Origin of the sequence: Kitasatospora sp. NPDC048722 (genome assembly GCF_040650235.1) — a bacterium.
Taxonomy (GTDB): domain Bacteria; phylum Actinomycetota; class Actinomycetes; order Streptomycetales; family Streptomycetaceae; genus Kitasatospora.
Genome location: NZ_JBEZGX010000016.1, coordinates 57672 through 114696 on the forward strand (window position 1 = coordinate 57672; position 57025 = coordinate 114696).

The 57025-nt window shown below is 72.6% G+C and carries 48 protein-coding genes (2 of these 48 only partly in view); 17 read left to right on the forward strand and 31 right to left on the reverse strand.

Features of this window, described 5'->3' with window-relative positions; translation table 11 throughout:
• On the reverse strand, positions 1–679 hold the 5' portion of the coding sequence (locus tag AB0C76_RS14530) for a hypothetical protein (RefSeq protein WP_359964379.1). 26 nt of this gene lie to the left of the window's left edge; 679 of the gene's 705 nt are visible here — the first part of the coding sequence; its start codon is at positions 677–679; its stop codon lies off the left edge, out of view.
• 150 nt (positions 680–829) lie between these two features.
• On the opposite strand from AB0C76_RS14530, the gene AB0C76_RS14535 reads away from it, so the two are divergent.
• Positions 830–1735, forward strand: coding sequence for a CAP domain-containing protein (locus AB0C76_RS14535; RefSeq protein ID WP_359964381.1), 906 nt, complete (start codon positions 830–832; stop codon positions 1733–1735).
• 107 nt (positions 1736–1842) lie between these two features.
• On the opposite strand, the gene AB0C76_RS14540 is transcribed toward AB0C76_RS14535, so the two are convergent.
• A complete protein-coding gene (locus tag AB0C76_RS14540) occupies positions 1843–2532 on the reverse strand; it encodes an RDD family protein (RefSeq protein WP_359964383.1) in 690 nt (229 codons plus the stop codon).
• A 598-nt stretch (positions 2533–3130) separates the two neighbouring features.
• Positions 3131–3952 carry a neprosin family prolyl endopeptidase gene (locus tag AB0C76_RS14545; RefSeq protein WP_359964385.1) on the reverse strand — a complete coding sequence of 274 codons (822 nt, stop codon included), beginning with the start codon at positions 3950–3952 and terminating at the stop codon, positions 3131–3133.
• 196 nt (positions 3953–4148) lie between these two features.
• On the opposite strand from AB0C76_RS14545, the gene AB0C76_RS14550 reads away from it, so the two are divergent.
• On the forward strand, positions 4149–5498 hold the full coding sequence (locus AB0C76_RS14550; protein ID WP_359964387.1) for a helix-turn-helix domain-containing protein: 1350 nt from the start codon (positions 4149–4151) through the stop codon (positions 5496–5498).
• A 35-nt stretch (positions 5499–5533) separates the two neighbouring features.
• Here AB0C76_RS14550 and AB0C76_RS14555 read toward each other — a convergent pair whose 3' ends face one another.
• Positions 5534–5887, reverse strand: coding sequence for a UBP-type zinc finger domain-containing protein (locus AB0C76_RS14555; RefSeq protein WP_359964389.1), 354 nt, complete (start codon positions 5885–5887; stop codon positions 5534–5536).
• A 173-nt stretch (positions 5888–6060) separates the two neighbouring features.
• Here AB0C76_RS14555 and AB0C76_RS14560 point away from each other — a divergent pair, with 173 nt between their 5' ends.
• Positions 6061–7521: an APC family permease gene (locus AB0C76_RS14560; RefSeq protein ID WP_359964391.1), complete on the forward strand. Its 1461-nt coding sequence runs from the start codon at positions 6061–6063 to the stop codon at positions 7519–7521.
• A gap of 4 nt (positions 7522–7525) precedes the next feature.
• On the opposite strand, the gene AB0C76_RS14565 is transcribed toward AB0C76_RS14560, so the two are convergent.
• From AB0C76_RS14565 to AB0C76_RS14590, 6 genes are all read right to left on the reverse strand, one after another.
• On the reverse strand, positions 7526–7675 hold the full coding sequence (locus AB0C76_RS14565) for a hypothetical protein (protein ID WP_359964393.1): 150 nt from the start codon (positions 7673–7675) through the stop codon (positions 7526–7528).
• Positions 7676–7733: 58 nt separating this feature from the next.
• The gene (locus tag AB0C76_RS14570) at positions 7734–9347 is read right to left on the reverse strand and encodes an FAD-binding oxidoreductase (RefSeq protein ID WP_359964395.1); all 1614 of its coding nucleotides are present in this window, start codon (positions 9345–9347) and stop codon (positions 7734–7736) included.
• Between the two features lie 77 nt (positions 9348–9424).
• On the reverse strand, positions 9425–11662 hold the full coding sequence (locus AB0C76_RS14575) for an alpha-N-acetylglucosaminidase (RefSeq protein ID WP_359964397.1): 2238 nt from the start codon (positions 11660–11662) through the stop codon (positions 9425–9427).
• Between the two features lie 52 nt (positions 11663–11714).
• Positions 11715–13052: a HAMP domain-containing sensor histidine kinase gene (locus AB0C76_RS14580; RefSeq protein WP_359964399.1), complete on the reverse strand. Its 1338-nt coding sequence runs from the start codon at positions 13050–13052 to the stop codon at positions 11715–11717.
• The gene (locus tag AB0C76_RS14585) at positions 13049–13714 is read right to left on the reverse strand and encodes a response regulator transcription factor (protein ID WP_359964401.1); all 666 of its coding nucleotides are present in this window, start codon (positions 13712–13714) and stop codon (positions 13049–13051) included. Before AB0C76_RS14585 ends, AB0C76_RS14580 begins: the two co-directional genes overlap by 4 nt.
• A 133-nt stretch (positions 13715–13847) precedes the next feature.
• Positions 13848–14141: a hypothetical protein gene (locus AB0C76_RS14590; protein WP_359964403.1), complete on the reverse strand. Its 294-nt coding sequence runs from the start codon at positions 14139–14141 to the stop codon at positions 13848–13850.
• A 279-nt stretch (positions 14142–14420) separates the two neighbouring features.
• Between AB0C76_RS14590 and AB0C76_RS14595 the strand changes: the two genes are divergently transcribed.
• Both AB0C76_RS14595 and AB0C76_RS14600 read left to right on the forward strand, forming a co-directional pair.
• Complete coding sequence (locus AB0C76_RS14595; protein WP_359964405.1) at positions 14421–17171, forward strand: glycosyl hydrolase; 2751 nt, start codon at positions 14421–14423, stop codon at positions 17169–17171.
• Between the two features lie 118 nt (positions 17172–17289).
• Positions 17290–17643: a hypothetical protein gene (locus tag AB0C76_RS14600; protein WP_359964407.1), complete on the forward strand. Its 354-nt coding sequence runs from the start codon at positions 17290–17292 to the stop codon at positions 17641–17643.
• 22 nt (positions 17644–17665) lie between these two features.
• Here AB0C76_RS14600 and AB0C76_RS14605 read toward each other — a convergent pair whose 3' ends face one another.
• The 3 genes from AB0C76_RS14605 to AB0C76_RS14615 all read right to left on the reverse strand — a co-directional run bounded on the left by AB0C76_RS14605 (position 17666) and on the right by AB0C76_RS14615 (position 21904).
• On the reverse strand, positions 17666–20089 hold the full coding sequence (locus tag AB0C76_RS14605) for a hypothetical protein (RefSeq protein ID WP_359964409.1): 2424 nt from the start codon (positions 20087–20089) through the stop codon (positions 17666–17668).
• A gap of 36 nt (positions 20090–20125) precedes the next feature.
• Positions 20126–21139 (reverse strand): zinc-binding dehydrogenase, encoded by a 1014-nt coding sequence (locus AB0C76_RS14610; protein WP_359964411.1) that lies wholly within the window; start codon positions 21137–21139, stop codon positions 20126–20128.
• A gap of 192 nt (positions 21140–21331) precedes the next feature.
• Entirely contained in the window at positions 21332–21904 is a 573-nt protein-coding gene (locus tag AB0C76_RS14615) for a TetR/AcrR family transcriptional regulator (protein ID WP_359964413.1), read from the reverse strand.
• Between the two features lie 170 nt (positions 21905–22074).
• Between AB0C76_RS14615 and AB0C76_RS14620 the strand changes: the two genes are divergently transcribed.
• A complete protein-coding gene (locus AB0C76_RS14620) occupies positions 22075–22812 on the forward strand; it encodes an SDR family oxidoreductase (RefSeq protein ID WP_359964415.1) in 738 nt (245 codons plus the stop codon).
• 107 nt (positions 22813–22919) lie between these two features.
• Positions 22920–23984: a hypothetical protein gene (locus tag AB0C76_RS14625; RefSeq protein ID WP_359964417.1), complete on the forward strand. Its 1065-nt coding sequence runs from the start codon at positions 22920–22922 to the stop codon at positions 23982–23984.
• Here AB0C76_RS14625 and AB0C76_RS14630 read toward each other — a convergent pair.
• Genes AB0C76_RS14630 through AB0C76_RS14650 form a run of 5 tightly spaced genes read right to left on the reverse strand, consistent with a single transcriptional unit; the run spans position 23961 to position 29856 of the window.
• A complete protein-coding gene (locus tag AB0C76_RS14630; RefSeq protein WP_359964419.1) occupies positions 23961–24377 on the reverse strand; it encodes an acyl-CoA thioesterase in 417 nt (138 codons plus the stop codon). The genes AB0C76_RS14625 and AB0C76_RS14630 overlap by 24 nt on opposite strands.
• Positions 24378–24381: 4 nt before the next feature.
• Positions 24382–26757: a bifunctional salicylyl-CoA 5-hydroxylase/oxidoreductase gene (locus tag AB0C76_RS14635; RefSeq protein ID WP_359964421.1), complete on the reverse strand. Its 2376-nt coding sequence runs from the start codon at positions 26755–26757 to the stop codon at positions 24382–24384.
• Positions 26754–28427 (reverse strand): AMP-binding protein, encoded by a 1674-nt coding sequence (locus AB0C76_RS14640; RefSeq protein WP_359964423.1) that lies wholly within the window; start codon positions 28425–28427, stop codon positions 26754–26756. The genes AB0C76_RS14635 and AB0C76_RS14640 overlap by 4 nt, the downstream gene beginning before the upstream one ends.
• Before the next feature lie 47 nt (positions 28428–28474).
• Positions 28475–29374 (reverse strand): acyl-CoA thioesterase domain-containing protein, encoded by a 900-nt coding sequence (locus AB0C76_RS14645; RefSeq protein WP_359964425.1) that lies wholly within the window; start codon positions 29372–29374, stop codon positions 28475–28477.
• Positions 29374–29856: a cupin domain-containing protein gene (locus tag AB0C76_RS14650; protein WP_329925792.1), complete on the reverse strand. Its 483-nt coding sequence runs from the start codon at positions 29854–29856 to the stop codon at positions 29374–29376. Before AB0C76_RS14650 ends, AB0C76_RS14645 begins: the two co-directional genes overlap by 1 nt.
• 171 nt (positions 29857–30027) lie before the next feature.
• Between AB0C76_RS14650 and AB0C76_RS14655 the strand changes: the two genes are divergently transcribed.
• The 3 genes from AB0C76_RS14655 to AB0C76_RS14665 all read left to right on the forward strand — a co-directional run bounded on the left by AB0C76_RS14655 (position 30028) and on the right by AB0C76_RS14665 (position 32332).
• Positions 30028–30468, forward strand: a complete 441-nt coding sequence (locus AB0C76_RS14655) for a RidA family protein (protein ID WP_359964427.1) — start codon at positions 30028–30030, stop codon at positions 30466–30468.
• Between the two features lie 54 nt (positions 30469–30522).
• Positions 30523–31410: a fumarylacetoacetate hydrolase family protein gene (locus tag AB0C76_RS14660; protein WP_359964429.1), complete on the forward strand. Its 888-nt coding sequence runs from the start codon at positions 30523–30525 to the stop codon at positions 31408–31410.
• A gap of 76 nt (positions 31411–31486) precedes the next feature.
• The gene (locus AB0C76_RS14665; protein WP_359964430.1) at positions 31487–32332 is read left to right on the forward strand and encodes a PaaX family transcriptional regulator C-terminal domain-containing protein; all 846 of its coding nucleotides are present in this window, start codon (positions 31487–31489) and stop codon (positions 32330–32332) included.
• 128 nt (positions 32333–32460) lie between these two features.
• Here AB0C76_RS14665 and rocD read toward each other — a convergent pair whose 3' ends face one another.
• Complete coding sequence (rocD, locus tag AB0C76_RS14670) at positions 32461–33720, reverse strand: ornithine--oxo-acid transaminase (RefSeq protein WP_359964432.1); 1260 nt, start codon at positions 33718–33720, stop codon at positions 32461–32463.
• 215 nt (positions 33721–33935) lie between these two features.
• Entirely contained in the window at positions 33936–34439 is a 504-nt protein-coding gene (locus AB0C76_RS14675; protein WP_359964434.1) for an Lrp/AsnC family transcriptional regulator, read from the reverse strand.
• A gap of 167 nt (positions 34440–34606) precedes the next feature.
• Between AB0C76_RS14675 and AB0C76_RS14680 the strand changes: the two genes are divergently transcribed.
• The 3 genes from AB0C76_RS14680 to AB0C76_RS14690 all read left to right on the forward strand — a co-directional run bounded on the left by AB0C76_RS14680 (position 34607) and on the right by AB0C76_RS14690 (position 38504).
• Positions 34607–35977 carry a DUF2254 domain-containing protein gene (locus AB0C76_RS14680; RefSeq protein WP_359964436.1) on the forward strand — a complete coding sequence of 457 codons (1371 nt, stop codon included), beginning with the start codon at positions 34607–34609 and terminating at the stop codon, positions 35975–35977.
• A gap of 102 nt (positions 35978–36079) precedes the next feature.
• A complete protein-coding gene (locus tag AB0C76_RS14685; protein WP_359964438.1) occupies positions 36080–36823 on the forward strand; it encodes a BTAD domain-containing putative transcriptional regulator in 744 nt (247 codons plus the stop codon).
• A 64-nt stretch (positions 36824–36887) separates the two neighbouring features.
• Complete coding sequence (locus tag AB0C76_RS14690) at positions 36888–38504, forward strand: CYTH and CHAD domain-containing protein (RefSeq protein ID WP_359964440.1); 1617 nt, start codon at positions 36888–36890, stop codon at positions 38502–38504.
• 420 nt (positions 38505–38924) lie between these two features.
• Here AB0C76_RS14690 and AB0C76_RS14695 read toward each other — a convergent pair whose 3' ends face one another.
• Positions 38925–40607 carry a pyridoxal-dependent decarboxylase gene (locus tag AB0C76_RS14695; protein ID WP_359964442.1) on the reverse strand — a complete coding sequence of 561 codons (1683 nt, stop codon included), beginning with the start codon at positions 40605–40607 and terminating at the stop codon, positions 38925–38927.
• 161 nt (positions 40608–40768) lie between these two features.
• On the opposite strand from AB0C76_RS14695, the gene AB0C76_RS14700 reads away from it, so the two are divergent.
• The 3 genes from AB0C76_RS14700 (at position 40769) to AB0C76_RS14710 (ending at position 44177) form a co-directional block, all read left to right on the forward strand.
• Positions 40769–40903: a hypothetical protein gene (locus AB0C76_RS14700; RefSeq protein ID WP_359964444.1), complete on the forward strand. Its 135-nt coding sequence runs from the start codon at positions 40769–40771 to the stop codon at positions 40901–40903.
• A gap of 418 nt (positions 40904–41321) precedes the next feature.
• Positions 41322–43115 (forward strand): carbohydrate-binding module family 20 domain-containing protein, encoded by a 1794-nt coding sequence (locus AB0C76_RS14705; protein ID WP_359964446.1) that lies wholly within the window; start codon positions 41322–41324, stop codon positions 43113–43115.
• Between the two features lie 480 nt (positions 43116–43595).
• Positions 43596–44177, forward strand: coding sequence for a hypothetical protein (locus tag AB0C76_RS14710; RefSeq protein WP_359964448.1), 582 nt, complete (start codon positions 43596–43598; stop codon positions 44175–44177).
• A 320-nt stretch (positions 44178–44497) separates the two neighbouring features.
• Here the strand turns inward: AB0C76_RS14710 and AB0C76_RS14715 are convergent, their stop codons facing one another.
• From AB0C76_RS14715 to AB0C76_RS14735, 5 genes are all read right to left on the reverse strand, one after another.
• On the reverse strand, positions 44498–45070 hold the full coding sequence (locus AB0C76_RS14715) for an EF-Tu/IF-2/RF-3 family GTPase (protein ID WP_359964450.1): 573 nt from the start codon (positions 45068–45070) through the stop codon (positions 44498–44500).
• Between the two features lie 274 nt (positions 45071–45344).
• Positions 45345–46715: a histidine-type phosphatase gene (locus AB0C76_RS14720; protein ID WP_359964452.1), complete on the reverse strand. Its 1371-nt coding sequence runs from the start codon at positions 46713–46715 to the stop codon at positions 45345–45347.
• A gap of 217 nt (positions 46716–46932) precedes the next feature.
• Entirely contained in the window at positions 46933–49335 is a 2403-nt protein-coding gene (locus AB0C76_RS14725; protein ID WP_359964453.1) for a glycoside hydrolase family 2 protein, read from the reverse strand.
• Positions 49336–49604: 269 nt separating this feature from the next.
• Positions 49605–50324: a carbohydrate-binding domain-containing protein gene (locus AB0C76_RS14730; RefSeq protein WP_359964455.1), complete on the reverse strand. Its 720-nt coding sequence runs from the start codon at positions 50322–50324 to the stop codon at positions 49605–49607.
• Positions 50325–50390: 66 nt separating this feature from the next.
• Positions 50391–50762 (reverse strand): cellulose binding domain-containing protein, encoded by a 372-nt coding sequence (locus tag AB0C76_RS14735; protein ID WP_359964457.1) that lies wholly within the window; start codon positions 50760–50762, stop codon positions 50391–50393.
• A 350-nt stretch (positions 50763–51112) separates the two neighbouring features.
• Here AB0C76_RS14735 and AB0C76_RS14740 point away from each other — a divergent pair, with 350 nt between their 5' ends.
• A complete protein-coding gene (locus AB0C76_RS14740; RefSeq protein ID WP_359964459.1) occupies positions 51113–52153 on the forward strand; it encodes a LacI family DNA-binding transcriptional regulator in 1041 nt (346 codons plus the stop codon).
• A 4-nt stretch (positions 52154–52157) separates the two neighbouring features.
• Here the strand turns inward: AB0C76_RS14740 and AB0C76_RS14745 are convergent, their stop codons facing one another.
• The 5 genes from AB0C76_RS14745 to manA all read right to left on the reverse strand — a co-directional run.
• Entirely contained in the window at positions 52158–53183 is a 1026-nt protein-coding gene (locus AB0C76_RS14745) for a LacI family DNA-binding transcriptional regulator (RefSeq protein ID WP_359964461.1), read from the reverse strand.
• Positions 53184–53310: 127 nt separating this feature from the next.
• Positions 53311–54330, reverse strand: coding sequence for a LacI family DNA-binding transcriptional regulator (locus AB0C76_RS14750; RefSeq protein ID WP_359964463.1), 1020 nt, complete (start codon positions 54328–54330; stop codon positions 53311–53313).
• A complete protein-coding gene (locus AB0C76_RS14755) occupies positions 54327–54986 on the reverse strand; it encodes a GDSL-type esterase/lipase family protein (protein WP_359964465.1) in 660 nt (219 codons plus the stop codon). Before AB0C76_RS14755 ends, AB0C76_RS14750 begins: the two co-directional genes overlap by 4 nt.
• 62 nt (positions 54987–55048) lie before the next feature.
• A complete protein-coding gene (locus tag AB0C76_RS14760) occupies positions 55049–56344 on the reverse strand; it encodes a cellulase family glycosylhydrolase (RefSeq protein WP_359964466.1) in 1296 nt (431 codons plus the stop codon).
• Between the two features lie 56 nt (positions 56345–56400).
• Positions 56401–57025: the end of a mannose-6-phosphate isomerase, class I gene (gene manA / locus AB0C76_RS14765; RefSeq protein ID WP_359964468.1), read on the reverse strand. Its footprint extends 638 nt past the window's final position; the window shows 625 of its 1263 coding nt (coding positions 639–1263); its start codon lies off the right edge, out of view; it ends in the stop codon at positions 56401–56403.

Genomic DNA, 57025 nt, shown 5'->3' on the forward strand with positions numbered 1-57025 from the left:
CGCCGGACTGCGCCCGGCGGGTGCGGTGGTGGTGGACGAGGACGCCGATCGTCGCGGTGACGACGGCGATGGCGACGAGGACCGTGTCGAAGAAGGCTGCCATGACCAGGTCGAAGCGGCCGCCTGCGGCCTGGTCGGAGAATTCGGGGGAGACCAGGCCGTCCGGGTCCTCGGTGACGGCCACGCGTTCGCCGGCCGTGTCGGCGGCGCCGCAGTCGACGGCGTGGGTGCGGGCGGGGGCGTCGTCGTAGCGGACGTCGCAGTCGTATGTCGTGGTCTTGCCGTGGACGACGCGGATGCCGGCGACCGTGCCCGGGTGTTCGGTGCCGCGGATCGTCAGCACGGTGGCCTGCGCCGTGTTCATGCTGAGCAGCGGCACGGCGACGAGCGGGGCGAGGAGCAGGCCGAGGGAGATCTTCCGCAGGGCCTTGGACGGGCAGAGGCCCCAGAGTGCCACGACCAGGCCGGTCATCCCGGTGAGGACCAGGGCCAGCGAGGGCACCAGCATCCAGAGCCCGAACGCGCCGAGAGCTCCGCCGAGCGGCAGGAGGACGGCGGCGGCCGGTATCCACAGCGCCGTCAGCAGGGGGCGCTTGGGCCAGGGGACGTCGTTCCCACGGCCTCCGCGGCCCGGGCGCCGCTGCCCGGTGGCGGGCCGGGGAGTCTCACTGTGCGTCACGGTCGGACATCCTGCCAGGTCACGCAGGGGGCGTGTCGGGTGGGGCGGTGCGCTGACGCAGTGTTGATCGATTGTCTACGCACGCTCGGTGTGCTGTCTCCCGCCCCGCGATCGCAGCCGCACGCGGGCCGCCCGAGGCAGGAGAGTCCCGTGTCGCACATCGCCCTTTCCACCGTCCGTCGCCGTTCCCGTCCGGCGGCGGTGGCACTCGCCGTGTCCGTGATCTCGGCGGCCGGCTTCACCGCGCTCGCCGCGCCCGCGAGCGCCGCCACGTCGGACGTGGTCGAGCAGATGGTCACGATCCAGGACCACCGGAACGGCTACGCCCTGGCGACCATCGACGGCGAGGGCTCGCGGATCGTCGCCCGTGACCACCGGGACGCCTCGACCTCGTTCTGGATCTCCAACAAGCCGGGCGGGCGGGTCGACTTCGTCCGCAACGTCAACGGCACCGACCGCGTCGTCGAGATGGACACCAGGGACGGCCGCTCCACCCAGTTCGTCCACTGGTGGGCGGGCGCCAACCAGCAGTGGACCCTGGAGAACGCCGCCGAGGGCGGCACCTACCTCCACAACGCGCTCGACGGCCGCTGCCTGACCTTCAACGGCCTCGACCGCGAGGCCACCGTGGAGAACTGCAACGGCACCGCGTCCCAGCGCTTCGACCTCGTCGGCAGCGGCGGCCAGAACAACGGCACGCCCGTCGAGCAGCGCTTCCTCCAGCGGGTCAACGACCTGCGTGCGCAGTACGGACGGCCGGCGCTCCGCTACAACCAGACCCTCGCCCAGGCCGCCCGGTGCAACGCCGACCAGATGAACCAGCGTCGCGTCTCGGGCCACTTCTGCGACTCGGCGGGCATCCTGAAGGGCCTCGGCTACACCTTCAGGACGTGGGGCGAGATCGCGTTCTACGGCCCCACCGACATCGACGCGGCCGTCGACGGGTGGATCAACTCGTCCGGCCACCGCGACATCATGCTCGACCCCAACCACACCGAGGTCGGTCTGGCCCGGACGGGCAACGCCTCGTGGAACGCGGACTTCGGCTCCCGCTGAGCCGGAGGCCGTCGGGCCGGCGGCACCGACGAAGCCCGGTTGCCCCCACCCGAGAGGGGGCAACCGGGCTTCGTCCGGTCCGGTCCGGTCCGGGTGGTGCTCCGGGCTCAGGACTCCTTGATGACGAGGGTCTTCGCCGCCTTGTCGTGGAAGCACTGCTGCAGCGGCTTGTCCCAGAGGTGGGAGAGCACGTTCACCAGGTAGAACAGCGAGCCGATGCAGTAGACCGCCTGGGGCAGGCCGTAGACGGCGCTGCGGATCCACAGGTCGTTGTCGACCGGGCGGCCGCCGTGCTCGACCGAGACGACCCGCAGCTTCATGACCTTCTTGCCGACGGTCTGCTGGTCCTGGGTCATCATCATCAGGGCCTCGTAGCCGAAGACGACGATGCCGCTGATGATGCTGGCCATGATCGTGCCGATCGCCGCCGCGACGACGAGCTGGACGATGAGCAGCGGGATCAGCAGGACGAGGGCGTCGATCAGGCGGGCCAGGAAGCGGTCGCCGGGGTTGGCCAGGACGCGGGTGCCGGGCGGCGTCGGGCCGTACGGGTTGGGCACGCCGAGCCACGGCGGCAGCTGGGGGCCGCTCGTCGGGTAGCCGCCGCCCTGCGGGTAGCCGGCCTGGGGCGGCGGCGGGTAGCCGTAGCCGGGCGGCGGCGTGCCGGGGCCGCCGGGCTGGGGGTCGTACGGGCCCTGCGGGACGCCGTAGCCGGGCTGCTGCGGGGGCTGCTGGCCGTAGGGGTTCTGGGGGTTCGGCTCTGACGGGTAGCCGTAGCCAGGGGTGTCGTTGGTCATCGTCCCGCTCGTCTCGTCGTGTCTTAGGACTGAAGGTGTAGCGGCTCGACCGAACCTTTAGGAAGAGTTCGGGATCAACTGTTACGTGAACAAAGATGATTCGCGACCATTCGACGATCGGTCCGCTCCGAGCCCCGGCACCGGCCGCGGGGTCCTCTACCCTGTGGCGGTTCCGATGCCCCGAGGAGGACCTCGGCGGCCCGGGTGCGGGCGCAGAGGACGTGGCGGCCGGCGCGGTGGGCGAGTTCGACGGTGGTGCGGGTTCGTCGAGTTCGCCGGGCCGGAGGGCCCGGCCGCGGCCGAGGACGGCGGTGAGTGCCCGGGAGGGCTCGTGACGGCGGTGTTCCCGGAGAGGCGTGATCCCGCGTGGCGGGTAGCGCAGGGTGGGCCGTCAGGCGGCCGCGCTGTCACCGGGGGCGCGGCGTTCGCGGGGACGTTCGCCCTCGCTGATGTCGATGCGGACGGCCCTGTGGGCGGGGGGCGGTGGGGCTGACGGGGGTGTGGGTGCTGATGTCCTGTTCCCCGCTGCGCACGGCCCGCGACCTGCAAGGGTGTGACGCGCGGGCGCGGGCCGGGCGCGGGGGTGGAGGCGCCTCGGTCAGCAGGGGCCGGTGCCCGGGCCGCCGAGGTGGAAGGACGTCGGGGTGACGCGGCCCGCGTCGTAGAGGGCGGGGCTGGTGGAGGTGACCGTCAGGTGCGCCTCGTCGGCCGAGCCGAAGAGCTGGAAGTCGCGGATCCAGCCGGAACCCGGTGCGCTGCCGAAGCGGCCGTCGCCCATGGACTCGCACGTGCTGCCGGTGCCGTGGGCGACCTCACCGAACGCGCTGATGACCTGGGTGCGGGTGTAGGTGCCGTTCCAGAGCGAGCCGGGGAAGTAGCCGACGGCGTGCTGGTCGTAGAAGATCCACCAGTCGCCGCCGAGGTTCCGGATCCCGTAGCGGGCGGCGTCGCCGGGCTGGAGCGCCATGCCGGCGGTGTAGACCGGGGAGACCTGGACGAAGCCGCACGCGTTGTAGCAGCTCTCCTTGCCGTCCACCCAGTGGTAGACGAACAGGTGCGGCAGGAGGTCGCCGTTGAGGCCGAGGTCGACCGTCCAGCCGACCTCGACCGTGGACTTGCGGTCGGTGGACTGGACGGCCAGCTCCTGGAGCGAATGCGCGTCGGTGTCACCGGACTTGAGGGCGGGCGAGGACTGCAGCATCCGGATGCTCGCGCCGGCGGCGTCGGTCTGCTGGCGGCCCGACACGTAGTCGTAGCAGGCGCCGAACCAGCAGATGGGGCCGGTGCCGTCGGCGAGGGGCGCGGCGGACGGCACGACGGGGGCTAACGCGGTGGTCACGGTGGTCGCGGCGGTTGCGGGGGCGGCGGTGAGGATGCCGAGTGCCGCCGTGAGGGCGGCGGCGGTGCGCCGAATACGCATGTGGGGGTCCATTCAGCGGAAGTGGCGGTCGTGAGTGAAGTTCGGCCGGGGGAGCGGGAGTTAAATACCGGAGTAAGCTCACTTACGTGTGGGGTTAAGCTAGCGGCGGCCGCATCGGCACGCAATAGCCTGGGCGCGTCGACGAGGTGGTCACGCGGCGGCGACGTGGTGGCGACGGGAAAGGCGGGGGAGCGCGATGACGGACGACGGCGGGGACGACCGGCTGGTGATCGGGCGGCGGATCCAGCGGCTGCGGGCCGAACGCGGCCTCACCCAGCGCGCGTTGGCCGAGCCCGCCTACACGGCGGCGTACGTGTCGACGCTGGAGTCCGGCAAGGCCCGGCCCTCCGACGCCGCGCTGCGCTACCTCGCCGGACGCCTCGGCGTCAGCGCCGAGCAGCTCGCCACCGGACGGCCCGCCCACCTCGCCACCGACCTCCGGTCCCGGCTCGCGGACGCCCGGCAGGTCCTGTGCACCGGCGAACCGGCGGACGCAGTGGCGCAGTTCACCGCGCTGGCCGCCGAAGCCGACCGCTACGGCCTCGCCGACGAACGCGCCGCAGCCCTGGTGGGGTTGGGCGACTGCGCCCTGGAGGCGGGCGAACTCGACCAGGCCATAGGACACTTCAGATCCGCCGAGGACCTGCTCCGCGACGCCCCGCTCCCGCAGCGCGTCCCGGCCCTGCGCGGACGGGCCGTCGCCCACCTCCTCGCCGGCGACCTGCGCTACTCCTGCTACCTCCTGGAGAGCGCGATCGACCGGCTCAACGCCGCCGGCCTGCCCGACCCGCAGGCCCTGCTGCTCCTCTACTCCGCGATCACCGCCCCCTACCTGGACCTCGGCGCCCACCGCCTCGCCGCCCAGGCCGCCGAACTCGCCCTCGCACTGGCCCCGCAGGTCGACGACCCCGCCGCCGTGGCCCGGCTGCACCGCTCGGTGGCCCGCACCCTCCTCGCCGAGGGCCGCGCCGCCGAGGCCGACGCCTCCCTCGCCCGAGCCCAGGAGCTCCACCAGCAGCTCCGGATCCGCACCGAACTCGCCCACTGCCACTGGATGCGCGGATACCTGCGCGCGCAGGACGGCGATCTTCCCGCCGCCGAGCGCGAACTCCGCACCGCCCGCCGGATATTGGCCGAGCGCCGCGCGGTGCTGTACGTCCAGCAGATCGACGTGGAACTGGCCGACGTGCTGCGGCGGTCGGGCCGCAGTGCGGAGGCGGCCGAACTGCTCGCCGATCTGCTCGGATCCCTGCACCCGAGCCGGGGAGCGGTCCACGCGGGGGCGGCCCACCGGCTGTTGGGCCTGATCGCGGAGGACAGGGGCGAGGATTCCGGCGCCGAGGACCACTATCGGAGCGGCCTCGCTCTCCTCGAACACGCCGGTGCCACGGCCGATCTGGCGGAGCTCTGCCGGCTCCTCGGCGACCTCCTGCGCCGCACCGGCCGCCCGGAGGAGGCGCTGGACGCCTACCGTGCCGGGCTCGCCCACCGTGCCACCCCGGGTACCACCACGCTCGGCCCGGCGCCCGCGCTTCCGCCGCTGTAGCGCGGATCAGGACGGCGTGGCGGACCGGTCGGATGTCAATGGATGTGGTCCTGCCAGTCGGCGGGGACGCGCTCCTGGGGCCCGGGCACCGTCTGCGTCCGCGGGTGGTGGTGCGGCGCGGCCAGTTCCGGGCCCTGGTCGAAGAAGTCGTTGGTGCGGTAGTCCCAGAACCAGTCCTCGTCCGGCTCGAAGGTCTGGATGAACGGGTGCCCGGTCTCGGCGAAGTGCCGCGTGGCGTGTTGCGCCGGAGACGTGTCGCAGCAGCCGACGTGCCCGCACTGGGCGCAGCGCCGCAGGTGCACCCACCAGCCCTGCACCGCCTCGCACTCGACGCAGCCCGTCCCGCTGGGCGGCACCGCCGGATCGACACCCTCGATGGCCTGCGACATGAGCGTCCTTCCCGAGTGCGGTGCGGTCGCCCGCATCCTGCCACGCGCGGCGGCGGGGTCGCGGGCGGCACGCCAGACGGCCCGGTCCGGTCCTGCGCGGGTCTTGACCCCGAGTGAGTTAAGGAACTTTACTTTCTCAGCCGGTCGACCGCTCGCCCCCCAGGAGGTGCCTGTTGGCCACCACCGAGTCCGTTCCCCAACTGTCCAGACGGGTCGGCCTGTTCCAGGCCACCGCCATCAACATGAGCCAGATGTGCGGCATCGGGCCGTTCGTCACCATTCCCCTCATGGTCGCCGCCTTCGGCGGGCCGCAGGCGGTCATCGGCTGGGTCGCCGGGGCCGTCCTCGCGCTCGCGGACGGGCTGGTGTGGGCCGAGCTCGGGGCCTCGCTGCCGGGGTCGGGCGGGACGTACGTGTATCTGCGGGAGGCGTTCCAGTACCGGACCGGGCGGTTGATGCCGTTCCTGTTCGTGTGGACGGCGATGCTGTTCATCCCGCTGATCATGTCGACCGGCGTGCAGGGGCTGGTCCAGTACCTGGGCTACCTGTGGCCGGGCATCACGGGCGGTCAGGGCGATCTCGTCGGCCTCGCCGTCGTCGCGCTCGTCGTCCTGCTGCTGTGGCGGCGGGTCGAGAACGTCGGCAAGGTCACCGTCGCGATGTGGGCGGTGATGATCCTCGCCGTCACCGTCGTCATCCTCGCCGCCTTCACCCACTTCCACCCCTCGCTCGCGTTCACCTGGCCCGCGCACGCCGTGCGGCTCTCCAGCGGGAGCTTCTGGCTCGGCTTCGCGTCCGGGCTGACCATCGGGATCTACGACTACCTCGGGTACAACACCGCCGCCTACCTGGGGGCGGAGATCAAGGACCCGGGCCGGGTGATGCCTCGGGCGATCATCTACTCCGTCGTCGCGATCATGGGGATCTACCTGCTCCTCCAGGTCGGCGTGCTCGGTGTCGTGCCCTGGCGGGACATGCTGGACCCGGCCGACACGGCGTCCCGGTCGGTGGCTTCGGCCGTGCTGGAGCGGACGCTCGGCAAGGGGGCCGCGGACGTCGTCACCGTGCTCATCCTCGTCACCGCGTTCGCCTCCGTTCTCACCGGCCTGCTCGGCGGATCCCGTGTCCCCTATGACGCCGCACGCGACGGGCTCTTCTTCCGGTCCTTCGCGCGACTCCACCCCGAGCACCGGTTCCCGGTGGTGGGCCTGGTGGCGATGGGCGCCATCACCGCCGGGGCCTTCCTGGCCGCGCGGCACGTCGGCGACTCCGCGACGCACCCACCGCTGACGGTCCTGATCACCCTGCTCACCACCGTCATGGTGATCGTCCAGGCGCTCGCCCAGATCGCCGCCGTCAGCGTGCTGCGCCGACGACAGCCGGACCTCGCCCGCCCGTACCGGATGCTGCTCCACCCGCTGCCGAGCGTCGTGGCCGCGGTCGGCTGGCTGGTCATCTACGGGTACGCGGACAAGGCGAACCCGGGCCTGCATCCGATCGAGTGGTCGGTGGGCTGGGTGCTGCTCGGCCTCGTGGCGTACCTCGTGTGGTCGCGGGTCGAGGGGGCCTGGCCGTTCGGGCCGAAGGAGATCGAGGAGCGGTACCTGGACGAACAGGACGCCCGCGCTGCTTAGGGTGTCAGCCCTGCGGCGCGCGGGTGTTCTGGAAGGCGGCGATCCGCCAGTCGCCCGCGTCGGCGTCCCGGACGAGCAGGAACGACACCGTGGACGCTCCGACGGATGCCGCGCCGCCGTCGGACGGGCGGGGGCCGCCGGAGGTGGTGAACATGCGCTGGACCGGCGGGAGCCCGGAAATGCGTCGCGCGTCCGGAAGTCCTTCCGGCGGGCTACACGGCTTGGGGAAAGCGGAACAGTCCGTCCGGGTCGTAGGTGTGCTTCACCTGGCGCAGGCGGGCGAGGTTGCTGCCGTAGTAGGCCTGGGCCCAGTCGGTGAGGCTCGGGTCCGGGTAGTTCTGATAGGCCTCGCCGCTCGCGTACGGGCGCATGGTCGTCCAGACGTCCTGCAGCCAGGCCTGGGACTGCTCCACCGCAGGGCCGGAACCGGCGCCGGGAGCGGGGTAGTTGGTGATGTACTGGGCCCCGAACAGGGCGTTCCGGTGGACGAAGGCGGTGTCGCCGGGGGCCACCCGGTTCACGGCGCCGCCGAGGGCGTCCAAGGAGACGGAGGCGCTCCCGCCCTGGGGCACGCTCTGCGGGTACCGGCCGACGGCGGCCACGAGCGCCGCGATCCCGGCCGGGTCGATCGGCCGGGTGTAGAAGTCGGACCGGGCCGCGTACGAGCCCCGGGTCAGTCTGCCGTCGGGGTTCTGGCCGGGGAGGCTGCCGGGCAGGTGGGCGGCGGCCTCCGACCAGCCGGCCACGCCGCCCATCTCCTTCATGGTGTCCAGGAACGGCGCCGTGTGGAGGGAGGCGGTGGCCGGGGCGACGGTCAGCCGGTCGACGAGGCCCGCGAGGTCGGATTCCGGGCCGAGGTAGTTGACGGTGCTGGTGAGGCGCCGGCGGCCGTCCGGCCAGGTGTCGAGGTGGAGGTTGGCCCAGAGCGGGTCCGGCGCGCCCGCCACCCACGCCTGCCAGGCCGCCACGGCCGTCGCGGCGGACGACCAGGGCCAGGAGAGGAACGCGTACGCGCAGGTCGGCGCCGGGTGGGTGCGGAAGGCGAAGGACGTGACCACGCCGAAGTTGCCGCCGCCACCGCCGCGCAGCGCCCAGAAGAGGTCCGGGTCCGTGGTCGCGTCCACGTGGCGGATCCGCCCGTCGGCCGTCACGATCTGGGCGCCGGTGAGGCTGTCGCAGGTCAGACCGTACGCGCGGCAGGTGACGCCGATGCCGCCGCCCAGCGTCAGCCCGGCGACGCCCACGCTCGGGCAGGAACCCGCCGGGACCGTCACGCCCTCGGCCGCCAGGCCCGCGTACACGTCGATCAGCCGGGCGCCGGCGCCGACCGTCGCCGTGCCGCCGGAACGGGAGACCGCCGCCATCGACCCGACGTCCAGCACCATCCCGCTGCCCGACGACCAGCCCGCGTAGCTGTGCCCGCCGCTGCGCGCCGCGACCGGGAGGGCGTACCTCCGGGCGAAGGCGAGGCAGGTGGCGGCGTCCTGGGGGGTGGCGGCGTAGACGATCCCGGCGGGGCGCAATCCGTCGAACTGCGGCTGGTAGAGGTGGCTCGCGTCCACGTAGCGACTGTCCTGCGGGCCGATGACGGTGCCGCTGAGGTCCTTCGCCAGCGCGGCCCAGTCGGGCGGCCCGGCCGGGGTGGGGGTGGGGGTCGGGGACGGCGTGGGGTGGTTCGCGGAGGTCGACGGGTCCGGCGACGGCTCAGGCTTCGGCCCGCCGCACGCCGCGAGCGCCGCCGCCGCGAGGGGTGCGGCGGCGAGCCGCAGCACCTGCCTCCGGCCGGTCCGCTGCGGGAGGTGTGCTGCCGGACGGTCGTTGCTCATGCCCACTCCTCAGGTCGTAGGCCCCCAACGGTGGGACGGTGGGAGCGCGGCGGCCGGTTGCCCCACCGTGGGGGGTGTCAACGCGAAGACTCTGACGGCTGCTCGAGCGGTGCCGCGACGGCGGCCGCGACAGCGGCCGCGACGTCGACCGGGTCGCCGACCGGCGTGGTCGGGTAGGCGGACGTCGAGTGCGCCCACGCGTCGTCCAGGGCGAAGAAGTCGACGGGCGCCGGGCGGGTGTGCTGCGTCAACGCGACCTCCAGCGAGGCGAAGAACGCCGCCCAGCGCTTGGCGTAGAGGTCGGCGACCAGGCCGGACCACTCGCGGGCGGCGTAGTCGTGCAGGCCGCCGTCCTCGGCCTCGGCGCGGGTGCCGCCCCACGTGGTGAGGATCGACCGCGCGTCGTACTGGAGCCGGCGGCGCTCGGTGTCGGTGGCGCCCCAGGACGGCACCTGGGCGAGCCACGTCCCCACCATGAAGCGGGCGTCGGTCGCCGCCAGCCGGTCGAGGTCGCTCCCGGCGGCCGTCCAGCGGCTCACCAGCGACCGGAACGCGGCCAGGTCACCCGCACCGTAAGCCCTGTCGATCTCCGGGAGCAGCCGGCGGCTCTCGTCCGCGAGCGCCTGCCGGGCGACGTTGACGAGGTCGTACCGGTAGGCGTCGGTGGTGCGCAGCTCGGGCGCCACCGCCAGGAGCTCGGCGAGGGCGCTGCGCACGGTCGCGGGGTCGTGGCGCAGCTCCTTCGGCGACCAGGACGCCGAGGTCGAGGCGGTCAGCGACGGCCGGGCCGTGAACAGGCCGTCCTGCGGCTCGCTCCACCCGTCGGACGGCATGCCGTACGGGCCCTCGCGCAACTGCGCCCAGGCCGCCGCAGCGTGGGCGTCCGGGCGGCCGTAGCGGGCTGTCGCGTACGCCGTGAACCAGGCCTCCCGGTCGAGCCCGGCGGGCGACCACGCGAGGTCGGCGAAGAGGGCGAGGGCGGCCGGGTCGGTGCCGGTGCCCTCGGGCATGAAGGCGATGCCCCTGAGCGCGCTGCCGGAGCGGGTGAGCCACTGGCGGAAGCGGGTGGTCCAGACGCCCGTGTTGGCGCCGAAGGTGGTCTTGCCGCCGAAGTCGGGGATCGTGCCGAACGCGTACGGCGTGCCGCCCCAGTCGGACTCGCGGTCCAGGCCGTCGTAGCGGTCCGAGAGGCCGTCGACGATCAGCACCAGACTGCGGTCCACGCCCGACAGCAGGGCCGCCGTGGGGTTGTGCTCCCAGCCGAGGACCGTCCAGACGGCGCCGGGGTGCGCGGTGAGCAGGGCGCGCTGGATCGCGCCGGCCGCGGTGGGCACGTCGACGCCGCCCGCCGTGCCGCCCTCGTGGAGCGGGTCCATCTTGTACATCGCGCTGTCGCCGAACGCGTCGTGCTGCGCGGCGTAGTAGGCGGCGGCGACCTCGGCGAACAGCGGGCCGGTGGGGTCGAGCCACGAGTCGCGGGCGAACGCCGTCCAGGTGCCCTGCGGGACGACGGCGGCGCCGGGGTTGCGCTCGGCGAAGTCGGTCGGGACGGTGCCGAAGTAGCCGGGCAGCACCGGCGTCATGCCGAGCGCCCGCAGGTGGTCGCAGACCCGGCGGCCGACGGCGGCGCGGGCGGCGACCAGTTGCCCGGAGACCGGGCCGCCGAAGCCGGACATGTTCTGCAGCAGCCACCACGGCTGGTGCGCGGGCGCCGGGATCCACGCGCGCAGGTCGGCGGCGGAGTAGCCGAAGCCCTGGAGCGCCCGCAGGTACGGCGCCTCGGCACCGACGGTGACCAGGACCTCGTTGAAGCCGTGCAGGGCGAGGACGTCGACCTCGTGCTGGTAGTCGGCGAAGCTCCGGTAGGGGCCGGAGTACCCGTTGTCGGTGTCGTTGAGCGCGTAGCGGTGCGGGACGACGGCGGCGTCGGTGTGCGGGGCGGGCACCGGCGGCAGCGTGGCCGGGAGCGCCGCGGTGCTGTCGCCGGGCAGGCCGATGTCGGCGTGGGCGACGTTGCGCAGGTACCAGCCGACGCCGGTCAGCAGCGTGGCGGGCGAGGTGCCCCGCACCCGGATCGCGCCGGGCGCGCCGGAGACGGTGAACGCGTCGACGCCGGGCGCGGCCTGCGGCTCGGGGAGGAGCCTGATCTGTGCGGCGTGGACCGGCAGCAGCCGGGTGAGCGCGGCGACGGCGGGCGCGGGGTCGAAGGGGGCCGATGCGCGTGCGGCGGGTGCCGGAACGAGGGCGGCGCACACGCAGAGCAGCGGGAGCAGCACGGGGACGGCGCGGCGGTCGGATCGTGCGATCAGCGGCATGCGACCGACGGTCGCACCTCCCGCCGGCGCGGTGCCCCCGGCTCGCGGGCCCTCACCCGGATGAGCGTGCGGGCTTGTGCACGGGCACGCGCAGCAGGAAGCGCGTGCCGCCGCGGGTGCTCGGGTCGACGGTGAGGGAGCCGCCGTGGGTGTGGGCCACCCAGGCGGCGATGGACAGGCCGAGGCCGCTCGACCCGCCGCCGCTGTGGAAGCGCTCGAACAGGGAGGCCGCCCGCTCGGACGGGATGCCCGGGCCCGCGTCGTCGACGGCGACGGTGCCGTCCGCGGTGACGGTGACCTCGACGTCGGCCGGCTGGCCGGGCCCGTGCCCGTGGGCGAGCGCGTTGCCGAGCAGGTTCGCGACGGCACGGCGCAGCAGCCCGGCGTCGGCGAGGACGATCACGGGCTCGGCGCGGACGGCGACGCGGTGCCCGTCGGCCGGGGTGTCGGCGACGACGGCGTCGACGAGCTGGTCGAGCCGCAGCGGCTCCCGGTCGAGCGGGACGGCGCCGGCCATCAGCCGGGCCCGGGTGAGCAGGTCGTCGACGAGCTCGCTCATCCGGGTGGACTGGCGCAGCGTGCGGCGCAGGATCTCGGTGGTGTCGGCCTCGCCGCGCAGGCCGGTCTCGGCGAGGACGCGCACGGAGGCGACGGGGGTGCGCAGGTCGTGGGCGGCGTCGGCGAGGAACGCCTCCTGCTGGTCGAGCGCGTCCAGGGCGGGGCGCACGGCCCGGCCGGCGAGCCAGTGGCCGGCGAGGGCGGAGAGGGCGACGAGGACGGCGCAGGCGGCGGTGAGGAGCAGGGCGAGACGGTCGTGGTCGGCCAGGTTGCCGGAGATGTCGACGGCGGCGACGGCCACGGTGTCCGTGGTGTCCTGGTTCGGTCCGGTGAACGGCTGGGCGGAGAGCCGGAGTCGGTGGCCGTTGGGCGCGGTGGTGGTGAGCCGGACGACGTCGCCCTCGCGCGCGGCGTCGTCGGCGGCCGTCTGGTAGGCGTCCGCGGGGACGGTCAGACAGGTGCGGTGCGGGCGGGCGGCGACGGTCATCTTCTCGGCGGTGCCGGTGAAGAGCGTCACCGGCGGGCAGTCGTAGCCGCCCTCCTTGGGGTCCGGGTACTCCAGGGCGCCCTGCTCGTCGTAGTGCAGGTCGGCGGAGAACTCGCTGGTCCGCAGCTTCAGGTCGGAGTCGACCTGGGAGCGCCAGGCGTCGTCGTCCGCGTGCACGGCGACGGCCGCCATGCCGACCAGGGCGAGGGCGCTGACCAGGGCGAAGAGCAGGGCGATGCGGCGGCGCAGGCGGCGGATCCGGCCGGCCGGGGTGGGCGGGACGTCCTTCCTCGGACGGCGCGGGGCCGCTCTGCGGCCTGCGGTTCTCGTGCGTGCGGCTCTCAAGCCCGCGGCTCCAGCCGGTAGCCGACGCCGCGCACGGTGTGGATCAGGGCCGGCTCGCCGAGCTTGCGGCGCAGCTGGGAGACGAGCACCTCGACGACGTTGGAGTTGGGTTCGGTCAGCTCGTCCCAGCAGCTCTCGATGAGCTCGGCGCGGCGCACCGCCTCGCCGGGGCGGGCGGCGAGCGTCTCCAGGACGGCGAACTCCTTGATCGTGAGGGTCAGCCGGATGCCGTCGCGGTGCACGGTGCGGCGGGCGGTGTCGATCTCCAGGCCGTCGAGGCGCACCACGGGCGGGCGGACGACGGTGGTGCGGCGGCACAGGTTGTGCACGCGGGCGACCAGTTCGGGGACGGCGAAGGGCTTGACGAGGTAGTCGTCGCCGCCGGTGGCGAAGCCCTCGACCCGGTCGGCGACGGTGTCGCGGGCGGTGAGGAACAGCACCGGCACGGTCCGGCCGTCCGCGCGCATCCGGCGCACGTAGTCGGCGGAGTCGCCGGAGGGCAGCATGCGGTCGAGGACGACGCAGTCGTAGCCGGTGACGAACAGCGCCTCGTCGGCGGCCGGGAGGTCCCCGACCTCGTCGACGGCCAGCCCGCCGCCCCGCAGGGCCGCGGCCACGGCGAACCGCAGGTCCTCGTCGTCCTCGACCACCAATATGCGCATGCCGGCCAGGATATCCACGGCCCGGGGAGGGGCCGTCGGGGGTCCTGCGGGCACGAACGCGGCTCCAGGGGGTGACGGGGGCGGCGCGCCTGCGCGTCCGTGGGGGACCGGGAGGCGCGCCGTCTGTGGAGGATCATGGCAGCGGGAACCTGAGGAATTCGTGAGCCCGGTGGCGGCCGGTGGGCTCGGGCCGCCCCGCCGGTGTCGTCCAGCGCTCCATGCCGCCGCGGCAGAAGCGCATCGCGAGCCGGTGGTGCCCGGTGGAGGCGGCGTGTGCGCACACCACACGGAGCGGTCGCACGTCCGCGCTCGCGATCTCCCGCGCGGCGGTTCCGGCACCCACCACCGCCGCCAGCGCGACCGCCGACCACCCGGCCCGGCGCAGGAGTCCCCCGGCCCGCGCCGAGCCGCGTACGGATTCCGACATCGACTGCTCCGTCCGCCCACCGTCCGAGTACGGAACAGAGTGTGGTGGGGGGTACCTGAGGATTCGCTGAAGCGGAGGTTCGGAGCTGACGGTCCGCCGTACGGCGTACGGCGCTCGCAGCACCACGGGCGTCCGGGAGGGGCATGCGTCGCGCGTCGACTCTCTCATCTGACGTAGTTTCGACTCCCCCTCGTGCACACTCCCTTCACACCGGCCGGTCGGACCCGCGAGGCTTCCGCTCGGACTGCCACCGGGCCGCGCGACCGCGCGGCCCGTCGCATGGGGAGGACCGACATCGTGCCCAACAGGCAACGTCGACGGCTGCTGCTACCGGCCGTCACCCTGACCGCGCTCGGACTGACCACCGCCCAGGCACTCGCCGCCGCCGAGCCGCCCGGGCCCCGCCCGCACCAGGCGCGGCACCTGGAGGAGATCGGGCAGCAGCACGAGAGAAAGGTGCAGGAGGGCCGCGGCGCGGCCGGGCCCGTGTTCTCGGCGAAGGCCGACCGGGGCGGGGACGACGGCGGTGCGGACGAGGCCGAGAACGCGGCCGAGGGCACCGCGCAGTACACCGAGGCCCGCACGGCCCCCGGCGTCGTCGCCCCCGGTGCGTACGGCGCGGCGTGGGCGCAGCTGAAGTCGATGCCGAGCGCCGGCGGCCGCTGGGAGCAGGTGACGGGCAAGCCGTACAACGCGGACGACCCGCGCTACCGCGACGTCAACTCCAACTCCAGCGGCGGCGCGGGCTTCGTCACCGGCCGGATCACCGGCATCGCGGCGGACGACGACGGGTACGTCTACGCGGGCGGCGCGAACGGCGGCGTCTTCCGCTCGCGCACCGGCGGCGGGCAGTGGCAGTCGATCTCGGAGAAGCTGCCGTCGCTGTCCACCGGCACGCTGAACCTGGACGGCTCCGGGCGGCTCTGGTACGCGACCGGCGAGTCGAACACGGGCGCGGTCTCGTACGTCGGCACGGGCGTGTACGTGCTCGCCGACCCCGAGCACGGCCGGTTCCAGCCCGGGAACCGGGTCGGCGGGGCGGAGTTGGAGTCGACGACGATCCACGCGCTGCGCTTCGCGGGCGACAAGGTGTGGGCGGCCACCAGCCGGGGTGTGTGGAGCCACTCGACGACGGACCTCTCGGGCCCGTGGGCGCAGGAGTTCGCGCCCAACCCCGAGTACCTGCCCGGTGGTTCGAAGGCGGGCGACCCGAGTGCACCGTACAAGAACATCGCCAACGACATCGCGATCGACCCCAAGGACCCGTCAAAGGTGATCCTCGCCGTCGGCTGGCGCGGTGGCGACACGTACAACGGCTTCTACAGCAAGGCAGCGGACGGGAGCTGGCAGCGCGTCGCGTCGCTGGGCGACCTGCCGACGGATGCGGCGAACGTCGGCAACGTGACCTTCGCCCGCTCGGCGGACGGTTCGCGCTACTACGCGATCGACCAGTCGCCGGACCTCACCGCGCACAACCCGGACTCCGGACTGAAGGGCGTCTACGTCTCCAAGTCCGGCTCCCCGTTCGGTCCCTGGACGCTCATCGCGGACAAGGACAAGATCAAGAACTCGGGCTCCGCGCTGCAGGGCGCCGGCTACCAGCCCGGCATCCAGTCCTGGTACAACCAGTTCCTCCAGGTCGACCCGGCCAACCCCGACCACGTCTACGCCGGCCTGGAGGAGGTGCTGGAGACCAAGAACGGCGGTGCCTCCTGGACGGTTCCCGGCCCGTACTGGAACTTCCCGTTCCCCTGTTGGAGCATCGACCCGACGAAGCAGACCGGCGACTGCTCGCCGACCACCCACTCCGACCAGCACGCCGTCGCCATCGGCACCTACCACGGCAAGGCGAGCGTGTACGTCGGCAACGACGGCGGCATCTACACCCGCCCGGTCAACGGCGCCGTCGACTCCGGCGGGCACGCCAAGGACTGGAAGTCCCTCGCCGACGGCACCATCGACACCCTGCAGTACTACTCGGTGGGCGTGGGCAAGGACCTGTCGGACCGCTCCGGGCGGGGCGTCAGCGTCAGCGGCGGCCTCCAGGACAACGGCGAATCGATCCTGCGCGCCCACGACAAGGTGATGGGCTCCAACTTCGGCGGCGACGGCGGCGACACCCTGGTCGACCCGGGGAACGGGTGCAACATCGCCCAGGAGTACGTCTACATGGACGTGTGGGTCACCCAGAACTGCGCCGTCAACGACGGCTCGGGCAACTCCGACCCCGGCAAGGCCACGTCCTACGAGGTCGCCCCGCCCGACAAGGCCACCAGCTCCGCCCGCTTCATCGCCCCGCTCGCCGCCGACCCCGAGGACGTCAACACCTGGATCGCCGGCGGCCGGCACATCTGGGTGCAGCACAAGGGCTACGCGATCCGCAGCGGCAGCGAATGGACCTCCGCCTACGACCTGGGCGCCGGGCACTTCGCCACCGCCGTCGCGACCGTCAACGGCACCGTGTACGCGGGCTGGTGCGGCCCCTGCAACAACCAGGGCTTCACGCGCGGCATCGCGGTGGGGAACACGGACGGGACGGGCTGGCACCAGCTCACCCTGCCGGTGGACGGGACGGTACCCAACCGGTACGTCTCCTCGTTCGCCGTCGACGAGAACGACGCGCAGCACGTGTTCGTCGCGATGAACGGATTCTCGCGGTCCTGGACCGAGGGGCCCGGCGCCGGCATCGGGCACGTCTTCGAGTCCCGGGACGGCGGCGCCACCTGGAGCGACATCTCGGCCAACCTGCCCGACGTGCCCGCGGACTCGGTGAAGATCCTGCCCAACGGCGGACTCGCCCTGGGGACCGACCTCGCGGCGTTCTACCGGGCGCCGGGCACCACGGACTGGAAGGTCCTCGGCCGCAACCTGCCGACGACGTCCGTGCAGCAGCTGAAGACCGGCCCGGACGGCAAGCTGTACGCGGCCACCTTCGGGCGCGGCATCTGGGCCGTCGACCTCCGGCGTTTCGACCACCGCGACGTGGTCGGCGACGGGGACGGGGACGTGGCCGGGAACCAGCAGGGCTGATGGACCACTCGGTGCCGGCCCGCCGAGCGTCGGCGGGCCGGGCACCGGCGTCGGGGAACCGGTCCGGGGGCCGCACCGTCCAAGAGGCGAGCCCCCGACGATCAGGAGACGACACCCCGTGAAGCGACCCGCCGCCGCCATCGCCGCCGGTACCCTGCTGTTCCTCGTGCTGGCCACCGCCGCGTGCAACTCCACGGCCGCGCCGCCGTCGCCCACTCCGACCCCGTCGCCGACTCCGGCGGTCACGGGCGCGCCGTCGAGCCCGTCGAGCCCGTCGACCCCGCCCAGCCCGCCCGCCGCACCATCGCCCACCGCCACGGGACGGCCCACGACGATGCCGACCGCCCCGAGCACGGCGGTGACCACCCCGCCGCCCATGCACCCGACCCCCGCCCCGACACTCGCCCCGACGTTCTCCCTCGGCCCGGACAACCCCACCGACCTCCCGCACCGTCCGGTCCCGGTGGGGTAGGCGGAGCACTGCGGGCGTGCGGCTACCGGCGGCGGGTTCGCTTGGTCGTGGCCGTCGGTGCCTCAGGCTTCCAGCGGTGGCCCGCGAAGTGGACGAGGGCGGCTTCGAGGTCGAGGGGGAGGGTGCCGGTCGGGCCGAGGTCCCAGATGCGGGCCCAGCCTTCCGAGTCCGCGACGGCTTTCGGGACGGTCAGGCCCTCCTTGAGTTTCAGGGCGACGTGGTACTGGGCGGGCAGGACGTCGCCGTCGGTCCTGTGGACCTGCACGTCGGTCACATCGTCCCAGTGCAGCCGGAGTTTGCGGCCCCTGTTGATCTCGACCGTCTCGGCGTCGATCCGGAGCCTCGTGGCCACGGCCCACAGCGCGACCGCCATCAGGACGAGCGTGACCGTCACCCCCACGAACTGGAACTGGTGCCTGCGGAACAGGTCCCAGCTCTGCTCCCAGTCCGCTCTCGGGCCGTCGTGCGCAGTGAGCGGAGAGGCGACGGCGAGGTACGCGAGGACCGGCATCGCGAGGTCGAGGGCGAGGAACCACACGGTGCGGACCGTGTGGGCGCTGCTGCGCATGAGGACGGTGCGCGGTGTCCACGCCACGGCCGCGGGCCGGTCGGCTTCCGCTCCGGCGAGGCGCCGGCGCAGTTCGGCGTGCCGGTACTGGTGGACGCCGCCGACCTGGCGCAGCAGGCCCAGTCGGTGCGCGTCCTCCAGGAAGCCCATCACGTTCCACGGAAGGCGCCCGGACAGCCACAGTTCGACCCGCGTGGCGGTCCAGCGCCCCCATCGGCTCATCGCGACGAGGGCCAGGGCTGAGCAGGACCAGGCGGTGAGGAAGGACACGGTGGGGATGAGGGGACGGTCGTGGGTCTGGGAGAAGACCGCCATCGAGAGCCCGGCGATGGCGGGTGCGACGACTGCCGCCTCGATCAGGGCGATCCGCCGTTCGTCGGCGAGCAGCATCCTGGGCTTCGTGGCCGTGTCGTGCTCGGCCCGCCGCGTCAGGAGGAGGCCCGACAGCGTGGGCAGGGCGACGGTGGGCACGACCGCGGGGACACCGCCCGGAACGACCGTTGCCGCACCGACGAGGCTTGCGGCGAGCAGGGCCGTGATGATCTGGATCCTGGGCGCGGCCGACCGGCGCGGGCGGCCGTCGAGGCCGGGGAACAGGTGCCGGGCGGTGGTGCGTCCGAGGACCGTGGAGATGGTGGCCAGCTCGGCGACGAGGTCGATCGCTTCGGTTGTGGTGCCGGGCCACAGGAGCCGGTCGAGGGAGAGGAGTGCCAGGATGGCCGTGAGGACGGTGCCGCCCCATGCGAGGGGACGCGTGACCACGCCGCGCAGCTCCCACCAGGCTATGTCCTGGGTTCGTCGGCGGATCAACTGCCGGGCCAGGAAGCCGTGGTACGTTCGCGCCTCCTGCACGCTGCACCGGCGGACGGGCTCGCGTTCGGAGGCTCGTGCCGGGGCCCGCGAGTAGAGGGCGGGGAGCAGCTCGTCGAGGAGGTGCCCTTCGACGTCCGCGGGTGCCGGAAACCTCGCGGAGTCGAGGAGTTCACGAGGATCGCGGGCTCCGCTCGCGTAGACCTTCGCGGCGAGCCAGAGCATCAAGGGCGAGGACAGAGCCGCTGCGACGGGTCCGTCAGGACTTCGTTCGATCTGCTCGAAGACGTCTTCCCACCGGGGGAGTTGGTCCTCGTGGCATTTCCCGGCGAGGTAGTGCCGGCCGGCTTCCGGGGTCATCGGACAGGCCTGGATCACCGGGATGTGCCGGAGCTCGGAGTCCGGGGGAACGGCCTCGATCGCTTCTGGACGCGACAGCAGGACCAGGGGCACCTTGGTGTTCGCGCGCCAGTCGTCGATTCCGAGGGCGACCTGCTGGCCGGGGAGGGACATGAGCTCGTCGAGGCCGTCCAGGACGGGGATGATTCCCTCGCGGTCGACCAGCGCCTTCACCCTGCTCTCCCCGGCCGAGGTCGGGAGGTCCCCGTAGTCCTCCCGGATGCGCCTGACCACCCACTCGTCCAATCTCTCCGTCGGCCCGGGAGTCCAGCCGGAGAGGGAGAGGAGGACGGGAACGGGCCCGCCGGGCTTCCGGTGCTCCAAGAGCTCGAGGACCAGGAGCACCGCGATCGACGACTTCCCTGCGCCGCCCGGCCCTGTGACGATGAGCCGGATCGGCTCCAGCGCACAGATCGACGCGAGAACCTCGTCGAGTGCCGATCGCTCACGGTCTGCGCCGAGTTCGCGTGCATCCCATTGGACGGGCATCTGCACGGTCCCGGTCAGGCCGCGGGCGTTGGCCTCGTCGTTCCACTGCTTGCGCACCCGTTCGGCGAGCAGGTCCTCGGCGGGCCGGTCGGGTTCGGGCGGCGTCACGTTGAGGGTGCCCGCCTGGATCACGTTCCCCGTGACGTGTCCGGAGACGGAGTTGTGGACTGAGTCGGTCACGCCGCCATGATGGCAGCGTGATCCGACAACGGGTGCTCAGGGCTTGAGGATCAGCCGGATCGGGTTGCCCGCCTTCTGCTCCAGGGCTTCGACGGCCTTGGCGGCGTCGGCGAGCGGGAAGGTGCCGCTGACCGAGCGGGAGAAGTCGAGGCGGCCGCCCTTCGCGAGGGCGACGAGGTCGATCACGTCCTGGGGCTGGGAGCCGTAGTGGCCGCGGATCTCCTGGCGCAGGAAGCTGACCATGGTGCCCTTGGTGATGGTGAGGGGCTGGTCGGTGAGGCCGACGAGGACCAGGCGGCCGCGTTCGCCGAGGGCGGCCATCGCCTGCTCGCGGACGGGGGCCGCGCCCGCGAAGTCGAAGGCGGCGGCGAGCGGGCGGCCGCCGGTGGCCTCGCGCAGGTGGGCGGCGAACCCGGGGTCGAGCGGGTCGAGGGCGGCGTCGGCGCCGAAGGCGAGGGCGCGTTCGCGGGCGGCGGGGAGGGGGTCGACGGCGACGATGGGGAAGGCGCCGATGGCGCGCAGGAGCTGGACGCCGTGGGCGCCGAGTCCGCCGACGCCCCAGACGCCGACGGCCTCGGCCGGGCGGACGGCGCCGGTGGCGGTGATGGCGGCCCACGGGGTGGAGACCGCGTCGGGGATGAAGCAGGCCTGTTCGAAGGGGAGTTCGTCGGGGATCGGCACGAGGGTGGTGGCAGTGGCGAGGCTGTACTCGGCCCAGCCGCCGTCGTAGTCGACGCCGCGGGTGAAGACGACGCCGCCCCGCTGCTCGCCGGCCTGGAGCAGGACGCGGTCGCCGACGGCGGCGGTGGTGACGCCCTCGCCGAGGGTGTGGACGGTGCCGGCGACCTCGTGGCCGAGGGTCACCTTGTCGCCGGGGAGGCGGAAGGGCTTGAGGGTGCCGTCGATCAGGTGGACGTCGGACAGGCAGACGCCCGCCGCCTCGACCTTGATCAGGACCTCCCCGGGGCCGGGCGCCGGGACGGGCACCTCCTCGACGGCGAACGTGCCCTTCGTGACGTCGAGGCGGCCGGCGAGCATCGTGGCAGTCATCCGGATCTTCCCTTCCGACGGGGGCGGCGCGGCCTGGGTCGGCTCCGGGCCCGCCCCGCATACTTACTTGTTGGTCAACAATCGTCCAGGGGGCCACCGACCCGGACGCGTTCGACGTGACGGCCGCGACGGCGGAGGCCGAGCGCTGGATCCGGCTGGCGCTGGTGGCCGCCTGACGTCGCCCACCGGTCCTCAAGGGCGGACCGTGAGGCCGTCCAGCACGAGGTCGAGCAGGCGCTCCGCCTGCGGCCGGAGTTCGGTGCCCGCCGAGGTGAGGGCGATGCCTTCGAGGGCGGCGAAGACGTCGGCGGGCCGGATGTCGGTGCGGATCGTCCCGGCGGCCGTGCAGGCGTCCATCAGCGAGGTGATGGCGTCCTGGATCATCTCCCGGCTGTGCCCGTAGGGGCTGCTTCCCGTCGCGGCGATCGCGCGCAGGGCGTCGATCATGCCGTACTTGGCGGTGACGTAGTCCAGGAAGAGGCGCGTCCACGCCCGCAGGGCCGCCACGGGCGGCTCCTGTGCGAGCAGGGCGGGGGCGGCCTCGCACAGGTGGGCCACCTCGTTGCGGTAAACCGCTTCGACCAGGGCCTCCCGGGTGGGGAAGTTGCGGTACAGCGTCGCGCTGCCGACACCCGCCTCCCTGGCGATGCGCTCCAGGTGCGCGTCCAGCCCCTCGGTCGTGAAGACGTGCACGGCGGCCGTGAGGATCTTCTCCCTGTTGCGCTGCGCGTCGGCACGCAGCGGTCGCGGCGCTACGTCGCTCATCGGTGTTCGCCATCCCTTCCCGGAGTCCCGGAAGCCCCGGAAGCCTGACGGCAGCCTATCGACTTGCCAAGCGGAGGCACCCCCACTTAACGTGAGGCAAGTGGGGGAGCCTCCGCTTTCACTGCGGGTCACCATCGTGACCTGCACGCATCCCGGGAAGGGAACCTGTCGTGTCAGGTATCCAGGGCAAGGTCATCGCGATCACGGGCGCCAGCAGCGGCATCGGCGAGGCGACCGCGACGTACCTCGCCGAGGAGGGCGCCCGGCTCGTGCTGGGGGCCCGGCGCGAGGGCCGGCTGACCGCCGTCGTGGACGGCATCACGGCGAAGGGCGGCACCGCCGTCGGCGTCGTCGTCGACGTCACGCGCCGCGAGGACCTCCGGCGGCTGACCGACACCGCCGTCGAGCGGTACGGCCGGCTCGACGTCCTCGTCTCCAACGCGGGCACGATGGCCGTCTCGCCGTTCGACGACTTGCGCCAGGACGACTGGGACGCCATGGTGGCGACCCACATCACCGGCCTGCTCAACGGGATCGGGGCGGCCCTGCCCGTCTTCCGTCGCCAGGGCTCCGGCCAGTTCGTCAACGTCGGCTCCACCGCGGCCTACGTCGTCAAACCGCCCCAGGGCGTCTACGCGGCGACCAAGACGGCGGTGAAGGTGCTCACCGAGGGGCTGCGTCAGGAATCGGGACCCGACCTGCGCGTGACCCTCGTCTCGCCCGGCCTCACCGACACCGAGGGCGTCGGCAAGGGTGCCGCTCCCGGGGCGGCCGCCGCGATGACCCGGCAGCGCGACGAGATCGCCATGCCGCCGTCGGCGATCGCCTCGGCCGTCGGCTACGCGATCGGGCAGCCCGCGGGCGTCGACGTCAGCGAGATCGTCGTCCGGCCCACCGCGCAAGCCTGAATGTCCATCACATCCTCTCCTCAAGCGGAGAATTGACTGACAGATGTCAACTCCGTCCACTAGCGTGCCCGTTGGGGGATCGCATACGCAGTAAGGGGAGGAGAAGCATGTCCAGGAGGATGCGAACCGCGGCTTTGGCGGCCGTCGTCGTGCTCGGACTGACGGGCACCGCGGCGGCGCAGGCCGCGCCCGTCGGCGAGACCGTCGTGACGGTGAGCGGAGAGCGGCCGGTGCCGCTGGTCAGTCCGGACGGCGGCACGCTGTACGTCGTCGCCGTCGAGAGCGACCGCAGCGTGAGCGTCAAGGTGGTGGACGTCCGGACGGGCGCGACGCGGGGGCAGGTGGGGCTGGGCGCGCTGGAGTGGGGCGTCAACGCCGCGCTCAGCGCGGACGGGTCGCGGCTGTACGTCGTGGACGGGCAGCGGCTCGTCGTCGTCGACACCGTGGGGAGGGCCGTGCTCGCGACCGTCGCGCTGCCCGACCAGCCGCGCCCGGCCAACTGGAGCGCCGGCCCGGCGCTCGGGCTGGCCGTCGGCACGGACGGCGGCACGGTGTACGTGTCGCAGCGCGGGGCGATGCGCTACAAGCAGAAGCCGGGCCCGGGCCGGATGCTGACCTTCGACACCGGTCGGCGGGCGTTCACCGGGTCCGCCCCGCTGCCCTCCGGCGGCGCGGGTGCCCCGGTGGTGCGGCCGGGCGGGCAGGACCTGTACATCGGCACCTCACGTGGCATCCAGCACTGGAGGACGGCCGGCCCGACCCTCGTCGGCACCGTCGCCGGGACGGTCTCGGCCGCCGAGTTCGACCTGGCCTTCTCCCCGGACGGCACGCGGCTCCTCGCCCTCGACGCGGGCTCGTCCGGCCGGGGCGACCTCATCGACCCGGCGACCGACACGGTGAGCCGGCACGTCACGCTCGCCCCCGAGGGCTCGATCGTGAACACGGCCCGGGCCGGGGCGGACGGCAGTCGGTTCTACGCGGTGAAGGACGACGCCCCGAACACGGCGCAGATCCTCTCCGTGGACGCCGCCACCGGCGAGACCGTGCCGGAGGAGAGCATGACCGTCGCCGAGGAGCAGCTCAGCGGCCTCGCCGTCGGGCCGGACGCCCTCGTCGCCGGCGGGTCCGACGGCGGCTACCAGGCGCGGCTACACGTGATCCCCCTGCCCTGACGACCACGCCTCGACCCACGCGGCGGGCCACGGGGTGCTCGTGCGCCCGCCGCGCGGGACGTGCACCGCCACGTACCGTCCCGAGGCGGCCGGTCGGCCGTCCTCCGCGCGGATCTCGAAGCGGACGGTGATGGACGTCGTGCCGATGCGTTCGACGGTGAGCTCGGTCGTCACCTCCTGGCCGAACCACAGCGGCGCGCTGAAGTCGGCCTCGTAGCGGACGCGCGGGGCCGCGCCGAAGTAGCCGGTGATGCCGCGGGTGCGCATCAACTCGGCCTCGGCCGCCTCGACGTAGCGCGCGATCGCGGTGTTGTGGTGGTGGCCGCCCGCGTCGGTGTCCATCCACTCGACGCGGCTGCGGTGGACGATGCTCGCGAAGCGCGCACCGTCCACCGGCTCAGGAGACGGGGGCCGGTTCACGGGACGGGCTCCAGCGGAGGTGGACGGCGCGGTCGGGGTCCTCGGCGCGCAGCAGGGTGAGGCGGGGGCGGATGGCGTCGGTGCGGGAGGAGGGGGGTTTGCGGCTGCCGGCGCGGTAGGGGAGGGGCCAGTCGGCGGCCGGTCCGCGGTAGTTCTGTTCGGCGGCGGCGTGCAGGGTCCACTGCGGGTCGTAGAGGTGGGTGCGGCCGATGGCGCAGAGGTCGGCGCGGCCGGCCAGGAGGATGGAGTTGACGTCGTCGTAGGAGGCGATGGCGCCGACGGCGATGACGGCGGTGCCGGTGACGGCGGCGACCTCGTGGCGGATCCGGTCGGCGTACGGGGTCTGGTAGGAGCGGCCGTAGGCGGGACGTTCGTCCTTGGTGACCTGGCCGGTGGAGACGTCGATGCCGTCGGCGCCGTGGGCGATGAACGCGCGGGCGATCTCGACGGCGTCGTGTTCGGTGTTGCCGTCGGGGGCCCAGTCGGTGGCGGAGATGCGCACGATCACCGGGCGGTCGGCGGGCCAGACCGCGCGGACGGCGTCGAAGACCTCCAGGGGGTAACGCAGCCGGTTCTCCAGCGGGCCGCCGTACCCGTCGGTGCGGTGGTTGGCCAGTGGGGAGAGGAAGGACGAGAGCAGGTAGCCGTGGGCGCAGTGGAGTTCGAGGAGGTCGAAGCCGGCTTCCGCGCCGCGTCGGGCGGCGGCGACGAACTCGGCGGTGATCCGGTCGAGTTCGCCGCGGGTGAGCTCGCGCGGCGTCGCGGAGGCGGGGCCGTAGGGGAGTTCGGAGGGTCCGACGACGTCCCAGTTGCCCTGCTCCAGCGGTTCGTCCATGCCCTCCCACATGAGGCGGGTCGAGCCCTTGCGGCCGGAGTGGCCGAGCTGGAGGCCCATCCGGGCGGTCGAGTTGGCGTGCGCGTAGGAGACGATGCGCTGCCACGCGTCGCGCTGCTCGTCGTTCCACAGGCCGGTGCAGCCGGGGGTGATGCGGCCCTCGGCGGAGACGCAGACCATCTCGGTCATGACCAGGCCGGCACCGCCCATCGCCTTCGAGCCGAGGTGGACGAGGTGGAAGTCGCCGGGGAGGCCGTCGACGGCGGAGTACATGTCCATGGGGGAGACGATGACGCGGTTCTTGAGCTCCAGCGGTCCGAGCCGGAAGGGCTGGAACATCGCCGGGACGACGCTGTCGGCGCCCTGTGCCTTCGCGAAGGCCTCGTCGACGCGGTCGGCGAACTGCGGGTCGCGGGTGCGGAGGTTGTCGTAGGTGATGCGGCGGGAGCGGGTGAGCAGGTTGAAGCAGAACTGCACGGGCTCCTGGCCGGTGTACATGCCGATGTTCTCGAACCACTCCAGGGAGGCCTGGGCGGCGCGCTGGGTGGACTCGACGACCGGGCGCCGCTCGGCCTCGTAGGACGTCAGCGCCTCTTCCAGCGTGGGGTGTTCGTGCAGGCAGGCGGCGAGGGCGAGGGCGTCCTCCATGGCGAGCTTGGTGCCCGAGCCGATCGAGAAGTGCGCGGTGTGCGCGGCGTCGCCGAGCAGGACGAGCCCGCCGTCGTGCCAGCGCTCGTTGCGGACGGTGGTGAAGTTGAGCCAGCGCGAGTTGTTGGCGAACAGCCGGTGTCCGTCGAGCTCGTCGGCGAACAGGGCGCGGATCCGCTCCACGGCGGGCTCGTCGGAGGCGCCGGGCGGGAGGTCGGGGCCGGTGTCGAAGCCGGCCCGGCGCCACACGTCCTCGTGCATCTCGACGATGAAGGTGGAGCCGGTGGCGGAGTAGGGGTAGCCGTGGACCTGCATGGTCCCCCACTCGGTCTGCTTGATGAAGAACTGGAAGGCCTCGAAGACCAGGTCGGTGCCGAGCCACATGTACTTGTTGCGGCGGGTGTCGAGCGTGGGCCCGAAAGCGTCCGGACTCGCCTGCCGGACGGCCGAGTTGACGCCGTCGGCGGCCACGACCAGGTCGTGCCCGGCGCGCAGCGCGGCCGTGTCGGGCGCGGGTGTGCCGAAGCGCAGGTCGACGCCGAGGCCGCGGCAGCGCTCCTGGAGCAGGTGCAGCAGCTCGCGGCGGCTCATGGCGGCGAATCCCTGGCCGCCGACGGTGTGGGTGCGGCCGCCGACGTGGATGTCGATGTCCGTCCAGCGGGCGAAGCGGTCGGCCATGGCGGCGGCGAACTCGGCGTCCGCGTTCTCGATGCCGCCGAGCGTCTCGTCGGAGAAGACCACGCCGAAGCCGAAGGTGACGTCGGGGGCGTTGCGCTCCCACACGGTGACCTCGTGGGCGGGGTCGAGCTGCTTCATGAGCGCGGCGAGGTACAGGCCGCCGGGGCCGCCGCCGACGATCGCGATCTTCACAAGGTTCCTCTCTCGGCAGGGGCCTGGCCGCAGCTCCGCTCGCCGTCCGCGACGATCCGGCGCAGCACGAAACGCTGGAGCTTGCCGCTGGTGTTGCGGGGCAGGGCGTCGCAGAACCGCACGTCGCGCGGGTACTTGTAGGGGGCCAGGACCTGTTTGACGTGGTCCTGGATCTCCTTGGCCTTGGCGGCGGCCGATTCGCCGTCCGGGACGCCGTCGCGCAGGACGACGAACGCGCAGACGACGGAGCCGCGTTCGGGGTCGGGCTTGGCGACGACGCCGGACTCGACGACGTCCGGGTGGGTGTCGATGGCGGCCTCGACCTCGGGGCCCCCGATGTTGTAGCCCGAGGAGACGATCATGGCGTCGCTGCGGGCCTGGTAGAAGAAGTAGCCGTCGGCGTCGCGGTGGAAGAGGTCGCCGGTGACGTTCCAGCCGTCCACGACGTACTCGTCCTGGCGCGGGTCGTCCAGGTAGCGGCAGCCGACCGGGCCGATGACGGCGAGCCGGCCGGGCTCCCCCGGGCCGAGCTCGTGGCCGTCGATGTCGAGGATGGTGGCCCGGTAGCCGGGCAGCGGGCGGCCGGTGGCGCCGGGGCGGATGTCGTCGCCGGCGGCGGAGATGAAGATGTGCAGCAGCTCGGTGGCGCCGATGCCGTCGATGACGCGCAGGCCGAGGCGGTCGCGCAGCTGCTCCCAGGTGGTCCGCGGGAGGTGCTCGCCGGCCGAGACGGCCACGCGCAGCCCGGCGAGCCGGTGCTCCTGCTCCTCCCGCAGGATCGCCTTGTAGGCGGTGGGCGCGGTCGCGAGGACGGTGACGCCGTGGCGCTCGACGTGCTCGGCGAGCTGGAGCGGGGTGGCGGACTCGGTGAGCAGCGCGCAGGCGCCGGCGCGCAGCGGGAAGACGACGAGCATGCCGAGGCCGAAGGTGAAGGCGAGCGGCGCGGAGCACGCGACGGTGTCGCCGGGGCCGAGGCCGAGGAGGGGGCGGCCGAAGGTGTGGTCGATGGAGAGCACGTCGCGGTGGAAGTGCATGGTGATCTTGGGGACGCCCGTGCTGCCGGAGGTCGGGCCGAGCAGGGCGACGTCGTCGGCGGCGGTCGGGACGTTGGTGAACTCGCCCGACTTGGCGCCGGCGCGGGCGAGGAGGTCGTCCGGGGTGTCCGCGCCGTGGGTGACGATCGCGAGGGAGGCGTTCTGGAGCCGCTCGACCTCCTCGGTGTGGCGGTGGTCGACGAGTGCGACGGCGGGCCCGGTGCGTTCGACGATCGGGGCGAGCTCGCGGGCGCGCAGCGCGGCCATCGTGGTGACGGCCACGCCGCCCGCCTTGAGGACGCCGAGCCACGCGGCCACCGCCCAGGGGTTGTTGGGCGAGCGGAGCAGCACGCGGCCGCCGGGCACGAGGCCGAGGTCCTCGGTGAGCACCTGGGCGACCTGGTTGGCGCGGCGCTGGAGGAGGCCGTAGGACCAGGTCTCGCCGTCCGGCGTACGGAGGGCGGGAAGGTCGGGGCCGTGCTCCGCCACCGGGCGGTCGATCAGCTCGGTGGCGGCGTTGAGCCGGTCCGGGTAGTGCAGTTCCGGCGTGGTGAACTCGATCGTCGGCCAGTGGTCCGCCGGCGGGAGGTGGTCGCGGGTGAAGGTGTCCTGGTGGGCCGAGGGTGAGAGGGACAACGGACGGGTCCTTCCGGGAACTCGCGGGCGGTGGGGGCGCCGGGAGATCAGGTGGTGCGGATCATGCCCTCCTGGGCGACGGTGGCGAGGTGGCGGTGGTCGCGGGTGAAGAAGCGGCCGGTGCCGAGCCCGCGTCCGCTGTCGGCGGCGACCGCCTCCTGCACGTACAGCAGCCAGTCGTCCACCGGTCCCGGCCGGTGGAACCACATGGCGTGGTCGAGGCTCGCCGTCACCAGCCCGGGTCGCGCCCATGCGAGGTCGAGCACGCGCAGGACGGGCTCCAGGATCGTGTAGTCGCAGACGTAGGCGAGGGCGGCCTGGTCGCGCTGCGCGTCGGTGAGGCCCTCGACGGGCCGCAGGTGGTCGAACGGCTTGATCCAGACGGCCTGGTGGGGGGTCCGCTCGCCCTCGACGGTGAGGTAGACGGGGCCCGGCACGTGCCGCATGTCGAAGCTGCGGCCGCCGGACCAGTAGGCCTTGGACCCGTCGGTCATCGTGCCGCCGCTGCGGTCGGCGAGGTAGGCGGCCGAGCTCGGCAGGCTCTCGGGGGTGGGGAGCGGGCCGTCGAAGCCGGCGGCGAAGGTGCCACCGGGCTCGCCGGCCGCGAAGTTGGCCAGGCAGACGTACAGCGGCTTGCCGTTCTGGTAGCCGCGCACCTGGCGGGTGCTGTAGCCGCGGCCGTCGCGCAGGACCTCCACCTCGTAGCGGACGTCGGCGCCGATGTCGGCCGGGCGCAGGAAGTAACCGTGCATCGAGTGCAGCGACTTGCCGTCCGTCACCGAGCGCATCGCGGCGGCGGCGGCCTGGGCGACGAGGTCGCCGCCGTAGGCCTTGGGCCACGGGCAGGGCTGGGTGGTGGCGGTGAAGGCGAGGTCGAAGTGCTCGGGCTCGGCGGGCTTGAGGGTGACGGCCGAGGTGAAGACCTCGGAGGTGGGATCGGCGGCCATCAGCGGTCCGTCCAGTCGCGCAGGTCGTCGTCGGCGACGTCCGGCAGGTTGACGACGATGTTCTCGGGCGTGCGGGTGGTCATCCACACGAGGCGCTCGGTGCGCGAGAGGTTGCACTCGATGTGGGGCATGAACGGGGGCACGAAGACCCAGTCGCCCTGCTCCATGTCGATGTAGTCCTCGAACCGTTCGCCGAAGTAGATGCGGCCGCGGCCCTCCAGGACGTAGCCGCCGGTCTCGGCCTCGCCGTGGTGGTGGGTCACCGAGCGGTAGCCGGGCTCGTTGCTGACCTGGCCGAACCAGAGCCTGCGGGCGGGGGTGTGCTGGATGCTCACGCCCGAGATCCGCACGGCGCCGCCGGAGTCGGCGGTGCCCGGGTCCTCCATGCCGCGGCGCGTGACGACGGGGGCGACCAGACCGCTCGGGAGGCGGTACATCGAGTTGTCGCCGTCGAGTTGGTACTTGCTGAGATCGGGCTCCATGCGGACGGCTCCGTTTCGTGTGGGCGGAGTTCGTGTGGGCGGAGTTGGCGAACGGGGGTCGACAGGGGTGGAGATGCCCCGCGCTGACGTCGGCGCGATCGGTATCTCGTTTTTTTCACGACCGTCATCTACTGTCAATACATCCCGCCACGACACCCCGCTGGAGGTGGCATGACGCCCGGCACCCCCCGTACGGCGCCCGTCCCCGTCAACCCGAGCTCCCTGCCGAGACCGAGCGGCTACTCGCACGGGACGCTGGCCGGCAACACCCTCCACCTCGGCGGGCAGACCGCCCTCGACGCCCACATGCGGATCGTGCCGGGCGGCATCGTCGAGCAGTTCCGGCAGGCCTTCGGCAACGTCCTCGCCACCCTGCGCGAGGTGGGGGGCGAACCGCAGGACCTGGTCAGCGTGACGATCTACCTGACCGACATCCCCGACTACCAGGCGCACGGCAAGGAGATCGGCGAGGTCTGGCGCGAACTGGCCGGCCCGGTCTACCCGGCGATGGCGGGCATCGGCTGCACCGCGCTGTGGCAGCCGGAGGCGCTGATCGAGATCCTCGGGGTCGCGGTGATCCCGGACGAGCGACTGGTGCGCCCGGCGCGGTGAACCGATGGCCGGGAACCGATCTTTCCTGACGGTCGCAACGGAGGTACCGGAACGATGAAACTCGCAGCCCTGACGGTCGACGGCAGGCCGCGCGCCGGAGCCGTCGACGAGGACGCGAAGGCCGTGGCCCTGCTGCCCGAGTGGCTCGGCACGGTCGACGTCCTCGTGCGCGGCGGGCCGGACGGCCTGGCGGCGGCGCGGGCCGCGGTGGCCGACGCCCCGGTCGTCGCGCTCGCGGACGTCCGGCTGGAGTCGCCGCTGCAGCACTTCAACCGCGACATCCTGTGCACCGGCTGGAACTACTGGGACCACTTCGAGGAGTCCCGCGGCAAGCGCGGCGGCCAGGACCCGGCCGGGCGGCCCGACCGGCCCACCTTCTTCACCAAGGGCCCGGACACCGTCATCGGTCCGGCCGACGACATCGCCTACGACCCGGAACTCTCCGCCCAGTGGGACTACGAGGCCGAGATCGCCCTCGTCATCGGCCGCGACGGCCGCTCGATCCCGGAGTCCGAGGCCCTCGGCCACGTCTTCGGCTACCTCGTCGCCAACGACGTCTCCCAGCGCGACCTCCAGCGCGCGCACGGCGGCCAGTGGCTCAAGGGCAAGAGCATCGACGCCACCATGCCCCTCGGGCCCTGGCTCACCACCGCCGACGAGGTGCCCGACCCGGGCGCGCTGCGCGTGCGCTGTGAGGTCAACGGAGAGCCGCGCCAGGACGCCACCAGCGCTCAGATGGCCTTCCCGATCGCCCGGTTGATCGCCGAACTGAGCCTGGGGATGACGCTGCGCGCCGGCGACGTCCTGCTCACCGGCACCCCGAGCGGCATCGGCAGCGCCCGCGACCCACAGGTCTTCCTGCGTGACGGGGACGTCGTCGTCACGCGCGTCGACGGGCTCGGCGAGCTGCGCAACCGGGTCGTGCGGACGTCGCTGATGTGATGACCCGCAGAGGCGATAGGCTGCCCACGGAAGAGCTTGATCCACAATGCCGGCCCGAGACGAGGAGAGCGCAGCTGTGACGGCCGGGCACGAGGAGTCCCCCGCGGCCGGCCGCGACGCGCGGCACGGCCCCCTGATCACCACCACCTTCGGCCTGTACGCGCGCGGTGAGGAGAACTGGCTCTCCGTCGCGTCGGTGGTCAGGCTGATGGGCGACCTCGGCGTCGAGCCGCCCGCCGTCCGCTCGTCCATCTCCCGCCTCAAACGGCGCGGGGTCCTGGAGAGCGGGCGGCACGGGGGCGCCGCCGGGTACTCGCTCGTCCCGTCCGTGCTGGAGACGCTCGCCGAGGGCGACGTCCGCATCTTCGAGCGCGTGCGCGCCGTGCCCGAGGACGGCTGGATCGTCGTCGTGTTCTCCGTCCCCGAGTCCGAGCGCCAGAAGCGCCACGAGCTGCGCACCAGCCTCACCCGGCTCGGCCTCGGCACCGCGGCGCCCGGCGTCTGGGTCGCGCCGGGCAACCTCGCGGCCGAGACCCGCCGCACCCTGGAGCGCCGCGGGCTCGCCGCCTACGTCGACATCTTCAGCGGCGAGCACTACGCCTTCGGCGACCTGCGCTCCAAGGTGCGCAGCTGGTGGGACCTCGACGAACTCGCCGAGCTGTACGCGGAGTTCCTCGCCCGTCACCGCCCGGTCCTGGACCGGGTGAAGGCCTCCGGCGTCACGCCGCTGGAGGCCTTCCGGGTCTACGTCCCGATGCTCACCCAGTGGCGCCGCCTCCCGTACCGGGATCCCGGTCTGCCGCTCTCGCTGCTCCCCCCGGGGTGGAACGGGGTCAGCGCGGGTGCCCTGTTCGACGAGCTCAACGCGATGCTGAGTACGGGCGCGCGGGAACACGCGCTGTCGGTGATCCACGTGGCGTAGGGGGCCGGTCCGGGGTCGACTCCGGTGCCTGACGCCTTGCGGCCGTCACCGGCTGCTCCGGCGCGTTCACGCGGCGGGCGGCCCGACGCGATCTCACCCCGGCCGGCACGCCCGCGCCCGGCCGTCGACTAACCCTGCGGCCGCGTCAGCACCTTCTCCAGGGAGCTCAGCGCCGACTCCAGTTCCTCGCGGGTGATGGTCAGGGGCGGGGCCAGGCGGATCGTGGAGCCGTGGGTGTCCTTGACCAGCACGCCCTCGCGCAGCAGGCGTTCGCTGATCTCGCGGCCGGTGCCGATCGCCGGGTCCACGTCCACACCCGCCCACAGGCCGCGTGTGCGGTACCCCGTGATGCCCCTGCCGGTCAGCGCGGACAGACCGGCGTCGAGGACCGTGCCGAGCTCGGCGGCGCGGCGCTGGAACTCGCCGGTCGCCAGCAGCTCGACGACGGCCGAACCGACCGCCGCGGCCAGCGGGTTGCCGCCGAAGGTGGAGCCGTGCTCGCCGGGGCGCAGGACACCGAGGACCTCGCGGCGGGCGACGACCGCGGAGACCGGGACGATCCCGCCGCCCAAGGCCTTGCCGAGCAGCACCACGTCGGGCAGCACGGCCTCGTGGTCGACGGCCAGCGTGGTGCCGGTGCGGCCCAGCCCGGACTGGATCTCGTCGGCGACGAAGAGGCAGCCGGCCCGCCGGGTCAGCTCACGCACCCCCGCCAGGTAGCCGTCGTCGGGAATGAGGACACCGGCCTCGCCCTGGATCGGCTCGATCAGGACGGCCGCCGTGGTCTCGTCGAGTGCTTCCTCCAGCGCCGTGAGGTCGTTGTAGGGCACGGTGCGGAAGCCCGGTGTGAACGGGCCGAAGCCCTCGCGGGCGACGGGGTCACCGGAGAAGCTCACGATGGTGGTGGTCCGGCCGTGGAAGTTGCCGTCCGCCACGACGATCGTCGCCCGGTCGGCCGCGACTCCCTTCACCTGGTACGCCCACTTGCGGGCGACCTTGATGGCGCTCTCCACCGCCTCGGCACCGGTGTTCATCGGCAGTACCATGTCGAGTCCGGTCAACTCCGCCAGGCCTTCGGCGAATTCGGCCAGACGGTCGTGGTGGAAGGCCCGTGAGGTGAGGGTGACCCGGTCGAGCTGGCGGTGTGCGGCCTCGATCAGCGCGGGGTGGCGGTGGCCGAAGTTGAGGGCCGAGTAGCCGGCCAGCATGTCGAGGTATCGGCGTCCCTCGACGTCCTCGACCCAGGCGCCCTCGGCGCGGGCCACCACCACCGGGAGCGGGTGGTAGTTGTGGGCGAGCACCGGTGCTTCCGCACGGATCAGCGCCGCCGAGGAGCGTGCCGTGGGAGTCCCCCCGGCCAGAGGCTGGGGGAGGGTGGGTGCGGTCATGGCCGGATCTCCTGGGTGCAGCACGTGATGCCTCCGCCGGCCTGCCGGAACTCCGACGGCCGACGGGGACGGGACGGTATCCGCGGCGGCTCGGCCGTTCGATGAGGCCGCACGCCCGGGGCTGGGGGACGCCCTCAACCGTAGGGAGCGGGGAGTGCGGGCGACAAGGGGCATCGGGTGCGCACCGGCGCAGCGGTGATGCGTGTTGCGGCGGATCAGCGCAGTCCTGCTGCGTCGCGGGGGGCCGTCCGGTCGGCCCCGGCCCCCGGGCTGCTGGCGAGCAGGTGCGACAGCACCAGATGGCTGACCGTCTTGCGGACGAACGGCTCGGTCCGGATCCGCTCCAGCACCTCCTCGAAGTGCGCCACGTCCGTGGCCCGGACGTGCAGCAGCGCGTCGGCACCGCCCGTCACGGTCATGGCCGCAACGATCTCCGGGTAGTCGCGCACCACCTCGGCCATCCGCCGCGGCGGCGCGGCGCTGTCGCAGTAGACCTCCACGAACGCCTCGGTGTTCCACCCGAGCGCGGCCGGCCGAACCGTGGCGGTGAACCCGGTGATGACGCCGTCCGCGCGCAGGCGGTCGACCCGCCGCTTGACCGCCGTGCCCGACAGGCCGATGGCGGCGCCGATCTCGTTGAAACTCGTCCTGGCGTTCTCGATCAACGCTGCCACGATCTTGCGGTCGAGCTCGTCGAACGGCGCAGCTTTGGTGCTCATGCCCGTAGCGTAAGCAAAGCCGGGAGCGGCCTTCGCGCCCTCGATGCTGTTGCGGGCGTGCTCCCGTGGGGTCGGCCCGGCGGACGGCGGCACCGGTGGGGTGCTCCCGGTCCGGGCACTTTAGGGTGGAAACGTTCCGCTGGGCCGGGTGTCGGGAGGTGGGCGAGGTGATCCGCGGGGTCCACCTGGAGGCGCAGTGGCGGCGGGAGGCCCTGCGGACGAACCTGTGGGTCGTGCCGATCCTGGAGGTCGGCCTCGCCGGGGTGCTGTTCGTGGTCACGTTCGCGCTGGACAAGGCCGCGTACCGGGGGGACCTGGAGCTTCCCACCTGGGTGATCAGCGGGACGGCGGACGCGGCGCGGCAGATCCTCGCGGCCATCGCGGCGTCCCTGATCACCGTCGTCGGCGTGGTGTTCTCCATCATGATCGTGACCCTGACGCTGGCCTCCACCCAGTTCGGGCCGCGCATGCTGCGCACCTTCATCCGGGACCGGACCACACAGCTCACCCTCGGGACGTTCGTCGGGACGTTCGTGTACGCGATCCTCGCACTCGTCGTCATCGCGCCCGGGACGCACGGGGACTTCGTGCCGCACCTGTCGATCACGGTGTGCATGGTGCTCGTCATGGCGGACCTCGCCGTGCTGATCTTCTTCATCCACCACATCGCCACGTCGATCCAGCTGCCCCGGGTGATCGCCAGCATCGCGACGGAGCTGTCCGAGGCGATCGAGGCGAGTGCAGGCGGGCCCGGGCCGGCGGAGGGGAGCGCGGCGAAGGGGCCGACGGTCGAGGAGCTGAACGTCCGGCTGGACACCTCGGGGGCCGCCGTCCCGGCGCCCGCCAGCGGGTACCTCCAGTTCGTCCGGCACCGCACGCTCGTGCGGATGGCGGCCGGGCTGGACGCCGTCATCCGGCTGGACCACCGGCCCGGGCACTTCCTCGTGCAGGGGCACCAGCTCGCCACCGTCTGGCCCGCCGAGGCGGCACCCGAAGTGGCCCGCAGCTTCGCCCGCGCCCACATCACCGGCTCCACCCGCACCCTCGCGCAGGACATCGCCTTCGCCGTCGACCAGCTCGTGGAGATCGCCATCCGGGCGCTGTCCACCGCCGTCAACGACACCTTCACCGCCCTGACCTGCATCGACTGGCTGGGGGAGGGCCTGTGCCGGATCGCCGCCCACTGGAGCCCGAACCCCGTCCACCGGGACGACGACGGCTACATCCGGGTGATGACCGCCCCCGTCAGCTACGAGCGGCTCGTGCAGCGGAGCTTCGAGAAGATCCGCCAGGCCGCCCCCGGCATGCCGGCCGTCCTGATCCGCCAGCTCGACGCGCTCGCCGAGATCATGGCCGAGACCAGGACCGAGCAGCAGCGCCGGGTGCTCATCGCCCAGGCCGAGATGATCGAACGCCTCAACCAGGAGTCGGTGACCGAGGCCACCGACAGGGACGACGTCCGCCGCCGCTTCCTCGGGGTCCTGGCCGCGTACGGCGAGGCGCGCTCCCGGCGCGGGCCCGATGTCAGCCCAGAGTGACGGGATCGCTCGAAAGGGTGAATTCGTGACGTTCGGGGTGAGGCCGCCGCAGCGGGGCATGATCGTACGCGGAATTCCGTGAGGGCATGAGGGGGCGGGTGTATGGCTGTTTCCGCTCGGCTGAGGCTGCTCGACGGCTTCGCGCTCGACTGCGGGGCGAAGGCCGTCCATCTGACCAGGACGCTCCAACGCCTCCTCGCCTTCGTCGCCCTGCGCCGCGAAGCCCACCGCGCCCTCGTGGCCGGCACGCTGTGGCCGGAGTCCGACGAGGCCAAGGCCCTCGGCCGGCTGCGCACGGCGCTGTGGCGGCTCCAGCAGTCCGGCGCGCCCGTGCTCGCCGCCCCGGTGCTCACCGCCGCCGGCGAGACGCTGCGGCTGCACGCCTCGGTGCGCCTCGACGTCGACGAACTGCTCGCCGGTATCGGCGGGTCCGGGACGGGCGACCCGCGCGTGCTGCTCGCCGGCGGCCCGCGCGAGCTCCTGCCCGGCTGGTACGACGACTGGGTGCTGCTGGAGCGCGAACGGCTGCGCCAGCTCTACCTCCACACCATGGAGAAGCTCGCCGTGCGCGACCTCCGCGCCGGCGACTACGGCGGCGCCCTCGAAGCCGTCCACGCCGCGCTGCGCGCCGAGCCCCTGCGGGAGAGCCCGCACCGGCTGCTGCTGGAGATCCACCTCGCCGAGGGCAACTACAGCGAGGCGATCCACACGTACCACTCCTACCGCCTGCTGCTCCAGCGGGAGCTCGGGGTGAACCCCTCACCGGGCATGCGGCGCCTCCTGGACGCGGCGGTGGAGGCGGCCCCGGGCGCGGACGACGGGATCGCCCGCGCCCGGTTCCGCTGAAGCGCGGCAGGCGCCGGTGCCGGACCGGACGCATAACGGCCGGCCGGGTGGGCAGGCGCGCACCATGGCCACACAGCAGGTGGAGACGGAGCGTAAGTACGAGGGGACCGCCCTTCCGGAGCGGCTCGACCAAGTCCGGGGAGTCGCGACCACCGCACGCGCCGCGCCCCAGGACCTCGACACCGTCTATTACGACACGTCCGATCTGCGTCTGCTGCGCCACCACGTCACCATGCGCCGTCGCACCGGCGCCGCCGACCGGGGCTGGCACCTGAAACTGCCGTTGGACGCGGACCGCCGTCGTGAGATCCAGCTCCCGGCGGTCGGCGGCCCCCACGACATACCGACCGAACTCCTCGCGCAGGTCACGGCATTCACCCGAGGCGCCGTGCTCGCCCCGGTGGCGCACCTGCGCACCCACCGGGCCCGGATGCTGCTGCGCGACGAGAACGGAGAGGTGCTCGCCGAGATCACCGAAGACCGGGTCGCCGCCCACGTGCTCGATGCCTCACGCCTCGCCGCAGCACCGCCGCACCGAAGCCCGGCTGCTGCGGCGGGCGGCCAGGCCGTGCCGGACAGCGCAGCACGCCCGCCCGGCGGGAGCAGTACGGAGATCAGCCGGTGGACCGAGTTCGAAGTCGAGCTGGACCACGGCACGGCGGAGCTACTGGAGCGCATCGACGCCGTCTTCGCCGACGCCGAACTGACCCGCTCGCCATGGCCCTCGAAGCTTGCCCGGGCCCTCGGCCCGACCCACCTGCCCGGGCCGCGTCCGTCCCCCGCCCGGCCGGGCTCGGGGGGCGCCGTTGTCACGGATTATCTGCGCACCCAGCACGATGCGCTCCTCACACTTGATGCAGCAGTGCGTCGGGCAGAGGAGGATTCGGTGCACCGGATGCGGGTGACCGTGCGCCGCCTGCGGAGCCTGCTCAGAGCCCACCGCAAGCTCTTCGAACGCCGCCGGGCCGAGCCGCTCGCCGCTGAACTGCGCTGGCTCGCACGGCTGCTCGGCCAGGCCCGCGACGAGGAGGTGTTCGGCGAGAACGTCGTGGACCAACTCGACGCCGTGCCCGCTCCACTGCGCCGGCACGACCTGCGGGGCCGGCTCACCGAGCACTACGCGCACCGCTACCGCCAGGCCTGGCAGCAGGTGGTCCTCCAACTCGACGGGGACCGCTACTTCGCCCTGCTCGACGCCCTCGACGCCTTCGCCACCAGCCCGCCCCTGCGCCGTCGGGCCGCCCGGAAGGCGCCGAAATACCTGTCCGACGTCCTGCGGCGCGAGCAGCAACGAACCGTCGAACGCCTCGACCACGCCCTGCGCACCGCACCGGGCCCCGCGCGTGACCAGGCGCTGCACCGTGCCCGCAAGGCCGCCAAACGCGCCCGCTACACCGCGGAAGGCGCGCAGGCGGTGGTCCCGCGGCGCACCGCGGAGCGCGCCGCCGCGTTCAGCGCCCGCATGAAGAAACTGCACAAGACCCTGGGCACCCACCACGACGCCGTGGTCCTGCGCCGCGAACTGATCACACTCAGCGGCGAGGGCACGGGTGACACCGAGCACGCATTCGCCTACGGCGTGCTGTACGAACGCCAGCGGCGCACCGCCGACGCCTGCGAGGAGCGACTGCCGAAGCTGCGCCGTCGGGCAGGCCGCCCCGGCCTGGCCCGGCTGACCTGAAGGACACGCGTCGCGGCCCGCCTCCGGCCTTCGTCCACGGTGACCGGGTCGCGCGGGCGACGTGCACTGGTACCACGCGCGGTACGCCGGCGCCGCGACGGACGCCCGGTTCTTGCCGACACCGCCGCCGCACCGCCGCCGCACCGCCGCCGCACCGCCCGCCACGGCGGCCGTGCGCGCCGCGCTCGACCCCGCCGAACGGCTTCTCATCCTGGGTTGCCCGGACTTCCGCCTGCCGAAGGGGCGTCGAGCCGCAGTGCAGGCAGCGCCGGGCACCGGAGAGGGCTCGCGGGCAGCAGCGGCAGGCGCCTGCCCGATCCGGGACGCGACCTCCGACACGCGCAGTCCGGGGATGCTCCCCGGACTGCGCAGGTGAGCGGGCCAGTCGAGCTCTCCGCGCAGGTTCCGGCCGCGCACCTCTCACCCTGACGCCTGCCCCGTCCCCTCCGGTGTGCTCGGGTGTGCTGAGCGGGCGTGAGCAGCCGGCTCTGTACGCGGGTCTCGGCGGCGGGTGTTCAGTGGTTCCGCCGGCACTGCCCGTTTCGAGCGGGGCGGGCGGACCGCCGTCGGTGACGGGCGATCACTCGACCGCGCATCGGACGGGTGCTGCCTGGTGTGAGGAGTCGGCGGCGTGGTGGACTTCGCGAAGGAGCAGGTCGAGGTCGCTTTCGCGGGTGCGGTAGTTGCAGAGGCAGGCGCGCAGGACCGTGGGTCGTGAACGGTGACGGTGGCGAGGTAGGCGCGTCCGGTGGTCCGGACGTGGTGGGCGACGCGGGTGTGGAGGGTGTCGGGGTCGGGTGCGTCGGTGGCGGCCAGGCGGAAGCAGGCGACCGGCCAGGGGCCGCCGGCCACGAGTTCCAGACGGGGGTCGGCGGTGATCTTGTCGCGCAGGCGGTCGGCGAGGGTCAGGTTGTGCTGGAGCAGGGCGGTGACGCCGTCGCGTCCGAGGTGGTGCAGGGTCGCCCACAGGGCGAGGGCCCGGGTGCCGGGGCGGGTCAGTTCGATGGTCGCGTGGGAGAGCCACGGGAGCGTGTCGGGTTCGCCGGGGGTGAGGTAGGAGGCGCGGTGGGCGAAGGCGGTGTGCAGGTGCTCGGGGTCGGTGACCAGGAGTGCGCCGCAGCCGACCGGCACGCTGAGCGTCTTGTGCGGGTCCACGGTCATCGAGTCGATGTCGGCGACTCCTCGATACAGGGGCGCCAGGGCGGGGACCATGGCGCCGAGCCCGCCCCAGGCCCCGTCCGCGTGGTGCCACATCCCGGTGCGCCGGCACAGGGCGGTGACGGGTTCGAGGGGGTCGACGGCGCCGGTGGCGGTGGTGCCGAGCGTGGTGACGGTGCAGAACGGCAGGAGCCCGGCGGTCTGGTCCGCGGTCACGGCGGCGCGTAGCGCGGCGGGGTCCAGGCGGTGCTGTGCGTCGCTGGGGATGGGGCGCAGCCGGTGGGCGGGGATGCCGATGCAGGCTGCGGCCTTGGCCACGGACATGTGGGCCTGGGCGTTGTAGTAGAGGGTGAGGCGGGCGTGGTCGCGGTCGTAGGCGAGGCCGTCACCGGAGCCGCGTCGGGTGAGGTACCAGGTGCGTGCGGTGGCCAGGGCGAGCAGGTTGGCCATGGAGCCGCCGCTGGTCAGGACCCCTCCGGTGGTGGCGGGGAGTGCCGCCAGGTCGGCGAGGATGCGTACGGTGCCGCGTTCCAGGTCCATGAGGGCGTTGTCGCCCATGCCGCAGGTCGCGTTGATGGCGGCGGCGAGGAGTTCGGCGATCAGGCCGGCGGGTGCGGGCGGGGAGTTGATCCAGGCGAAGAACGCGGGGTGGCCGTTGCCGGTGGGGAACGGCGCGATCTCCTCGCGAACCAGGTCCAGGATCCGGCCCAGCTCACCGCCGGTTCGGCCGAGCGAGGCGCCGCGCAGCCGGGCGCGCTGGCGCGCGGGCATCGGACGGCTCACCGGGGTTTCCGGAAGGTGGCTCAGGTACTGGCAGACCCACTCCGCTGCCGCGATGAGTTCGTCGCGCAGCACCTTCGGATGTGCTGCCGGTGGCGCCTCGTCCAACGGTGGCACCTCTTCGCCGAAACGGGCCAGTGCGTGGTCGTGTAAAGGGCGGGTCATGGCGGTGTGGAGCCTTTCGTCGTTACAAGGCCCAGGCCATCGCACGGGGCCGTGATCGTAACGAGCACCACAGTCCGTCGTCACGTCCATGCATGAAACTCCACCCCCGGGGGACGGCACCGAGCCGGACGCGGGACACCGCCGGCTCCAGGGTGGTGCGCGTGGTGCGGCTGCACCTGGTGGAAGCAGCGGACGAGCGATCCGACCCGAAGGGCCGCTGTGAACCCGCTGCGGACCGGCTCGCATCGCGCGCGGTCCGCCACCTCGTCGACGCCTTCCTCGCCGGTATCACGTGACGAGGGTCGGGCCGGGGCGCTCGCCGGGGCGCGGCAAGGGCGCTCCAGGTGCGGTTCGCGGGCCCGCAGCGCCCGACCCGCCTGTGAAACTTGCAGTAAGAGTTTCCATGGAGTTCTTGACGTCGTAATACCGGGCGCGAGATGGTCTGCTCGCGACGGCTCCCCGGCCCCATCCGGGTGGCTGCCGCACCATGAGGTGCCAGGCGGGTTCGCGGCCGTGTGGCACCCCGGTCGTGGCTCCGCCGGACGGGAACTCGGCGGATCACACGGCCGTCCCCGTCCGGGCGGTACCGCGAGCCGCCCCGGAGCACCCCCACCCCAGCTCCACCACGGCCTGCCGGTTCCACCCCGCGACGATGCGCTCGCTTCGTGCTGCCCGGTGACCCGTGTCCGGCCGCCAGCACAGGAGAACCCCCACATGAGGCGAACCCGCCAACGCGGCAGAACCGTCCTTTCGGCGGTCGGCGCTCTGCTTGCCAGTGCCGTCCTGCCGCTCACCGTCCAGACCACCGCCCACGCCACCAGCGCCCCCGACGGCGGCGACGTGATCGCCAACCTCTTCGAGTGGAACTGGTCGTCGGTTGCCGGCGAGTGCACCAACGTCCTCGGCCCGAAGGGCTACGGCGCGGTCGAGGTGGCCCCGCCGGAGGACTCGATCCGGCTCAACCAGACCAGCCACCCCTGGTGGGAGGTGTACCAGCCGGTCGGCTACGACCTCAACAGCCGGATGGGCACCGCGGCGCAGTTCGCGTCCATGGTCACCACCTGCCACAACGCGGGCGTCAAGGTCTACGCGGACGCCGTGCTCAACCACATGGCCGGCGCCGGGAACACCAGCACCGACTCCTACGGCGGCGACGGCTTCAACGCCTCGACGGAGACGTACGCCCAGCCCGGCTACACCTCGGCGGACTTCCACAGCTCCCCGGCCAACTGCCCGAACTCGGACATGTCCATCCAGGACTGGAACAACCAGACCCAGGTCCAGGAATGCGACCTGTCGAACCTGGAGGACCTCTCCACCGAGACCGCCCACGTCCGGTCCACCGAGGCCGGCTACCTCAACAGCCTGGTCAACCTGGGCGTGGACGGCTTCCGGACGGACGCCGCCAAGCACATCAACCAGACCGACATGGCGGCCGTCCTGTCCCAGGTGAACAACACCACCTGGACGGGCTCCCGGCCCTACGTCTACCAGGAGGTCATCCCCGGAAGTTCGGGCAACCTCGCGCCGGGCGCCTTCGAGTCCAACGGCAGCGTGATCGAGTTCACCTACGCCAGGGACCTGAAGAGCCAGTTCACCGGCAACATCGCCAACCTCAAGTCCTTCGGCCAGAGCTGGGGCCTGGAGCCGGCCGCCGCTTCGACGTCGATGGTGACCAACCACGACACCGAGCGCGACGGCAGCACCCTCACCTACAAGTCCGGCGCCCCCTACATCCTGGCCAACGAGTTCGAACTGGCCTGGGGGTACGACGTCCCGCAGGTGTACGCCAGCTTCACCTGGACCAACAGCGACGACTCCCCGCCGTCCGACGCCAACGGGTTCGTCACCACCACCGACTGCTCGAACGGCTGGTTCTGCACCGACCGGAACCAGGGCATCGCCAACATGGTCGGCTGGCACAACGCCGTGGCGGGCCAGTCGGTCCGCAACTGGTACGACGACGGCACGAACTTCATCGCCTTCAGCCGGGGCAACCGCGGCTGGATCGCGATCAACAACGAGTCCAGCGCCAAGACCGTGACCGTCGAGACCGGCCTGGCAGCGGGCACCTACTGCGACATCATCCACGGCAACCTGACCGTCTCGACCGGATCCTGCTCCGGTCCGACCGTCACCGTGGGCACCAACGGCACCGCGACCGTCACCGTCCCGGCCGATGACGCCGTGGCGCTGTACACCCCGACCGCCGCAGCCAACACCGTGGGCGAGACCTTCAACGTCAACGAGACGACCAGCTGGGGCCAGAACGTCTACCTGGTCGGTTCGATCCCCGCCCTCGGCAGCTGGAACACCGCCCAGGCCATCCCGCTCTCCCCGGCCACCTACCCGACCTGGGGCGGCACGGTCACCCTGCCCGCCAACACCGCCGTCGAATACAAGTACATCATCAAGAACTCCGACGGCTCGGTCACCTGGGAGCCCGGCACCAACCACTCCTTCACGACAGGCAGTTCCGGCAACGGGACACTGAACGACACCTGGTGAAACCGGGTCCGCCCCGCCGGGTCAACCGGCGGGGCGGAATACCGTAGCCGCATCCGCTGCCACGCCAGATCCTGACGCTGGAGGGCGCCCGGGCGAACGCCGCGCCGCGCCGGTGCCGGCCGTCACGCCGGTCCGTCTTGGGGCCTGCCGGCGCCGCACGTCGTCGCCGCTCCTGCGGCCTTGCTGTCGCCCGTCGCCCGTGGGTGCAATGTGCACTGGAGCCCGACACGTGATGGCGCACAACGAGATGGTGGCGGCGTGCGTCCTGAGCCGCAGCGCGCCGGACGCTCCGCGCCGGGATGGGCACCTGACCGACTGGGCGATCGAGGCGGGTGAACCTGGGGCGACGGCCTCCACGTGGACGAAGTCAGAGGTACCACTCGGTGCCTCATGGCCTGTCGGGAGCCGCGGACGCCCTCCGCGCACCGCTCGTCCAAGGCCCCGTGGACGATTCCCGTCTCCCTGGGCAGGGAGGGACTCATGATCAGTCGACTGTTCCGGATCTCCAAGCGCACCGTCGCGCTCGCCACGGCGGCGATGGCGCTGGCCGGCGTCAGCGGTATCAGCACGGCCGGCAGCGCCTCGGCGGACGTCAACAGCGAGTGGAACTGTTCGAGGAACCCCGGTGGCTGGGACCACATGAACTGGGGCAACTGCCTGCTGCCGGGCGACTCCCTGGTCTCCCCCGGTGGCTTCTACCGCTTGACCTACCAGCACGACGGCAACCTGGTGGAGTACAAGAAGGGCGAGAGGTCGGGCTGGACCGCGATCTGGCAGAGCGGCACCCAGAACACCGCGCCCGGCAAGGCGATCATGCAGTACGACGGGAACTTCGTCGTGTACGACACCTTCAAGAACGCCCTGTGGGCGACCGGAACCAACAACGGCTGCAACCCGGCCGCCAACTGGCTCCGCATCCAGAACGACGCCAACCTCGTCGTCTACCGCCCGCACGGCGACGGTGCGTGGACGCCGGTCTGGTCCAGCCAGAACGGTCGCGTCGGGACCCTCCCCGGGTCGGCTGTCGTTGCTTTCCCGGGTTTGACCGTCGCCACCGCCTGAACTCATCGGTCCGGTGAGAGGAAGTTTCCCGGGCCCTCCAGCAGCCCGATCACGGGGCAGCGCCCGAGCGGATCAGGCGGCGGCGATGAGGTCACAGGGCCGCGCGCCGCACGCCGCACGCGATGGCGGTCAACGGGACGGTCCTCGCCGTCGTCCGGCGTCAACAGGGGAGTCGACCCTGGCCCACTGGATGAGCCACCCGCGGGTGCGGGACACGGCCGCCGGTGAAATCCTGGCCCGCATCCCGTCCCCGTCCGGCCGGCTCGTTCCGCACGATCCGGCGGTTCCCGCGCGCGCTGGCAGCGCACGATCAAAGCTGGTCAGTCGAGTGTCTCGATGATCCTGCCGGTGCCGATGCGGCGCAGTCGGCGGATGGGGTCGCGGGTCTCGATCTCCACGCTGAAGTCCGCTCCCTCTTCGCAGACCACCGGCCGGTTCAGGGTGAGGGTGGCGTCGAAGGGGACGTCGGGCGTGATCGCGTCGACGCCGGGCGGCAGGTCCACCGTGGCGCCCACCACCACCGACCCCGGGGAGAAGAGCAGCGGGAGAGTTGCCCCCGGGGGCTGCTGCGTGCAAACGGTGGCCCGTAGCCGCGTGTACGTCCGCACCGAGCCCGGGGCGGCGAGGAGCTGGCCCCTGTCGAAGTCCCCGAAGCGCATTCCGGGGACCAGCACGCCGATGTTGGCGCCGGCCCGGGCCTCGGTCAGCCGCTTGCGGAACTGCTCCAGGCCGCTGACCGTGAAGCGGTGCACGGGGCGCAGACCGACGGCCTCCACCTCGTCCCCGATCCGCACCACGCCCTGCACGACCTCGCCGCACAGAACCGCTCCGGCGGGGTAGGCGTTGAAGACGTCCTCGACGACCATGCGGAAGGGCAGTTCGGGCTGGGGCATCTTCACACTCCGCGGGGCACGTTCGGACGGACTGTCGGGCTGTCCGCGTGACTTTCTAGCAGGTGACCGAACGACGCGACCACAGAAGAACGGGCCGGCCCGATCCCGGGCCCGCACCATCAAGCGGCCTGAGCCGCACCGCTGGTCTCCTGCCGGATCGGTTCACCTCCTGCACCGTCCCTGCCGCCTGCAGGGCTCCTCGGCCTGCTCGGCGAACACCCACCGGGGCCGTGTGACAGCCGGTGTGCGGCGCGGTGGAACGGGCCGGACGGGGTCAGCTGGGCTGCAGGCAGCGCTTGAGCTCGTTGAGGTCGTAGAAGTGGCTGTCCTTGGTGACGGGCTTGCAGGAGGGCTTGAACGCGGTCTCCTTCTCGTTGTAGAGCATGCGCACGAGGTACCTGGCGGAATCTCCGTTCGCGGGCGTGTTCGCGAACAGATCCCACTGGATGTTCGCAGCCATCGGTGCGACGTCGGCGCCGCGCCATGGGTTGTTCGGGTAGGAGTACGGCGTCCCGGGCTCGGCGGGTTCGGTGCTTCCGGGCAGACCCATGAGGGCGGCGAGCGGCTCGATCTCCTCGGCGTGGGTGAACCGGAGCACCGCACCCTTGTCGCTGGTGCCGGCGGCCTTGGCCCCGGCCTGGGCGAGGAGGTCGTCGAGGAGGACGTCGGCCATCTTGTACGTGATCGTGCGGCCGCTGAAGGCGGGGCCCTTCTGGTAGAACTCCTCGGCATCGTCCAGGTAGGCGAACCACTGGGCGTCGCGCGGGGTGAGGAAACGGGTGAGGTCGACACCCGGTGCCTCGACGGTCAGGTCGGGTGCCGCGCTGTAGAGCTGGTACAACGACCGGGCGAAGGACACCTGTTCCTCGGTGGACATCGCCGCGATGAAGTCGTCCTGGAACAGGCGCACCACGACGTGCCGCGCTGCTTCAGCGGTTCGTGGGTCGTTCTCGATCCGCGCGAGGACGGCGGCCAGGTCCGGGTCGCTCTTCAGGTAGGCCTGGTAGGCGGCGTTCTGCGGCTGCTTGTGGAAGTACAGCAGGTCCTTGTCGGTGACCGGGGCCTTGACCAGGCCGACCAGCGCGGGATCGCCGGAGGTGAGCCCGCCCGTGAACGCGTTGGCGCTCGCGACCGCACGCGCAACACCCGAGGTCTCCACCACGATGGGCTCGTGGCGGGCTGCGATGGTGTGGAACAGCGACGGCAGTCGCTGTTCCATGCGCAGCGCGGTCTGGCGGTGCTCGTCAGCCCCGCGGCCGGAGAGGTTGCCGTAGCCGAGCGTCGAGGCCGCGTTCAGGAGTGATTGCACCTGCGGACCGAGGTCCGCGCCGAGGCCGGTGAGGGCGTTCTGCTGCTGGGCCGAGCGCAGGACGGCGAGCACCGCGTCGCCGTCGTCGCTGTTCGTCATGGCGCGGGAGCCGTGGCGAGCGACGTTCTCGGTGAACACCGGGTTGAAGCCGTGCGGCGGCTTCTGGTAGTGCTTCGGCTTCTCCTGCGGTGCGTAGGGGGCCTTCGTGCCGTAGAGCTCCTCATGGGCGTCATGCGTACCGGTCCAGTCGTGGGCTGACGCGGTGCCCGCTGTGGACAGCACGCCGGCGCTCAGGGCGACGGCGACGACGGCGGAAAGGGTGGCGTGACGATTCATGTCGTCCTTCGGGTTCGCTGCGTTCTGTCGGCCAGTGGTGGCGACCGGATCTTCACACGGACGGGAGAAGGATCGCGGGCACCCGATGGTGCCCCGGGTGAAGGAGAGTTGAACGCTGACCGTCGTCGGCTGCCGGGGCCTGTTCCGCCGGCGTCGGTCGGCCGGACGGGCCCGGCGGGCTGCCCGTCGCCGCGATGTCAGGTTCGGAGTCTGTGGGTCAGGCCGGCCCGACGCAGAACAGGGCCGCCCGAACGTCGTCGACGCCGACGTCTCCGCATCCGGCGACTCGGATCCGCAGCTGCTCGCCGGGCAGCAGGGTGGCAAGTCCACGGTCGGCCGTCGCCGAGGCGTCGAGCCGGTCGGGCTGGAGCAGTAGGTCACGGACCAGGGTACGAGCAGTGACAGTGACGTCGACTGCACCGTCGTCGTCCTCGGCCGGTGTGACGGTGACGTCGAACTCGGGCTTCGGGTAGGCGAAGTGGCGGTCGGCGACGGCGAGGTGGAGGGCCCGTTGCCCGTCCGCGTCGGCCACCAGAAGCTCGGTGGTCGATCCGTCGGCCGGCAGGAGTTCCCGAGGCACTGCCAGCCGGGTCACCGAACGGGCGTCCGCCCGCACTCGAAGTTCGGTCTGAGCCGTGATGCTGCCGTCCGCGGCGAGCCGGCGCAGTCGCAGGACCGTTTCCCATGGCTCTCCGGCCTGGTTGACGAGGGCGGCTTCGGGCGCGCCGGTGACGCCGGGCGGTTGGAGGGTGAGCAGGCGGTCCGCGTACAGTCGGCGCAGCTCGTGGTAGAGGGGCTTGAGGCGGCCGTCGCCGTCGATGGCCGCCCAGGAGGACACCGGCCAGCAGTCGTTGAGCTGCCACATGATCGTGCCCGCGCAGCGTGGCCAGTGGGAGCGCCAGTGCTCGATGCCGGTGGCGACGGCACGGGCCTGTACGACCTGGGTGAGGTAGTGCCAGCGGTCGAAGTTCGTCGGTGGTTCGAAGTGGCCGGCGAGGCCGCGGTGGAGTTTGTCGTTGCCGGCGTCGGCCTTCTGATGGTGGAGCATGCCGGGTGAGTCGGGCGCCAGGGTCTCCCCGGGCAGGGCTCGGCGGAGGGTGGCCAGGGCGGGAGGGGCCTGCCATCCGAACTCGGCGACGAACCGGGGGACGTTCTCGCGGTACTCACTGTAGTCCCGGCGGTTCCAGACCTCCCACGAGTGGTGGGTGCCGTGGTCGGGATCGTTGGGGTGGTGGTCCCAGCTGCCGGACCAGGGACTGCCGGCCGTGTACGGACGGGTGGGGTCGAGTTCGGCGACGATCCTGGGCAGCAGGCCGAGGTAGTAGCCCTCGCCCCAGGAGTCGCCGGCGAGGTCCGACTCCCAGTCCCAGTCGCGGAAGCCCCAGAGGTTCTCGTTGTTGCCGTTCCACAGCACCAGCGACGGGTGCGGCATCAGGCGGACGACGTTCTCCCTGGCCTCGGCCTCGACCTCGCCGCGCAGCGGCTGCTCCTCGGGGTAGGCCGCGCACGCGAACAGGAAGTCCTGCCAGACCATCAGGCCGAGTTCGTCGCAGGCGTCGTAGAAGGCATGGTCCTCGTAGATGCCGCCGCCCCAGACCCGGATGAGGTCGATGTTGGCTTCGGCTGCGCGGGTGATGCGCTCCCGGTAGCGGGACGGGGTGACGCGGCTGACCAGGGTGTCGTCGGGGATCCAGTTGACGCCGCGGACGAAGAGACGCTCGCCGTTGACGACCAGGGTGAAGCCGGTGCCGTCCTCGTCGGCGGAGCGGTCGAGTTCGACGGTGCGGAATCCGATCCGGCGGCGCCAGGTGTCCAGCGGTTCGGTGGCGTCGGAGAGGGTGACGTCGAGGTCGTACAGCGGCTGGTCGCCCCGGCCCCGCGGCCACCACAGTTCGGGACCGGACACCTCCAGTACGAGCACGGCGGCGTCCCCGTCAAGGACCGTCTCGGTGCTCGTGCCCGCAACGGTGGCCCGGACGGCGAGCGGTCGGGCTGCACCGGTGGCGGTGCGCTCGACGGTGAGGTGCAGCTCCACGCGGCCGTTGCCGTCTGCGACCGTCACCAGGGGCCGAACCTGGGCGATGCGGGCGGTGGACCAGTGCTCCAGACGGGCGGGGCGCCAGATTCCGGCGGTGGGCAGGGTCGGGCCCCAGTCCCAGCCGAAGCTGCTGGCCATCTTGCGGATGTACTGGAAGGGCTCGGGGTAGACGTTGGGGCGCGCGCCGGTGAGCGCCCGGGTCTCGGCGGCTTCCTGGTACGCACTGGTGAAGTGGACGGCCAGCTCGCCGGCCAGGTCGGTGACGTCGAAGCGGTAGCTCCGGTGCATGTTGCGGGTGCGGCCGAGCTCCGTCGCTCCGAGGGTGATCCGGGCCGCGGTGTCCAGGCCGGCGAAGACCAGGTCCGTTCGCTCGTGGGCGCCGGCCGCCGCCACGCGGGTGGTGTAGGTCCAGTCACAGCGGCCGACCCAGGCGACATCGTTCTCGTTGGCGGCGAGGAACGGGTCCGGGATCAGCCCGGCGTTCAACAGATCGGAGTGAACGCAACCCGGGACCGACGCGTGCACTTGCTCACCCTCGTACTGCAGGGCCCAGCCCTGGTCGAGCTGAGTGACGTCCTTCATGGTGCGGCTCCTGTCCATGGCCGGGCTTGTCGGTGGCGCCAGTAACCGTAGCCCGCGCGGTAACCCGTGTCTATAAATCGGTTAGGCTAACTATCTTCGCTGCTAACTAGCGATGAAGTGGAACGTTTGAAGCATTCAGCTAAATCGGTTCACCAGCGCATTCGCTGCGGCTGCCGAGGACCGATCCAGTGCGACCTTCCTGCCGCTGCGGAGCCGGCGCGAGGGCGTAAGGTTCAGTGGCGCGCCGGCTCCGGAGATAGGCGGGCGACTCAGATGGCCGGCACCTGTACCCAGAACCGGGTGTCGTTGCCGAGGTGTGCGGAGTTCGAGTCCAGCTGGGCCTTGATCCAGTAGACGGCGGCCTTGTAGTGGGAGATGTCGGTGGTGTCGGGGTTGCTCAGACCGGAGGCTCCGGCGCGGTGCCCGGCGAACCAGGTGTCCAGGCCGTAGTGGTTCTGGCTCTGGTGCAGGCAGGAGACATCCTGGCCGAGGCCGGAGTTGAGCGCGGCGCCGTTGTCGTACTGGGCTGCAGACTGGCCGGAGAACTGCCCGCACGATGTCCTGAGCATCAGCCAGTTCTGCTTGAAGATGCCGAAGTTGGCGGCGTCCCAGGACTTGTCGTCGCCGTACGGGTAGTCGGCGGCCATCCGGTCGCTCTCCAGCATGGCGATCGCGAGGTCGAGCGAGGTGGCGCCGGCCGCCCGCACCTGGCTCTTGCGGCTGCCGAGACCGCTGACGAGATAGGAGCCGCAGGACATGCCCGAGGGGCAGGCGGTGCCGCTGCCTTCGGTGTCGGCTCGCGAGCCGCGGACGACACAGGACTGGTTGTTCTCCCATCCCCAGCCGTCGCCGTCCGGATCGCTGGCGCTGCCGTTGACGCAGTACGGGTATCCGTCGGGTGCGGCGTCGGCGGATGCGGGTTGGGCGAAGGCCGCGGTGGCGGCAAGGGTGGCGAGTGCGGCGCCGAGTGCTTCGGGAACACGGTTCATGACGGATGCTCTCCTGGGTTCGTTGTCGCCCCCGGGCCGGTGGCACCCACTCGGGGGCAGGGTGGGTCAGTAGGTCGCGCAGGCCGATCCGTTCGGAAGGAAGGTGGCCGGTAGACCGTTGGTGCCGGGCGTCGACGTTCCGGCGGACCCGAAGTCGACCGTGCCGCCGGCTGCGATGGTCGCGTTGTAGTCGGGCGGATTGCTCGCGGTGACCTGCGTGCCGTTCTGGGTTCCACGGGCGTTCCACATGGTGGTGACGGCCTGCCCGCCGGGGGAAGCGAACACCAGCTGCCAGCCGTCGACCGGAGTGGAGCTCGTGTTCCTGATGGTCACGTCACCGTTGAAGGAGGCTCCCCAATCGGACAGGCCGTCGTGGACGGCGCAGGCGCTCGTGGTGTCGGCCGCGGAGGCGGTTCCCCGGGTGACTGCGAGACCCACTGCGGCGAGAAGGACCGGGAGGAGGAGCGCCAGCGGCCAGAGGCGGCTTCCGGCGGCGGAAATTGCTGGTGGTGCACGCGCCCCTTTCGTCCCGGACGGGTGGGTGGTGGGTGAAGGGCCCCGGTGACTCGGACCGGGAATGCGTCGGGGGCGGTGCGGCCCGGCTGGGAGCGCGCCGGCCGGCGCGAGGGGAAGCCGGCGACAGAGCGGCCACGGCTTCGATTAACCGCTTAACGCAGACGGACCGTATGACTGCCGACAGCTGCTCGTCAATAAGTGGTTAACCGTTTGTTGCACAGGGCTCGCCGACCGGCGGCTGTCGGAGGGTCGGCGCGTAGTAGCTTGGGGGCATGTCTCAGCAGAAGAGCCCCGCCGCTCGGCGGCCGACCATCACCGACATCGCGAAGATCGTCGGTGTGTCCAAGGTGTCGGTTTCCAACGCCCTGAACGGTCGGTCCGGCGTCTCCGAGGCCACCCGGGCCCGGATCGAGGCCGTGGCCGAGGAGATCGGGTTCGTGCGCAACAGCGCGGCCCGCGCGCTCAGCGGGGCGAGGGCGGCGGCGGTGGGCCTGGCACTCGCCCGCCCCGCGCGGATGCTGGGGACCGAGCCGTTCTTCATGGAACTGATCGGCGGCATCGAGAACGTGCTGTCCGACGCCTCGTACTCGTTGGCGCTCCAGGTCGTCGCGGACCACGAACGCGGGTTGGAGGCCTACCGGCGCTGGTGGGGCGAACGGCACATCGACGGTGCCATCATGGTCGACCTGCGCGAGAACGACGCCCGGGTGCCCGCGCTGGAGGCACTGGGCCTTCCGACCGTGGTGATCGGCCACCCGTCCGGGTCGGGCTCGCTGACCCCGGTCTGGTCGGACGACGCCGCCGCGGTGCGCGAGACGGTGGAGTACCTGGCCGCGCTGGGCCACCGGCGGGTCGGCCGGGTGGCCGGGCTGGAGGGCCTGGTGCACACCTCGATCCGGGACCGGGCCTTCGCCGCTGCTTGTACCGCACTGGGCCTGGACGCGGCGCCCACGGCGCACACCGACTACACGGGCGAGGCCGGGGCACGGGCAACCCGGCGGCTGCTGCTCTCCCCTGCTCGTCCGACCGCGATCCTCTACGACAACGACATCACCGCCGTCGCCGGACTGTCGGTGGCTCAGGAGATGGGGCTCCAGGTGCCGCGCGACCTGTCGATCGTCGCCTGGGACGACTCCCCGCTGGTCCAGGTGGTCCGGCCGCCGCTGACCGCGCTGACCCGCGACATCCACGCCTACGGCGCGAACGCGGCCCGCACGCTGCTCGCCCTGATCGCCCGCGGGCGCGGCGACGGCTTCGAGGACCGGGCTCCCCGGCTCACCCCGCGCGGGAGCACCGCACCGCCGTCGGCCTGAGCGTTCAGGTACGGGCCGGCGGGCCGGTGGTCCCGCGCGGGACCAGCACCGGAGCGTCGGACACCCGCGAGCGGGCCCGGCCGTCGTCCAGGAGCTCCAGCAGGCAGCGGGCGACCTCGGCGCCGAACGCGAACGGGTCGTAACTGAGCGCCGAGAGCGCCGGCCGGGTGATCCGGCACAGGTCCGAGTCGTCCCAGGCAACCAGCGACACGTCCTCGGGCACCCGCAGGCCGAGCTCGCCCGCCATCGCGAGGCCCGCCACCGCCATGAGGTCGTTGTCGTACACGATGGCGGTCGGCCGGTCGGCGCGGTCCAGCAGCGCCCGGGTCGCCCGGGCGCCCTCGTGCGCGGACAGGCCGGTGTGCGCGCTCCTGGTTCCGTTCAGCCCGAGTTCGGCGGCGGTGGCCGCGAAGGCCTCCGCGCGGACGATCGACTGGCCCAGCGTCACCGGCCCGCTGACGTGCGCGATCCGGCGGTGGCCGAGGATCGACAGGTAGCGCACGGCCTCCGCCATGGCCATGGCGTCGTCGTGCCACACCGCCGGGAAGGGGCCGCTGAGCTGCGGAGGCGCAACCGCGACGACGGGCATGCCGAGCCGGTGGACGGGTTCGATCCGCGGGTCGTCGCTGGTCACTCCGACCAGCACCGAGCCGTTCACCTTGCCGGACTGCCACCACTGCTTGTACAGCGCGATCTCAGTGTCGAGGTCGGGGGCGATGTGCAGCAGCAGGGAGCAGGGCCGCTCGGTGAGCACGCTCTCGATGCCGCCGATCAGTGCCATGTGCACCGCGTCCAGAACGGTGCCGGCGGCGTCGCGAGTGAGTGCCATGCCGATGGTGTGGACCCGGTCACCCTGCGCGAGCGACCGTGCGGCGAGGTTGGGTGCCCAGCCCAGTTCACGGGCGGCCTCGGCGATCCTGCGGCGGGTGACGGCGGAGACGCCGGGCCGGTCGTTGAGGGCGAGCGAGACGGCGCCGGCCGAGACCCCGGCGCGGGCGGCGACGTCCCGGATCGTCACCCGGCTGTCCATACGCGTTCCCTCTCTCGGCCCGGTGGCTGCGCGACGCGGCCGTCGCACGGGTCCATCCTGTCAGGTGAGGTGACCTGTGGGGACCACGGGCGCCGGGGCGGCCGCCACGGACGGCGAGGGGCCGCGGTCAGCCCGTGGAGGGGCCGACCTCCCCGGAGCCGCGAGGGATCAGGCGGGTGGGGATCTCGATGCGGCGGGCCGCGCCGGTGTCTCCGGACAGGCGCTCGAAGAGGGTGCGGGCGGCCGCTGCACCGAGCGCGGCCGGGTCCTGGGCGACGACCGTGAGGCCGGGGGTGAGCAGGTCGGCCAGTTCCAGGTCGTCGAATCCGACCAGGGCGGGGCGGGGTCCGTCCGGTGGGAGGTGGTGTAGGACGGCCAGGGTGATCCGGTTGTTGGCGGTGAGGAGGGCCGTGACGGGTTCCGGGCCTGCGGTCAGCCGGTCCACTGCGGCCGCGACCCTGGCGGGGTGGGTGGGCCCGGTGTCGATCCACCGCTCGTCCACCGGCAGAGCGGCGTCGGACATCGCCGTCCGGTATCCCCGCAGCCGCTCGGCACTGGTGTGGAGGCGGGCCAGGTCCCCGATGAAGCCGATCCGCCGGTGGCCGTACCGGATCAGGTGGGCGACACCGGTCCGGGCGCCGCCCGCGTTGTCACTGAGCACGGCGTCCGCCTCGATGCCGGCCGCCGGGCGGTCGAGGAAGACCACCGGGGTCCCGGCGGCGGTCTCCGGCAGCAGGTAGCGGTGGTCGTCCCCGGTCGGCACCACGATCAGGCCGTCCACCCGGCGGGCGCAGAAGGCGAGCGCGAGGTCGCGTTCGCGGTGCGGGTCCTCGGCGCTGGAGCCGGTGAACAGGAGGCAGCCTTGCTCCGCGGCCACGCCCTCCACCGCGCGGGAGAGGGCGGAGGAGAAGGGGTCGCCGATGTCTTCGAGGAGCAGGGCGATGCTCGCGGTCCGGCCGGTGCGCAGCAGGCGGGCACTGTCGTTTCGGCGGAACCCGAGCCGGTCGATGGCGGCCTGCACCCGCTCGGCCGTCGCGGAGCCGACGCCGCTCTCGCCGTTCACCACCCGGGAGACGGTCTTCAGGCCGACGCCGGCTTCCGCGGCGACGTCCTTCATGGTGGGCCTGGTGCCGTGTCCCCTGCTCATGCCCGGCAGCATACGGCGGCCGCGTCAGCCGGTCCGAGGACCAGGTCGGACCAGGCCGCGGCGAGCAGGCGGTGTCCGTACGGGGTGGGATGGACACCGTCGGCGGCGATCCGATCGGGTGCGCCCACGGTGCGGGCGGCCTGATTGAGCAGGCCGTCGGCGGCCAGCAGGAGCGCGCCGAACTCGGTGGCGAGCCTGCGGACGGCATGGATGCGCGGGTCGAGGTCCTCGCGCCAGGCCCACTGCTCGGGGGTGACGGGGACCAGGAACGGTTCGATGAGCAGGAGCCGGGTGTCGAAGCGTTCGCGGACCCGGTCGAGCAGGTGCCCGTACGTGTCCTCCCAGTGGTCGGGTGGTGAGGCGAGCCCGGAGTCGTACCGGCGCAAGGTGTCGTTCACGCCGATCATCACGGAGAGCAGGTCGGGCTGGTGGGCCAGGGCATCGCGGTCCCAGCGGTCGCGCAGGTCGCGGATGCGGTCGCCCGCGACCGCCCGGTTGAGAACGGTCGCACCGGGGTGTGCGGTGTGCAGGGCGGTTGCGGCGCGCGCCGCGTAGCCGTCGCCCAGGGACGCGGGGTCGGTCCGGTCGCGTCCGGCGTCGGTGATGCTGTCGCCCTGGAAGAGCACGACGGTGCTGAGCGGCAGGTCGGATGGCATGCGGTCCTCGGACGGTGGGCCGCCGCCCCGCCGGGGCGGCGGAGCGGAACGGCGGGTGGCGGTCAGCTGGAGGTCATCGCCTTGGCATGGGCGGCGAACAGCTGGGCGGTGGTGCGGGTCGGGTTGGCGGGGTCGTTGTTCCACATGACGCGGTGGCCGTCGTAGTCGGGATAGAAGGAGCCGTCGTCCACCCGGGAGGTGAGCAGCCAGAACTGGTCGCCGGCTCCGCCGCCGGTGCGGACGGCATCGGTCCACGCGGTGTAGGCGGCGTCCCGGGCGGCGGTGTCGGGGACGTCCCGTGCCGCATCGATCTGCAGCCCGAACTCCTCGATCACCACCGGCTTTCCCAGTGTGCGGCCGACGGCGAGGTGGTCCTCGATCCAGCGGGTGCCCCAGGAGGTGGCGTCGGTGCCGGGCTTGCCGGCACTGGTCTCGCCCCAGTTCTGCGGGTAGAGGTGAACGGTGCCGTAGTCGACGGCGCGCAGGGCGACGAGTCCGTCCCATGGGACGCCCTCGTAGTCCGAGTAGGGGTAGTCGGCGTGCCCGGGCTTTCCGAAGAAGCCCTCGTCGCCGACGGCGAGCAGCTGGCGGGGGGCGAGCGACTTGACGTACGTGCTCATCTCGGCGGCCCAGGCGAGCAGGGTGGCGCCGCTCTTGTCGCTGCGGCACCGCGGCTCGTTGGCGAGTTCGAAGGCCATGATGGTGGGGTCGTCGCAGTAGCGCAGGCCGGTGTAGCGGTTGCGGTGCTGCAGGAGCTGCTTGGCCCAGGCCCGGTAGCAGGCCTTGATCCCCGGGTCGGTGTAGAAGCGGTCGTGGTTGACACCGCTGCCGTACGAGTCGTCGGGCAGGCCGAGGAACCAGCTGACGTACTGCTGCATGCCTCCGTAGTCCGGCCAGTTGTTGACCAGTGGCAGGACGAGGCGGATTCCGAGCTGTCCGGCCTTGTGGACGGCGTAGTCGAGGGAGTCGAACGCCTCGTCGTCATAGCTGCGGGGCTTGGGCTGCAGCGGGCGGTACGAGCGCCCGGAGCCGTCGGCGAACGCCCAGGCCCGGACCACGGCCAGGCCCATTGCGGCGGCGTCGTCGAGGACCGCGTCGATCATGTAGTGGGACTGTTGGTGCAGGTAGTAGCAGTTGGTGCCACCGAAGCGGAACCGTCGTCCGTCCAGCCGGAGTTCACCCCCGTGGGCGGTGACGAACCCCGCGTCTCGGCGGCCGTGCTCGGCGAGGGGCGCGGGCTCGGCGGCGGCCGGTCTGGTCAGGGTTGGGACGGTGGCCAGCGCCAGGGTGGCAGAGGCGGCACCGAGCAGTGAGCGACGGGTGAAGGCGGGGTCTGTGGTGCTGGGAAGTGCGTTCACGGGGATGGACCTCCGGGGTAGGCGCCTGGCGGCGCCGACGGGTGGGTGTGGTGCGGTCAGACGGCAGCGTGCTCGGGGACGCGGGCCCGGTAGAGCGTGGCGGTCCCGCGAAGCTCCGCCGGACCGCCGGTGGCCGGGAGGAAGACGCTGTCCCCTCGGCGCAAGGTCAGTGGTCGGCCCAGGGAGCGGTGGAGTTCGGCGGTGCCGTCGGTGCAGAGCAGGATCTGCGGGCCGTCGGCACCGAGGGTGGCGCCGCCGAGGAGATCGAGCCGGGACAGTGCGAACTCGGCAGCCCGTGTCCGGTAGTGGAATTCGCCGTCCTCGCCGCCGCTGGCGGGGACCAGGGTCGGCGGGCCGGGCCGGAAGTCGACGACCGTGGTGAGGGCCCGGACGTCCACGTGCTTCGGAGTCAGGCCGCAGCGCAGGACGTTGTCGGAGTTGGCCATGATCTCCACGCCGGTCCCGTGCAGGTAGGCGTGCGGGACACGGGCGTCGAGGAAGAGCGCCTGTCCGGGCTGGAGCCGCACGTGGTTGAGCAGGAGTGCGGCGACCAGGCCCGGATCACCGGGGTAGTCCCGGGCGGCTGCGGCGTACGCGGCGTAGGTCGCGGTGTGCGGCCCCGGGGTCGCGGCGGCACGCTCCAACGCGGGGGCGAGTTCGGCGGCGGCCCTCTCGCCCCGG

Excerpts from the sequence above, each read along its gene's own strand:
- AB0C76_RS14540 (WP_359964383.1), bottom strand. The coding sequence starts at position 2,532 with ATGACCAACGACACCCCTGGCTACGGCTACCCGTCAGAGCCGAACCCC.
- AB0C76_RS14545 (WP_359964385.1), bottom strand. The coding sequence starts at position 3,952 with ATGCGTATTCGGCGCACCGCCGCCGCCCTCACGGCGGCACTCGGCATC.
- AB0C76_RS14550 (WP_359964387.1), top strand. The coding sequence starts at position 4,149 with ATGACGGACGACGGCGGGGACGACCGGCTGGTGATCGGGCGGCGGATC.
- AB0C76_RS14555 (WP_359964389.1), bottom strand. The coding sequence starts at position 5,887 with ATGTCGCAGGCCATCGAGGGTGTCGATCCGGCGGTGCCGCCCAGCGGG.
- AB0C76_RS14565 (WP_359964393.1), bottom strand. The coding sequence starts at position 7,675 with ATGTTCACCACCTCCGGCGGCCCCCGCCCGTCCGACGGCGGCGCGGCA.
- AB0C76_RS14570 (WP_359964395.1), bottom strand. The coding sequence starts at position 9,347 with ATGAGCAACGACCGTCCGGCAGCACACCTCCCGCAGCGGACCGGCCGG.
- AB0C76_RS14575 (WP_359964397.1), bottom strand. The coding sequence starts at position 11,662 with ATGCCGCTGATCGCACGATCCGACCGCCGCGCCGTCCCCGTGCTGCTC.
- AB0C76_RS14585 (WP_359964401.1), bottom strand. The coding sequence starts at position 13,714 with ATGCGCATATTGGTGGTCGAGGACGACGAGGACCTGCGGTTCGCCGTG.
- AB0C76_RS14590 (WP_359964403.1), bottom strand. The coding sequence starts at position 14,141 with ATGTCGGAATCCGTACGCGGCTCGGCGCGGGCCGGGGGACTCCTGCGC.
- AB0C76_RS14595 (WP_359964405.1), top strand. The coding sequence starts at position 14,421 with ATGGGGAGGACCGACATCGTGCCCAACAGGCAACGTCGACGGCTGCTG.
- AB0C76_RS14610 (WP_359964411.1), bottom strand. The coding sequence starts at position 21,139 with ATGACTGCCACGATGCTCGCCGGCCGCCTCGACGTCACGAAGGGCACG.
- AB0C76_RS14615 (WP_359964413.1), bottom strand. The coding sequence starts at position 21,904 with ATGAGCGACGTAGCGCCGCGACCGCTGCGTGCCGACGCGCAGCGCAAC.
- AB0C76_RS14625 (WP_359964417.1), top strand. The coding sequence starts at position 22,920 with ATGTCCAGGAGGATGCGAACCGCGGCTTTGGCGGCCGTCGTCGTGCTC.
- AB0C76_RS14645 (WP_359964425.1), bottom strand. The coding sequence starts at position 29,374 with ATGGCCGCCGATCCCACCTCCGAGGTCTTCACCTCGGCCGTCACCCTC.
- AB0C76_RS14650 (WP_329925792.1), bottom strand. The coding sequence starts at position 29,856 with ATGGAGCCCGATCTCAGCAAGTACCAACTCGACGGCGACAACTCGATG.
- AB0C76_RS14655 (WP_359964427.1), top strand. The coding sequence starts at position 30,028 with ATGACGCCCGGCACCCCCCGTACGGCGCCCGTCCCCGTCAACCCGAGC.
- AB0C76_RS14660 (WP_359964429.1), top strand. The coding sequence starts at position 30,523 with ATGAAACTCGCAGCCCTGACGGTCGACGGCAGGCCGCGCGCCGGAGCC.
- rocD (WP_359964432.1), bottom strand. The coding sequence starts at position 33,720 with ATGACCGCACCCACCCTCCCCCAGCCTCTGGCCGGGGGGACTCCCACG.
- AB0C76_RS14675 (WP_359964434.1), bottom strand. The coding sequence starts at position 34,439 with ATGAGCACCAAAGCTGCGCCGTTCGACGAGCTCGACCGCAAGATCGTG.
- AB0C76_RS14685 (WP_359964438.1), top strand. The coding sequence starts at position 36,080 with ATGGCTGTTTCCGCTCGGCTGAGGCTGCTCGACGGCTTCGCGCTCGAC.
- AB0C76_RS14690 (WP_359964440.1), top strand. The coding sequence starts at position 36,888 with ATGGCCACACAGCAGGTGGAGACGGAGCGTAAGTACGAGGGGACCGCC.
- AB0C76_RS14695 (WP_359964442.1), bottom strand. The coding sequence starts at position 40,607 with ATGACCCGCCCTTTACACGACCACGCACTGGCCCGTTTCGGCGAAGAG.
- AB0C76_RS14705 (WP_359964446.1), top strand. The coding sequence starts at position 41,322 with ATGAGGCGAACCCGCCAACGCGGCAGAACCGTCCTTTCGGCGGTCGGC.
- AB0C76_RS14710 (WP_359964448.1), top strand. The coding sequence starts at position 43,596 with ATGATCAGTCGACTGTTCCGGATCTCCAAGCGCACCGTCGCGCTCGCC.
- AB0C76_RS14715 (WP_359964450.1), bottom strand. The coding sequence starts at position 45,070 with ATGCCCCAGCCCGAACTGCCCTTCCGCATGGTCGTCGAGGACGTCTTC.
- AB0C76_RS14720 (WP_359964452.1), bottom strand. The coding sequence starts at position 46,715 with ATGAATCGTCACGCCACCCTTTCCGCCGTCGTCGCCGTCGCCCTGAGC.
- AB0C76_RS14725 (WP_359964453.1), bottom strand. The coding sequence starts at position 49,335 with ATGAAGGACGTCACTCAGCTCGACCAGGGCTGGGCCCTGCAGTACGAG.
- AB0C76_RS14730 (WP_359964455.1), bottom strand. The coding sequence starts at position 50,324 with ATGAACCGTGTTCCCGAAGCACTCGGCGCCGCACTCGCCACCCTTGCC.
- AB0C76_RS14740 (WP_359964459.1), top strand. The coding sequence starts at position 51,113 with ATGTCTCAGCAGAAGAGCCCCGCCGCTCGGCGGCCGACCATCACCGAC.
- AB0C76_RS14745 (WP_359964461.1), bottom strand. The coding sequence starts at position 53,183 with ATGGACAGCCGGGTGACGATCCGGGACGTCGCCGCCCGCGCCGGGGTC.
- AB0C76_RS14750 (WP_359964463.1), bottom strand. The coding sequence starts at position 54,330 with ATGAGCAGGGGACACGGCACCAGGCCCACCATGAAGGACGTCGCCGCG.
- AB0C76_RS14755 (WP_359964465.1), bottom strand. The coding sequence starts at position 54,986 with ATGCCATCCGACCTGCCGCTCAGCACCGTCGTGCTCTTCCAGGGCGAC.